The sequence below is a fragment of the Streptomyces sp. Ag82_O1-12 genome (assembly GCF_900182715.1).
Taxonomy (GTDB): domain Bacteria; phylum Actinomycetota; class Actinomycetes; order Streptomycetales; family Streptomycetaceae; genus Streptomyces; species Streptomyces massasporeus.
In genome coordinates, this window is record NZ_FXUW01000001.1 from 503,070 (window position 1) to 558,979 (window position 55,910).

A 55,910-nucleotide genomic window follows, 5' to 3' on the forward strand; every position below is an offset into this window, starting at 1 on the left:
GGATCCGGTTCAGGACCTGCACACCCGCATCCCGGTCGGGCACGGCCACATGCACGTGCGTGCCGTTGACGAGCTGCTCCGCCACGAGTTGCGGTGCCTGGGTCACCATGGCCCGGTAGCGGGCCTGGTCGGTGACGGCGATGGGCCGGCCGTGCCGCACCGGCGGCGTCCCGCACACTCCGATCCGGCAGTCGTGCTGATCGGCGGCCACGCCGATGGCGTGCCGCAGCCGCAGCAGATGGCCGCCGACCTCCTCCAGGGTGTCGCAGACCGGCGTGGCCACCTCGACCTGGGCCTGGAGCAGCTCGTACTGCACTTCCTGGTCGGTCACCAGATGCCCCACGCCCGCCGCGGCGCGCACTTTGTCCGCCTGAGGTACCGGCAGGCCCGTGACCGGGTCGAGCAGCAGGTACTCCTCTTCCACGCCGATCGTCGTCATCGACCACCCTCTGTTCCGCCCGGCGGAACCGGGCCGGATTCCGGCGCGCGTCAGGCACGCCGCACGCAGCGATGGTCACCTCTCAGGGGGCACGCTCGCGCGTTACCGAGTGCCGCGCTCGCGTCGGAACAAAACATGACACAGACAGAGAAACCGCTTGCGGCAGGAGAGGCGCACCGGCCCTCTCAGTGGCCGTACGGCGGCTCGAAGCAGCCCGTCTCCGGGTACGGGCCGTTCGTCCGCACCTCGAAGTTCGACTTCTGCACGAACGCCGAGACGCAGGCGTCGTCGTGCACGCGCAGGGCGACCCGCGTCCCCTCGGGCGTGACGTAGCCGTCGTCCTTCCAGCGCGCGAGCATCCCGGTGACGGTGAGCGTGCCGCCGAGTCGCTTGCCGCCCTTCGTGACGCGCTCCTCCTCGTAGCCGAGCCGGAGCAGGGCCGCCCGGACGGTCGCGGGGTCCCACTGGCGTTCCTCCCACAGCCGCTTCAGCACCGGGCGGATGCGGTCGGCCTCCCGCCGGGCGTCCTTCTCGTGGGCCGGAGCCATGTCGCCCTCGCGGCGGTAGGCGTTGTTCTCGTTGTAGTGCGGGGCGCCGTCGCCGGCGCCGGGTTCCACGTAGGGCGAGGCACCGGGGGCAGGAGGTGAGGACGTGGCGGGCGGGCTCGGGGCGGTTCCCGCCGACGCGTCCGAGGCGTGCAGGTCGCCGCAGGAGGTGAGGGCCGCGACGAGGGTGAGGGCCAGGGCGGCGAGAGGGGCCGGGCCGGCCGGTCTTGAGGTGGACATGGAGACGACCTTCTCATCATGGCCGTCTGCCGACAGCCGGATTTTCGGCGCGGCGCCGCACCCGGGCCGGGCCGAGGCCGAAACGAGAGCGGAGCACGGCCTCTCCCGGAGCGAGCCGATGCGATGCGACAGGCCGCTCAGTCGTCGCGGTACAGGGCGGTGAGGAGTTCGATCGCCGGCTGGGTGGCGGGGTGGGGCTCGTCGTGCCACCAGGCGAGGCGCACGGCGATGGGCTCGGATCCGCGGCAGCGGCGGGGGTGTCCGCCCTGATGTTCCTGCCGGTCGGCGTCGTCCTCGTCCTCCGTCAGCCGCCGACCGCGGAGGCCGTCGGGTGTGCCGTCGCCGCGGGCGTCCTGTCGTCCGCCGTGCCGTATCTGGCGGACCTGTTCACGCTGCGCACCGTGCCGGCCCAGGCGTTCGGGTTGTTCATGAGCGTCAACCCCGTTCTCGCGGCGGTGGTGGGCTGTGGGGTCTCGGCCAGAGCCTGGGCTGGGCCGAGTGGGCCGGCATCGGCGCCATCGTGCCGGCCAACTCCGCGAGCATGCTCGTACGCCGTGGCCGGCCCGGCCGGGCATCACGCTGACGGATCGGTGATCACGCTGACGGGTCGGAGAACACGCTGACGGGCCGGAGATCACATCGAGGGTTCTGCCGGGTCGGCCAGACTCCGGCGCCCGTGCTGCTCGTGGCGCCGCCACTCGTCGCCGCCGTCGCGGGAGATCCACAGGCCCTCGCCCTTCACCAGGCCGTACGTCGCCGTCGTCGCGTCGGCGATGCCGTAGAGGGTCGCGCCGACGACGGCGAGCGACGTGAACGTCGCCGGGGTCCGCAGCTCGTGGAAGGCGCTGTTGGTGCGGTCGTCGGCGAGCCAGTAGCGGCCGCCCTCCTCACCGACGAGCAGCCTCCCGTCCGCGAGCAGCTCCAGGACCAGCAACTCCGGGCCATGCCTCAGTTCCCGCCAGGGCACGCCGCCGCCGAGCACCGTACGCCAGTGCGCTCCGGCGTCCGTCGTCACCAACAGGCCGCGTACGTCGTCGCCTTGGAGGAGGGTCAGCGCCGCGGTGCCGCCCCGCGCGGTGAGAGCGCCGCCCGCGTACGGCCTCGGGACGGCCGTGGAACCGAGGGTGCGCCCGTCGCGCTGCCGGACGACCCGGTCCGGGGCCTCGGTCAGGGACTGGTCCAGGCTCCAGGCGGTACCCCGCTCATCGACGGCGAGGCGGACGGCGTCGTCCGGCACCCCGGCCGGGGGCGCCACGGTGCGCGTGGCGGGCCGGTAGACGAGGGTGGGTTCCGGTTCGGCGAGCAGGATGTCTCCCGGGCGGGTGCGCAACGGGGTGCCGCTGACGTCGACCGCGTGCCGTCTGCCTTGTACGTCCAGGACGTACGCTCCGTCGGCGCTCTCCCCGGTAGGCACCCGCACGAAGCCCCCGGGGACCCCCTTGAACTCGGCGCGCACCGCCTCCGCGTCCCCGTGTTCCGCGTGCTCGGCGACCGTACGGCCGTCGGGGCCGACGATGCGCCAGGCGGAGGCGGCCGGCCCCTCGTCGTCCTCGACGTTGCCGGCGTCGAAGGTCAGGAGCAGCGAACCGTCGTCCGCGCGGGCCACTCCCGTGGGGGCCCCGGCCGCCTCGATGACGTCGGCGGGGCGCGGGTGGGGGTCTTCGACGACGCGCCTGTACCTGGCCTCACGGTCCCCGGCACCCCGTTCGTCGGAGCCGCTCCGGCCACAGGCGGCCAACGCCAGCACCAGCGCCGCACTCACGGTGGCCACGAGCCGGAGGGTGGACCGTCGACCGGGCCGTGCGGGTCCCGGACGGCGCGGCCGACTCCGGGGCTCCCCCCGTCCCGCCGTGGCCGGCGTCGGTGACGTGAAGATGCCCCGGGCCGGTCCTGACGTGGCCGGGCCCGGGCGCGTGATGATGTGCCGGCCGCCCTTGGTGCGGGCGCGGGCCGGGGCGGTGGAGTGGTGGATCGCCGTTCCTCCGGAACTCGTGACTGTGGGCGAAGACGCCCGTTCGCCGCGATCCTCGCAGACCGCGGCGTGGGGAACGGCTGTGAACGGCCCTGGAACAGCAGTGGCTGTTCCCCTCGATGTCCGGCGGTCAGGGCTTGGCCGGCGTCACCTTCCTGTCGGTGCCGTTCACCCGCACGGTGACCTTGCTCCGGTTCCGGGCCCGGTCGGCCGTGACGGTGTACGACGTGACCCTGCTGTTGCGCCACGTGCAGTCGACCTCGTAGCCGCCGCGTGCGCGGAGTCCGGTGAAGGAGCCCCTGGCCTTCCAGTCGTCCGGCAGGGCGGGCAGCAGGTGGATGACGCCGTCGTGGCTCTGCAGGAGCATCTCCGCCACGGCGCCGGAGATGCCGAAGTTGCCGTCCATCTGGAAGGGCGGGTGGTTGCAGAACAGGTTGGGCAGCGTGTTGTAGGTCAGGAGCCCGCGCAGCATGATCCGGGCGCGCTGCCCGTCGCCCAGGCGGGCGAAGAGGGCCGCCCGCCAGGGCCAGGTCCAGGAGCGGCGGCTGTCGCCCGACACCGTCCCGGCCGTGAACGGGACGCCTTCCTTCTCGCCGCACCGCGCTTTGAGGGAGACGAGGGCGGCGGCCGCGAAGTCCGGCGTCCTGGGGGTGATCTGGCGTCCCGGGTAGACGGCGAAGAGGTGCGACGTGTGGCGGTGGATGTCGGTGGGGCTGTCGATGTCCTCCTGCCACTCCTGCAATTGGCCCCACTTGCCGATCTTGTTCGGTGCGAGGCGTGCCTGGAGGTTCGCGATCCTGGCCCGGTAGGCGGGGTCCGCCTTGAGTACCGCTTCGCAGTCGAGGTAGTTCTGGAACAGGTCCCAGATGATCTGCTGGTCGTACATGACGCCGTCCTCGCGCGGCCCGTGCTCCGGGGACCAGCCGTCGGGGGCGACGAGGAGTCCGTCCTCGCGTTCCTTGAGGTGGTCCTCCCAGAACTGGCAGATCTCCTTGATCATCGGGTGGGCGACGGTGCGGAGGTAGTCCAGGTCCTGGGTGAACGCCCAGTGCTCGTACAGGTGTTGTGCGTACCAGGCGCTCGCGACGGTGTTCCACTCCCAGGCGTTGCCGCCGAAGACGCTCTGGCTGGTGCGGGCGGTCCAGCCCCGGGTGTCCTTGCCGAAGGCGTTGCGGGTCGCCACGCGGCTGGGCACCGCCGCCTGCTCCACGAACCGGACGAGTGCCTCGTGACACTCCGGCAGGTTCGTCGTCTCGGCGCCCCAGTAGTTCATCTGCACATTGATGTTGGTGTGGTAGTCCGAGGCCCACGCGGGCTGGTTGCTGTCGTTCCACAGGCCCTGGAGGTTGGCGGGCAGGCCGTTCGGGCGGGAGGAGCTGATCAGCAGGTAGCGGCCGTAGTCGAACATCGTCTGCTCGAGTGTCGGGTCCGCCCCGCCGGCCGCGTAGCGGGCCAGCCGGGCGTCGGTGGGCAGGGCCGTGACGGCGGCGCCGGAGGTGCCCCAGTCGACGGCGACGCGTTTCATCAGGGCACGCACGTCGGCGATGTGCTCGTCGCGCAGTCCTTGGTAGGGCCGGGCGGCTGCCGTGCCGAGTGTGCCGGCGACGACCGGTGCCGGATCGGCTCCGCGCCATCCGGCGGCGGCGTCGAGCTTGTAGTCGGTGCGGGCGTCGAGGAACAGGGTCAGGGTCGTGCAGCCGCTGAACCGGAGCACCTGCCCGTCCGCGCGGAGGTCGCCGTCGGTGTGCACCGCCTGGACGGCGCACGCGTGCTTGAGGCCGTTGCCCATGACACCGCTGAAGGCGATCCGCCCCGCGGCGGCGTCGACGGTCGTCGGGGCCGCGTCCTGTGCGGACGTCAGCGCTATCGCTCCGGAGAGGTCCCGGGCACGTTCCGCGGTGTACCGGAAGACCATGACGTCCGCGGAGCGGCCGGCGAAGGCCTCGCGCAGGACGCGCCGTCCCGGGGCGCCGAAGCGGGTGACGTGGAGGCCGTTCACGAAGTCGAGGGAGCGCCGGTAGTCGACGACGGTCCGCAGGGTGCGCGTGTCGAAGCCCTTGCCCTCCAGCGCGATCTCCGCGATCTGGATGCCGTCGGACGACGCGCGGGGTGTCAGGGTGAGCCGGTAGGCGCGGTAGGCCGTGCTGTTGGTGATCCGGAAGGTCCGGCTCTCACCGCGCCCGGCGAAGGGCGCCGCGGGGTTCTGCGTGTCGAGGGTCGTCCAGGCCTGCCCGTCCTGCGACGCCTCCAGCCGCCATCGCCGGGGATCGTCCTTCGGGCGGTCCGGGGCCGCCGTCAGGGTGTACGAGGTGACGGCGACCGCGCGGGGCAGGTCGGCCTGCCACACGACGTCCGGTGCCACCGGTTCGACCCGCCAGACCGTGGCGGGATCGCGGTCCACCGAACTCGAGATGCCCGTCGGCCGCGACCGTGCCCCGGCAGCGGATCCCCTGGAGTGCCCGCTCGGCGACGACAGGTACATCACCCCCTCCGCGCCGAGGTCGACGCCGGCCAGGCCGATCTCGCTCACCTGGAAGTGGCTGACCCCCGGTTTCGGTGTGAAGTCGAAGCGGTAGAAGCGGTAGGCCGCGCTTTCGGCGCAGGTGAACTCCTTGGTCTGGAAACGGTTCTCGAAGGGCGCGTCCAGAGTGCGTCTGTCGAGCGTGGTCCAGGCGGTGCCGTCGGTGGAACCGGAGAACGTCCACTCCTGCGGGTCGCGCTGCGGTACGTCGTCGGCACTCGTCAGGCGGTACGACGCGACCGCCGCGGGGGCGGGGAGCTCGACCTGCCACCGCACCTTCGGGCCCGGCCCCTCGATGCACCACTTGGTTCGCGAGTCACCGTCATGACTCTTGTCGACGCCCTCCGACGAGCTGCTGCTGTACGGACCTCCGGGAGCCGTGACCTTCGGGCTCGTACGGGGAGCGAAGGTGACGACGACGTCACCGAAGTTCCGGTACGAGCCGAAGCCGGTCATGCCGGTGTCGAATGCGCTGTCCGGCTTGCCCGCCAGGGCGTTGTCGTAGTCGTTGACCCCGCCCCACAGGCTCTGCTCGTTGAACTGGATGCGCTCCTCGTGGGGATCGGCGAAGAGCATGGCGCCGAGCCGGCCGTTGCCGATGGGCAGGGCCTGTGACTGCCAGTCCGCGGCGGGTACGGAGTAGGTCAGCGCCTCGCGCGACAGGGTGGGCCACCGGAAGGCCGCCGGCGCCCCGGCCTCCGCGGCGACAGCCTGCCCTCCGGGAGAGGTGCCGGTCACTCGTGAGAGCAGCGGCGCGAAGGCGAGGCCGCCGCCGAACTTGAGAAGGCTGCGTCGCTGCGGTTGGGATTCTTTGACCACGGTGAGATCTCCCGGCCCATTCATCGGCTCTTTCGCGGAGGAAGTGTCGCCACATCGACACCGGTCGACGGCTGGAACATCGTCGCCGCGGTATAGATCGGATGTCTAGGGGTGTGCATCACTCGACAACCAGCAAGGTCGACAACTGGCCCGGCCCATCCCGGACTGCGAAAATGAAGGCCAGAGGCAGGACCGGTCTCACCTGGAGGTACCCGTGAAGATGCTGATCAACGTCCCGGAGACCGTGGTGGCGGACGCGCTGCGCGGTCTGGCGGCTGCCCACCCGGAGCTGACCGTGGACGTGGAGAACCGGGTGATCGTGCGGCGGGACGCTCCCGTCGCCGGGCAGGTGGGGCTGGTCTCGGGTGGCGGGTCGGGTCACGAGCCGTTGCACGGTGGCTTCGTGGGTCCCGGCATGCTGTCGGCGGCCTGCCCGGGCGAGGTGTTCACCTCCCCCGTGCCCGACCAGATGCTGCGCGCGGCCGCCGCCGTGGACAGCGGCGCCGGCGTGTTGTTCATCGTGAAGAACTACACCGGCGACGTGCTCAACTTCGACATGGCCGCCGAGTTGGCCGAGGACGAGGGCATCCGGGTCGCGAAGGTGCTGGTCAACGACGACGTGGCCGTGACCGACAGCCTGTACACGGCGGGGCGGCGCGGTACGGGCGCGACCCTGTTCGTGGAGAAGATCGCGGGTGCCGCAGCCGCCGAGGGCATGCCGCTGGAGCGGGTCGAGGCCATCGCCCGGCAGGTGAACGAGAGCTCCCGCAGCTTCGGGATCGCGCTGAGCGCCTGCAGCACCCCGGCGAAGGGCAGCCCCACCTTCGATCTGCCGCCCGGTGAGCTGGAGTTGGGCATCGGCATCCACGGTGAGCCCGGCCGGGAGCGGCGCGCCATGATGACCTCCGGCGAGATCGCCGAGGCCGCCGTCGAGGCGGTGGTGGAGGACCTCCAGCCGCGCAATCCGGTGCTGGTCCTGGTCAACGGCATGGGTGCGACGCCGCTGCTCGAGCTGTACGGCTTCCACGCCGAGGTGCACCGGGTGCTCGCCCAGCGCGGCGTCCCCGTGGCCCGTGTCCTCGTGGGCAACTACGTCACCTCCCTCGACATGGCGGGCGCGTCGCTCACCCTGTGCCAGGTCGACGAGGAGCTGCTGCGGCTGTACGACGCGCCGGTGAGTACCCCGGGTCTGCGCTGGGGCATGTGACGCGCAGGGGGTAGAGGATCACCACGTACCTACCAGGCAAGGAGACCCAGTGCTCGACGCCGCATTCTTCCGCCGCTGGATGACGGTGACCGCCGCGTCCGTCGACCGCGAGGCGGAACGGCTCACCGCCCTCGACTCCCCCATCGGGGACGCCGATCACGGCAGCAACCTCCAGCGCGGGTTCAGGTCCGTCGCGGCCGCCCTGGAGAAGGAGCCCCCCGGCACGCCCGGCGGGGTGCTGACCCTCGCCGGACGCCAGCTGATCTCGACGGTCGGCGGCGCCTCGGGGCCGCTGTACGGCACGCTGCTGCGCCGTACCGGCAAGGCCCTCGGCGATGCCGGTGAGGTCAGCGCGGAGCAGCTGGCCGAGGCCCTGCGGGCGGGGGTGGACGCGGTCATGACGCTCGGCGGCGCCGCCCCCGGCGACAAGACCATGATCGACGCGCTGGTGCCCGCCGTGGACGCGCTCGGCGACTCGTTCACAGCGGCCCGGACCGCCGCGGAGGGGGGCGCCGTGGCGACGACGCCCCTGCAGGCGCGCAAGGGCAGGGCCAGTTATCTGGGCGAGCGCAGCATCGGCCACCAGGATCCGGGTGCCACGTCGGCGGCGCTGCTGATCGCCGGACTCGTGGAGGCCGCTGGTGAGTGACGAGCAGCTGGTGGGCATCGTGCTGGTGTCGCACAGTGCGGAGGTGGCCGCGTCGGTCGCCGAGCTGGCGAAGGGACTCGCGGGCGGCGGCCCGGCGGTGCCCGTCGCTCCGGCGGGCGGCACCGAGGGCGGCGGGCTCGGCACCAGCTCCGAACTGATCGCCGCGGCGGCCGCGTCCGTCGACCGAGGCGCCGGGGTGGCCGTCCTGACCGACCTGGGCAGCGCCGTGCTCACGGTGAAGGCACTGCTCGCGGAGGGTGACGAACTCCCGGAGCCGACACGTCTGGTGGACGCCCCGTTCGTGGAGGGGGCCGTGGCCGCGGTGGTCACGGCGTCCACGGGGGCGGATCTGGCAGCGGTGGAGGCGGCGGCCACGGAGGCGTACACGTACCGGAAGGTGTGAGGGACGACTGCGGCCGGGCACGCCCCCGAGGGCGATGCCCGGCCGCAGCCGTGTCCGTGACGCGTCGTCAACCGCTCAGCCCCCGTCCGCCCGGCTCCCGTCGGCGAACCGCCTCGCCAGCCGCTCCCCCTCGGTCACGGCCGCGGCGTGGTTCTCGATAGGCGACACCTTGGTGTTCTTGAAGACGATGTAGGTGACACCGGAGGGTGCGCCGCCGCCGTGCGGGTCGGCGCGGATGCCGAGGGCCTTGGCGGTCGCGTAGGACGCCTCTCCGATGATGCCCTGCGGGCCCGTGTCACCGACGACCGCGTACTGGACCCGGTCGCGGTACACGACTGCCACCACCGAACCGCCGCCGATGCCGTGGTCCCGGTAGTCCCAGAGGGCGCTCGGCGCGGGTACGACGATGAAGGGCAGGCGTTCGGCGCTCAACGGGCGGCCGTCGGACTGGGCGTAGGCCGTGCTCGCGGCGAAGTACGGGTCGGTGCGGCGGTTGCAGCGGGGGCCGGGGCTGCCGTCGCAGTCGATGTCCATGTCGGCCTGCCAGAACACGGCGTCGCGGGTGCCGCAGACCGGGATGTTCGCGGGTGCGCCGTTGTCGCTGCGGTAGCGGCCTCGGGAGACGGGAGCGCAGTCCCGCACCTTGGCGAGCAGGTCGGCTGCGCTCACGGCGCCTTCGCGCCACACCGCGGGGTGGGAGTGGGCGGCGGGGCAGGTCGTCGGAGCGAGCAGGGCGGCGCTGGCCACGGCCAGAGTGAGCGACTGGACACGCACGATACGGGAGCCTCTCGTGGGGGACCTGACGGGCACTCAGCCCAATCTGGCCCCGAGGCGATCACCCGGCCACCGCTGGGGGGCCGGACGGTGCACGTCCCCAACCTGCGACAGGGGCCGAGCGCCTGAGTCCGTGTGAGACTCCGGGCGCCCGGCCACCCGCGTCGGCACGGGATCTGCGACGACAGCGGTTCCGCGCGACAGGCCCGAACTCCCTGGTATCCGCCAGGTGTTCGGCCGTGAGGTCTTCAGCATACGTAACTCCTGCGAGTGGTCACGCTCGACGGGGGGTGACGCACTCACGGCAGCGAGATGCACGGCCGGCGGACACCCTCTTGATGTGATCGCGCCAACGGCGTCATATTGGTCCGGACCATTCCGGTGAACTTGCCGGCCGACCACCCCCGGGAGGCAGTGCCGTGCGAGGACGTTCCACTCCCCCGTCCCTCCCGCGCCGCCTGGCGCTCTGCGGGGCTCTCCTTCTGCTCGCCTCCTGCGGCTGGGCCGGAGCGGAGGACGGGGACGGCGTCGGTGTGCCCGGCGCTCCGACGGGTGTGACCGCCGCTGCGGGCAGCGCGACGAGCGTGCATGTCATGTGGAACGCGACCGCCCGTGCCGACGGCTACGAGGTGTATCGCGGCGCCACAAAGGTCAAGGAAGTGCCGGGTTCACAGCACATGGTGGATGTCACCAGGCTCCGGCCCTCCACGCGGTACTACGTCTCCGTACGGGCACGGGACGTCGATGGCCGGCTCGGGCCGCCGAGCCGCCGGGTGTCCGTGACGACGCCCGCGGCCGTCGCGGACGACCGCTCCGCGCCGACCCGGCCGTCGGCGCCCGGCGGGCGGGCCGTCGGAAGCCGCGCGGTCCAGCTGTCCTGGTCCGCCGCCACGGACGACCGGGGTGTGGTGTCGTACGACATCCACCAGGGAGACACGAAGATCCACAGTGTGGGCGGGGGCCAGACGGCCACCGTGCTCACGGGACTGCGGCCCGGCACGGACTACACGTTCACCGTCCGCGCCCGGGACGCGGCCGGCAACGTCTCCCCCGCCGGCCCCGCGGTCCGCCTCACCACACCGGGCACGGACGACGGCCGCGCCACCGCCCCCACGGACTTCCGGGCGACGAGCCACCGCGAGGACGGCGCGTACCAGCTCGACCTGAGCTGGGTGCCGCCCCGGGTGGACGGCGAGATCACCGAATATGAGATCCATCTGGACGGCAGGCCCGCCACGTCTTTGGTCTACGGCGGCACCGCCCCGCGTGAGCGGGCCACGTACAGCTTCTACGCCGGGCGGCGCGCCGGTGTCACCCACCGGGTCCGCGTCCGCGCGATGCTGCCCGACGGCACCTGGGGAGGCCTCTCGGCGGAGCGGGCGGTGACGACGGGCGGGGGGCGCTGACGCACCCGCGGCATCGGCCGGGACGCACCCGCGGCATCGGCCAGGACGTACCCGCCGCATCCCGCCGTATCAGCCGGGAGAACCAACCCGTCACCTGCACGGGGGCGCTCGGAGTGCGGCCGGGGCCCGGGGAGCATTGGCTGACCCCGAGGCAGCACGGGCGTTCCCCGACCCTCGGCGGCGCAAGGATGTACCGCCAACCGTGCCGCCGGAGGGCAGTCCACATGCGCAACTCATCGCCAGTTCTCCGCTCCGGCCTGACCGTGGCAGTCGCCGCGCTGCCCCTCGCCCTGGCCGCGGTGCCCGCCGTCGCGGGCCCGGGCATCTCCGTGAGCACCACGGGGTCCACGGTGTCGGTCACGACCAGCTCCTGCACCCAGATCAACGGCGGCTGGGGCACCGCCTCGCTCCTCACCAGCAGTCAGGGCAGCTTCGCCCAGGGCCGCCAGGTGACGTTGTCGGGGACCTCCACGAGTCAGTCGGCCGCCTGGTCGAGTGTCTCCCCGGGCACCTACACCGTCATCGTCGTCTGCTCGGACGGCACCACCGCGGGCACGCAGTCCGTCGTGGTCTCCACCGCTCCCTCTCCCTCCCCCTCGCGGTCCGCGTCCCCCTCGGCGTCGCCGTCGCGCGGCGTGATGGGCGGGGTCGGCGGCAGCACGACGGACTACGGAACCGTCACGCTGGTCGCGGGCGGCACGCTGGTCGGCGCCGGCCTCCTCGGGACGGCCTGGTACCTGCGCCGGCGCACCAAGCCGTACCGGCTCTGACCCGGTACGGACGGCGGCCCGTTCTCCCGAAGCGCTCCGGGCGAACGGGCCGCCGTCATGTCGTGACCGCGCCGGACCGGCGCCCCCTGTCGAGCCCGCCTGAAGGTCAGGTCTGCTCCGCCGGTCCGCCGTCCGGGAGTTCGGCGAAGTCCTCCAGGGCTCGCCGGAGCCACTGGGTCCAGAAGGTCTCCAGGTCGATGCCGGCCCGCAGCACGAGGTGCCGCAGCCGGACCTCGGCGCCGTCCCGGCCGGGCGGGAAGTCGCGCTCCTCGATCTCCTCGTACTCCGCCAGCTGCCGTTCGTGCAGCGCCAGATGGCGTCGCAGATCCGCCTCCAGGCCCGCCGTGCCGACCACGGCCGCCGCCCTCAGCCGCAGCAGCAGCGCGTCGCGGTGCGGCTTGGGGTCCTGGGAGGCGGAGGTCCAGCGGGCCAGTTCGGCGCGGCCCGCCGGCAGGACCTCGTAGCTCTTCTTCTGCCCGCGGGCCGGCTGCTCGGACGGCAGTGCGCGGATGAGGCCGTCGGCTTCCAGTTTCCCCAGCTCGCGGTAGATCTGCTGGTGCGTCGCCGACCAGAAGTAGCCGATCGACCGGTCGAACCGGCGGGTCAGCTCCAGGCCCGAGGACTTCTTCTCGAGCAGGGCGGTGAGGATCGCGTGCGGGAGTGACATGGCCTCATCCTAGGGACGCGTCACCGCACTACAGGGCGGCCGCGAGCTCGGTGCCCTGCTTGATGGCGCGCTTGGCGTCGAGTTCGGCGGCCACGTCGGCGCCGCCGATGAGGTGCGTGCTGCGCCCGGCGGCGAGCAGTTCCTCGTACAGGCCGCGGCGCGGCTCCTGGCCCGTGCACAGCACGATCGTGTCGACCTCGAGGACCGTGCTCTCCTCGCCGACGGTGATGTGGAGTCCGGCGTCGTCGATCCGGTCGTAGCGCGCGCCCGGGACCATGGTGACGCCGCGGTGCTTGAGCTCGGTGCGGTGGATCCAGCCGGTGGTCTTGCCGAGGCCGGCGCCGACCTTGGACGTCTTGCGCTGGAGCAGGTGGACGGTGCGCGGCGGCGCGGGCCGCTCGGGCGCCGCGAGGCCGCCGGCGCCGCGGTAGTCGAGGTCGACGCCCCACTGGCGGAAGTAGGTCGCCGGGTCCTCGTGGGCCTTGTCGCCGCCGTCGGTGAGGAACTCGGCGACGTCGAAGCCGATGCCGCCCGCGCCGAGGATCGCGACCCGGTCGCCGACGGGTGCGCCGTCGCGCAGGACGTCGAGGTAGCCGACGACGCTCGGGTGGTCGATGCCGGGGATCTCGGGGGTGCGCGGGGAGACGCCGGTGGCGACGACGACCTCGTCGAAGCCGTCGAGGTCAGCGACCGTCACCAAGGTGTTCAGACGGACGTCGACGCCGTGCCAGTCGAGCTGGGTGCGGAAGTAGCGGAGCGTCTCGTCGAACTCCTGCTTGCCGGGGACCTTGCGGGCGACGTTGAGCTGGCCGCCGATCTCGCTCGCCGCGTCGAACAGCGTCACCTCGTGCCCGCGCTCGGCGGCGGAGACCGCGCAGGCGAGACCGGCCGGGCCGGCACCGACGACCGCGACGCGCTTGCGCAGCCGGGTCGGGGAGAGCACGAGCTCGGTCTCGTGGCAGGCGCGCGGGTTGACCAGGCAGGAGGTGATCAGGCCGCTGAAGGTGTGGTCGAGGCAGGCCTGGTTGCAGCCGATGCAGGTGTTGATCGCCTCGGGGCGGCCGGCGGCGGCCTTGGTGACGAAGTCGGGGTCGGCGAGCATCGGGCGGGCCATCGACACCATGTCGGCGGCGCCCTCGGCGAGCAGTTCCTCGGCCAGTTCGGGGGTGTTGATGCGGTTGGTGGTGACGAGCGGGACGGACACCTCGCCCATGAGCCGCTTGGTCACCCAGGTGTACGCGCCGCGCGGCACGGAGGTCGCGATGGTGGGGATGCGGGCCTCGTGCCAGCCGATGCCGGTGTTGATGATCGTCGCCCCGGCGGCTTCGACGGCCTTGGCGAGGGTGACGACCTCGTCGAGCGTCGAGCCGCCCGGGACGAGGTCGAGCATGGAGAGGCGGTAGATGACGATGAAGTCCTCGCCGACCGCCTCGCGCACCCGGCGCACGATCTCCAGCGGGAAGCGCGTGCGGTTCTCGTAGGAGCCGCCCCAGCCGTCGGTGCGGTGGTTGGTCTGCCGGGCGATGAACTCGTTGATGAGGTAGCCCTCGGAGCCCATGATCTCGACGCCGTCGTAGCCGGCCTGCCGGGCGAGGCGGGCGGCGCGGGCGTAGTCGTCGATCGTCCGCTCGATGTCGGCGTCGGTGAGCTCGCGGGGCGGGAAGGGGCTGATCGGCGCCTGGACCGGGCTCGGCGCGACGAGGTCCTTGTGGTAGGCGTACCGGCCGAAGTGCAGGATCTGCATCGCGATCCGCCCGCCCTCGCGGTGCACGGCGTCGGTGATGACCCGGTGCTGCTCGGCCTCTTCCTCGGTGGTGAGCCTGGCGCCGCCCTCGTAGGGCCGTCCCTCGTCGTTGGGAGCGATGCCGCCGGTGACGATCAGGCCCACTCCCCCGCGGGCGCGGGCGGCGTAGAAGGCGGCCATGCGTGCGAAGCCGCCCTCGGCCTCCTCCAGGCCGACGTGCATGGAGCCCATGAGGACCCGGTTGGGCAGGGTCGTGAAGCCCAGGTCGAGGGGGGTCAGCAGGTGCGGGTAACGGCTCATCGGGCCCTCCGTGCGCGGTGTCGTCCCTGTAGTTGTAGAGGACTGCCGACTGATTATGCAACTAGTTGCACAAGGTGATGGAGGGCACAGTAGGGCCATGACCAGGGACCTTGGGCCGCTGACCGCGGTGGTTGACCTCGCGGGCGAACTGATCCGCCGCCCGAGCCGGGCCGGCCTCGACGACCACGCACCCGTTCTGGCGGTGCTGGAGGACTGGCTCACCTCCCGGGGGCTGCCGTGCCGCCGGCTGTACGACGACGCCCGCCGCCCGGTCGCGCTGCTGGTGGAGATCGCCGGCGGCCGGTCCGGGCCCTGGTGGGCCCTGGACGCCTGCGTGGACACCGCACCGTTCGGCGACGAGACCGCCTGGTCCTTCCCGCCCACCGCCGGAGACGTCGTCGAGGGCCGGCTCCGGGGCCGGGGCGCGGCCGACTCGAAGCTCGCCGCCGCCCTGTTCTGCCACATCGCGGCCGAGCTGCACGGCCGGGCCGGGGAACTGAGCGGCGGACTCGCGGTCCTGCTCGACGCCGATGAGCACACGGGCGGCTTCGGGGGCGCCCGGGCGTATCTCGCCGACCCGGACGCGGTCCGCCCGGCCGGGGTGATGATCGGCTACCCCGGGCTCGACGAGGTCGTGGTCGGCGGACGCGGGCTGTGGCGGGCCCATATCGCCGTGCACGGGGCCTCAGGGCACTCCGGGGCGCGCCGCACCGTGGTCGGCGCGGTGTCGCGGGCCGCGCACCTCGTCCGGCTGCTGGACGCGGCCCCGCTGCCCGGGGCGGCCGGGTCGTTCCCGCTGCCGCCGAAACTGACGGTTACCTCCTGCCACGGCGGCGAGGGCTTCTCCGCCGTGCCGGACCGGTGCGAGATCGGTGTGGACGTCCGCACCACACCGGGCTTCGGCGCCCGCGCCGCGCAGGACCTGGTCCGGGCGGCGGTCGGCGAGCTGGACGCCACGCTGCCCGCGCCACGCCCGGCCGAGGTCACGACGATGGCGACCTGGCCGCCGTACCGGCCGGCCGAGGACGAGCAGCCGGCCGCCGCGCTGCTGGGCGCCGCGGCCGGACAGGGCCTCACGGTGCGGGCCAAGACGGCGGGCCCGTCGAACATCGGCAATCTGCCGGCCGCCGAGGGCATCCCGGCCACGGCCGGCTTCGGTCTGCCTTACGAGGGACTGCACGGCGTGGACGAACGGGTGCACCTGGCGGACCTGCCCGTGGTGCACGCCGTCTACCGGCGCGCCGTCCTCGACCTGCTGACGGGGTGAGGGGCGCTCACCGGCTCTGCAGCCGCACGTGCAGTTCCTTCTCCTGGTCACCGGAGACGGTGCTCAGGTCGTGCACGTCGAACAGCGAGTCCAGGGTCGTGCGGAACCGTTCGATCGCCCAGTAGCCACCGTGCAGGTCGGCGTCGACGGAGGACGCCAGGTGCACCGGCCGCGAGCCCTCGTGCTCGTCGGCGACGTCGAAGGTGCCGAGCCACACCGTCGGGCGGGTCTCGTGCAGTTCCTCGGGCACGTCGTCGGCGCACCGGTCGGACTCGAAGCAGGAGCACAGCGCGTCGAACACGGTCCGGGCGTCGTGCTTGCTGCACCCGCTGATCTCCACCGAGACGGAGTGGGGGTGCGGTCGCTCCTCGTTCATCGCCATCGTGATCGCTCCTTTCGCGGCCACCGGCTGCCGTATCCGCCCCTACCCCAGCAAAGCACCACCTTCCGGCGAGCACTACCGGCGGCGCCCGTCTCCCGGTGACGGTTTTGCGGGGCGGCCCACGCCGTGTTGGGAGATGGTGGAAGGTGACGGAAGGGGCCTTCGAGAATCGGCTCCGCGCGGTAGAACATGGGGTGTCGGCACACGACGGCGTGCCGCGAGGACGGCGAAGGCGGGGCGTGGGATGAGTGCAGCCGGGTCTCCCGAGTCCGAGGGCGGCGGTCCGGTGCGCGGGTCGGCGCGCCCGAGCGGTCTGCTCGACGTGCTGCGCGTGGCCTCGGTGGTCCTGGACGCCGAGGGCCGCATCGTGCTGTGGAGCCCGCAGGCCGAGGAACTGTTCGGATACGAGGCGCAGGAGGCGCTCGGGCAGTTCGCCGCCCGCATCATGGTCCACGAGGAGCACGTCGACCTCGTGGTCAAGCTGTTCGCCGACGTCATGGGCACCGGGCAGAGCTGGGCCGGGGCCTTCCCGATCCGCCGCAAGGACGGCGGCACGCGGCTGGTGGAGTTCCGCAACATGCGGTTGCTGGACGACCAGGGCGACGTCTACGCGCTGGGGCTGTGCGCCGACCAGACGACCGTGCACCGGCTGGAGCGGGAGGTGGCGCTGTCGACGCGGATGATCGCGCAGTCCCCGATCGGGCTGGCCGTGCTGGACACCGAGCTGCGGTACGTCTCCGTCAACAGGGCGCTGGAGGAGATCAACGGCGTGCCGGCCGAGGAGCACCTGGGCCGCACGGTCCGTGAGGTGGTGCCGCGGATGGACGTCCACGCCCTGGAGGCCGCCACTCGGCGCGTGCTGGAGACCGGCACGCCGGTCGTCGACCAGTCCACGATCGGCCGTACCCCGGCCGACCCGCACCAGGACCACGCCTGGTCGATCTCGCTGTACCGGCTGGAGAACGCCTTCGGGACCGTGCTGGGCGTGGCCGTCTCGATCGTCGACGTCACCGAGCAGTACCGGGCGGGCATCGAGGCCGAGGCCGCGCGGCGGCGCCTGGCCCTGATCGCCGACGCCTCGGGCCGGATCGGCACCACGCTGGATCTGGACCGCACGGCCGGCGAGCTGGCCGAGGTGGCCGTGCCGGAGCTCGCCGACATCGCGGCCGTCGACCTGCTGGACGCGGTGGTGCAGGGCCGCCGCACCAGCCTGGGCCCCGCCGAGTCGGCCGTGATCCGCGCACTGGCGGTGCAGGGGTACGACTCCGCCGAGGCCCTGGAGGCGGCCGACCCTCCCGGTCAGGTCGCCCGGTACGCCCCCGACCGGCTCGTCACCCAGTGCGTGCGCACCGCGAGCCCCGTGATGCTGCCGGAGGTCAAGGACGAGGACCTGGACCGCATCGCCCGTTCCTCCGAGGCGGCCGAGTTGCTGGGCCGGGCCGGTGTGCACTCGTACCTGGCGGTGCCGCTGATCGCGCGGGGCGAGGTGCTGGGGGCCCTGGACCTCAAGCGCACCCGCAATCCGCTGCCGTTCAGCGAGGACGACCTGCTGCTGGCGCGCGAGCTGGCCGCCCGGGCCGCCGTGCAGATCGACAACGCCCGCTGGTACCAGAGCGCCCGCGAGACCGCGCTCACCCTCCAGCGCAGCCTGCTGCCCAGCCATCCGCCGGTGACGGGCGGTCTGGAGGTCGCCTCCCGCTACCAGCCGGCCGGGGCCACGAGCGAGGTCGGCGGCGACTGGTTCGACGTGATCCCGCTGGACAGCGGCAAGACGGCGCTCGTCGTGGGCGATGTGATGGGCAGCGGCATCCCCGCGGCGGCGGCCATGGGGCGGCTGCGGACGGCGACCAACACCCTCGCCTCCCTCGATCTCGATCCGCACGTCCTCCTGGAGCACCTCGACAGGATCACCGCGGGCCTCGAGCAGACCATCGCCACCTGCGTCTACACCGTTCACGACCCGCATCTGCGGCAGTGCCGGATCGCCAACGCCGGGCATCTGCCGCCGGTGCGGGTCCGGCCCGGCCGCGCGCCGGAGCTGCTCGACCTGCCGACCGGGGTGCCGCTCGGCGTGGGCGGTGTCGCCTTCTCCACGACCACCGTCGACCTCGAGCCCGGCGACCGGCTGGTGCTCTACACCGACGGCCTGGTCGAGACCCGACGCGACCCTCTCGACGAACGGCTCGACACGCTGCTGTCGCTGCTCGACGGGCCCGACCGGTCCCTGGAGGACGTCTGCGACCTGCTGCTGCGCACGCTGCACGAGCCGGACAACTTCGACGACGTGGCCCTGCTCATCGCGCGGGCGACCGCACCGGAGTGAGGATCAGAAGCCCCCTAGGGTCTGACGCCGGTCACCACGTGGGCGTGCAGTTCCTCCGACACGGCCAGCCGTGCCGTCAGGCCGTTGCGTTCGAGGGCCTTCACGGCGGTCGGGGCCTGGTGCCGGCTCGTCTCCACCAGGACACAGCCGCCGGGGGCGAGCCAGCGGGGCGCCTCGGCCGCGACCCGGCGCAGCACGTCGAGGCCGTCCGTGCCGCCGTCGAGTGCGACGAGCGGCTCGTGGTCACGGGCCTCCTGCGGCAGCAGGCCGATCTCGTCGCTCGGCACGTACGGCACGTTGGCCGCGAGGATGCCGACGCGGCCGCGCAGCCCGCCGGGCAGCGCCTCGAACAGATCGCCCTGGTGCACCTGCCCGCCGACGGCGCAGACGTTGCCGCGGGCGCACCGCACGGCGGCCGGGTCGATGTCGGCGGCATGCAGTTCGACGCGGCCGAGCGCGGCGGCCAGCGCCGCTCCCACGGCACCCGAGCCGCAGCACAGGTCCACGACGACGGCGGCCCCGGGCGTCTGCCGCAGGGCCTGCTCCACCAGGAACTCGGTGCGCCGGCGGGGCACGAACACCCCCGGCGCGACGGTGATGCGCAGGCCCCGGAACTCGGCCCAGCCGACGACGAGTTCGAGGGGCAGGCCGGCGACGCGGCGCTCGACCATGGCGGCGATCTCGGCCGCAGTACGGGCGGCGGCGAGAATCATCTCGGCCTCGTCCTCGGCGAAGACGCACCCCGCGGTGCGCAGGGCGGCGACGACGGAGTCACGGGAGGACGGTGCGGAAGGGGGGACGGCAGACACAGACGGCATGGAAGCCCAGAGCCTTTCGGGATCCGAAGGGCGCTCCGGCGATCGCCTACGACCGGCGATCCGCGCGACGTCGAGAGGAGAGCACCCGAGCTGACACAGCGGTAATGGGTCTCACCTCCTCGGCTTCCCGGCGGCCGGGCCCCTGCCCGACCGGACGGCAACCCTACCCCGAGGGGCCGACCGGCGGGTACGGCGACGGGGACACCGGCCCGGGCCGAGTGGTTGGGTTATGCAACCATAGAGGGAGCCGAGCAGCACCGTGGTGAGGGAGGTCCCGTGCACACCGACGACGCCGTGGAGACCATCCAGCGGGAGATGACGGTCTTCGCCCGCCGCGCCAGGGCCGCCGCGGGCCGGATGCACCCCGAGCTGTCGCTGGTCTCGTACACGCTCCTCGGTCATCTGGAGGAGGTCGGCGGATGCCGGGCCACCGACCTGGCCGCCCACTACGCCCTGGACAAGTCCACCGTCAGCCGCCAGGTGACGGCCCTGGAGCGCGCCGGCCTCATCGAGCGCCGCCCCGACACCACGGACCAGCGCGTCCAGGTGCTGCACCTGACGGGGGCCGGGCGGCACATCCTGGCCCAGGTCACCGAGAGCCGGCGGGCGGCCTTCCGGGAGCGCCTGGCCGACTGGCCGGCGCAGGACCTGAGCCGGTTCGCCGAGTACCTCGTGCGCTACAACGCCTGGCCGGGCCCCGGCCGGGAGGAGTAGGCCGCACGCCCCGTACGGTTGAGTACGCAATCACTGATCATCCGGTCCGGCGGGCACCGCCGGTCCGGCCCGGAGGCACCACCGCATGCACATCACCCGAGGCTTCACCGGGCGCCCGCGCGTCGCCGACCCCGGTCTGCCGCCCGGCCAGTACGACGCGGGCGACGACTGGCCCGTCCTGTCCGCCGAGGTCACTCCCGAGCTGGCACCCGCCGACTGGACCTTCCGCGTCGACGGGCTGGTCGCCGAGCCCCGCACCTGGGACTGGGAGGAGGCGCACCGGCTGCCCCCGTCGGCGTACCAGGGCGCCATCCACTGCGTGACGAGCTGGTCGAAGTTCGGGGTGCGGTTCGCGGGAGTGTCCCTGGACGCCTTCCTGGACGTGGTCCGGCCCCACGGGTCGGCCACCCATGCTGTCGCCTACTCCCACACCGGCTACACCACGAGCCTCCCGCTGGCCGACCTGACCGGCGGGCGCGCCTGGATCGCGTGGGAGTACGACGGCAGGCCGCTGCCCCCCGAGCACGGCGGCCCGGCGCGGCTGGTGGTGCCGCACCTGTACTTCTGGAAGAGCGCCAAGTGGATCGCGGGCCTGCGGATCCTCGACCACGACGAGCCGGGCTTCTGGGAGCAGAACGGCTATCACGAGCGGGGCAACCCGTGGGAGGAGCAGAGGTACTCCGGTGACTGAGACCGCCGTGACACAGGCCTTCGTGCCTCCGACGCGGTTCGCCGTGCCCGGGCGCATCGCCGTGAGCGAGCAGGCCGCCTCCGCGTGGCAGACCGCCACGGTCACCGAGATCCGCCGCGAGACCCCCCGCGCCGCCACCTTCCGGCTCGCCGTGCCCGGCTGGCCGGGCCATCTGCCCGGCCAGCACCTGATGGTGCGGCTGACCGCCGAGGACGGCTACACGGCCCAGCGGCACTACTCGATCGCGTCCGCGCCGGACGACTCCGGGCATGTCGAGCTGACCCTGGATCACGTGGAGGGCGGCGAGGTCTCGGGCTGGTTCCACACCGTCGCCCGACCCGGTGACCGGGTCGAGGTGCGGGGCCCGGTGAGCGGCTTCTTCGCCTGGCCCGGTGACCGGCCCGCGCTGCTCGTCGGTGCCGGCTCCGGCGTCGTACCGCTGATGTCGATGGTCCGGCACCACCGGGCACGGAACCTGACCGTGCCGCTGCGGCTGCTGGTGTCCGCGCGCAGCCCCGAGGAGCTCGTCTACGCCCGGGAGTTGGGTGCGGAGACCACACCTGTCTTCACACGGAGCGCGCCCGCCGGGGTGGCAGTCGGACGTATGGCGGCCGCACATGTGGCGCCGCTCTTTACCGAGCAGCCCTCCGGTGGGTGGGAGGCCTATGTGTGCGGCTCCACCTCTTTCGCCGAGCACGCCTCCCGGCTCCTCGTGACGGCCGGTCAGCCGGTACACCGGATCCGCATCGAGCGCTTCGGCTGACCCCCGGCATCGAGCGCTTCGGCTGACCCCCGTTTTCGTCGCGGCCGTCCCGGGCCGCCCCCAGCCGCGGCCCGCTCCTGCCGTGGATACGGCCCCGGAGCGATCGATGTGCGCCGGAGGGGGTACCCCGTCCTTGGAGGCACTCGCACGCCTGGCGTGACGCGGAGGGAGCGGCGGCGTACCGCACGGCCGGTCCGGCCCTCCGGCCGCGGTGTCGGCGAGGAGGTGGACATTGCGTACCCGGGTGCGCGGCTGGCGTTGGCGGCGCAGTCCGCTGCGGCGCCGGTCGGATGTCGTTGAAGCGTGGACGGTGCTGGTGGTCGCCGTCCTCATTCTCGTGGGCGCGCCCCTGGCCGGGGCGGCCGCCGCCTGGTGGGCCCACGACGAGGCGCGGTCGGTGGCGGCGGAGCAGCGGGCCGAGCGGCATCGCGTCCGGGCGGAGGTGGTCGGCACCACCGACTCGCTGCCGTCGGTCCAGGCCGGCGGGCAGCACGCGTACCGGGCGACGGTGCGCTGGACCGAGCCGGACGGAACCCGGCACACCGCGACGACGCGGGTCCCCGCGGACACCGAGCGAGGCGAGAGCGTCGATGCCTGGTTCGACGACCGGGGGCGGAGTGTTCTCCCGCCGGTGGACGGGTCGGCGGTCTGGCAGCACACCCTCACCATCGGTACCTGCGCCGCGGGCGGTGCGGTGCTCGTGGTGGTCTTCGGCCACTCCTTGGTACGCCGGGGGGCCCTGCGGCGCCGGATGGCGGAGTGGGACCGGGCGTGGGCGCGTACGGAACCGGAGTGGACGCACCGCCGCGCATGAGACGCGGCAGGCGCCCCCCGAGGGCCACGGGTACCGGTGAACACCAGGTGACCCGACCACCCGGCACGTGACGCTCTCCCCCGGCACCTCCGCAAGGATCACGCTCCCACGCCTGTGACCAGCGCCGCAGTAGCCCCGAGCGGGCCGCGCACCGGAGACAGGCCAGAACAAGACCCTGGCCAGTCCTCCGACCACCCACGTAGTGTGATCATCCGCATTGCCCCCGTAGCTGCTCCTCACCCAAGGCGGTCCTACATGGCCCTGTTCGACCTTCCACTCGACGAACTCCGCGAGTACCGCAGCGCGGCCACCGAGCCCGAGGACTTCGACGCGTTCTGGTCCAAGACCCTCCAAGAGGCGCGCGTTCACGACCTGGACGCCCGCTTCGAACCGGTCGACACGGGCCTGTCCACCGTCCAGGTCTTCGACGTGACGTACGCCGGATTCGGCGGTCACCCCGTCAAGGGCTGGCTGACGCTCCCGGCCGGGGCGGAGGGACCGCTGCCGCTGGTCGTGGAGTTCGTCGGCTACGGCGGCGGGCGCGGACTGCCCCACGAGCACCTGCTGTGGGCGTCCTCGGGCCGGGCGCACTTCGTGATGGACACCCGCGGGCAGGGCAGCGCCTGGGGCGGGGGCGGCGGCACGGCGGACCCGGTGGGCGGGGCGCCCGCGTTCCCCGGTTTCATGACCCGCGGCATCGACGCCCCGGAGAACTACTACTACCGCCGGGTCTACACGGACGCGGTGCGTGCCGTCGAGGCGGCCCGCTCGCACCCCCTCACCGACCCGGCGCGCACGGTGGCGGTCGGTTCCAGCCAGGGCGGCGGCATCACCATCGCGGTGGGCGGCCTGGTCCCGGACCTGGCGGGCATCGCGCCGGACGTGCCGTTCCTGTGCGACTTCCCGCGCGCGGCGACGATCACCGACCGGCACCCGTACCGGGAGATCGGCCTCTACCTCAAGACGCACCGCGGCCGCACCGAGGACGCCCTGCGCACGGTGTCCTACTTCGACGGCGTCCACTTCGCCGCCCGTGGCCGTGCCCCCGCGCTCTTCTCGGCCGCCCTGGAGGACCAGACCTGCCCGCCCTCGACCGTCTTCGCGGCCTTCAACGCCTGGGACCACGAGGACAAGTCGATCGAGGTCTACGACTTCAACGACCACGAGGGAGGCGGCCCCTACCAGCAGGCGGCAAAGCTGCGCTGGATGCGCGCGTACATCTGATCCGGCCGTTCACCGCCGACGGGCTTCCTCCCGGTCCGACCAGTCGGTACGTTCTTCGCGCCCGGACCGCGACACAGTGGCCCGGGCCCGAAGACCATCGGCGGAGGGGGCTCATGTCCGAGAACGAGACTCAGGTGCACGGTCACTGCGACGGGCGGTTCACCGCGGTTCGCGAGGCGTTCGAGGAGAACTTCCGGGAGCGGGGCGAACTGGGCGCCGCGGTGGCCGTCACCGTCGGCGGCGACACCGTGGTGGATCTGTGGGGCGGCTGGGCGGACGCGGCCCGCTCCCGGCCGTGGGAGAGGGACACGCTGGTCAACGTGTGGTCCACGACCAAGGGTCCGGTGGCACTGTGCGCGCACATCCTCGCCGACCGGGGGCTGCTGGACCTGGACGCGCCGGTGGCCGTGTACTGGCCCGAGTTCGCCGCGGCGGGCAAGGACAAGATCCTCGTACGGCACCTGCTGTCCCACCGCGCCGGTCTGGCCGGCCTGCGGGAGCCGCACTCGCTGGAGCAGCTCTGCGACTGGGAGCTGACCACACAGCGGCTCGCGGCGACCGAGCCGTGGTGGGAACCGGGCACGCGGTCCGGCTACCACGCGCTGACCTACGGCCATCTGGTCGGCGAGGTCGTACGGCGGGTGTCGGGGCTGCGGCCGGGGGCCTTCCTGGCGCGGGAGGTGACGGGGCCGCTCGGCATCGACTTCGGCATCGGGCTGCCGGTGCGGGACCACGGCCGGGCGGCCGAGCTGGTCCAGCCGGCGGTCACCGCGAGCAGTGAACAAGCAGCCGTCTTCGCCCAGTTGGCGCCCGCCGCCGTCGCCGCGCTGACCAATCCGGCGGTGTCCGCCGACGGGGCCAACACCCCCGGGTGGCGGGCCGCCGAGATCCCGGCGGCGAACGGGCACGGCACCGCGCGTGCGGTCGCCGCGCTGTACGGCGTCTTCGCGGGGCGCGGTGCCCACGGGGGCCACCGCCTGCTGTCCCCCGAGGCGGCCGAGCGGGCGCGCGAGGGGCAGGGCGGTTGCCGGGACCTGGTGCTCGGCGCCGGGTTCGAGCACGAGACGGAGGCGGGGCTCGGGCTCTGGCTCAGCGGCACCGACGGCTCGTACGGACCCAACCCGCGCGCTTTCGGACACGACGGCTTCGGCGGTTCCTGCGGGCTCGCCGACCCGGAGGCAGGGGTGTCCCTCGGCTATGTGATGAACCGGATGGGGCCCCGTATCGCCAACGACCCGCGAAAGATGGCACTGGTCGACGCCGTGTACGGCGCGCTGTGAGGACGGGCGCGAGCGGACCGGCTTCGGCCGAACCGCCCGACCGCCCGTCCCAACTGGTTTAGACCAATGCCGGATTAGGCGCCGGGGCCGCGCCCCGGGCCGTGTCTCCCGCGCCACCGTCACCTGGGAGGCGCCTCCGCCGGACCACGCCGAGGCCCTGCGGCTGGCACCCGGCCGTCCCACCCTGATGCACCGCTACCGGTACGCGACCGCCGACGGGCAGGGCCTGCGGACCGCCGTGACGTCGTTCTCCGCCGTGGTACTGGCGGAGGTGGAGGAGCTGGCCCTCCCCCACTGCCACAACGGCGCGGGAGGTGCCCCCATCCGCGAGCGCGCCGACGGCACCGCCGCCGCGCGGCTGCGCCGGGCCTACGACTGGATGCGCCGGGCCGGTCCGACCCTGCACCACCGCGAAGCCATCACCCGCCTCGCGAGCGCCCCGCCGGTACGGGTCACCTGGCAGGTGCACGACCAGCACGCCCGCCTGCTGGAGATCACCGATATCGTGGTGGACGCCCAACAGGACGCGCTGGTCTACGAGTTCACCTGCCGGGCCGCGCCGCGACACCCACGGCCGACCGTGGCCCGTCACCCGTTCGGCGGACTGCCGACGCGGGTTCCCGGAGATGACGGAGATCATCGAGACACGGCACTGCTCCCCCAGGCGACCCCCGAGAGGATCCCCATGACCACGTTCACGACCTCCGACGGAACCGAGCTCTACTACAAGGACTGGGGCGCGGGACAGCCCGTGGTGTTCAGCCACGGCTGGCCCCTCAACGCGGACGCGTGGGACGGGCAGGCCCGGCTGGTCGCCGAGCACGGCTTCCGGGCGATCGCGCACGACCGCCGCGGACACGGTCGCTCGGGTCAGCCGTGGCAGGGCAACCACATGGACCGCTACGCCGACGACCTGGCCGAGCTGATCGAGGCACTGGACCTCACCGACGCGGTCCTGGTGGGCCACTCCACCGGCGGCGGCGAGGTGGCCCGCTACATCGGGCGGCACGGGACGGCGCGGGTCGCGAAGGTCGTGCTGCTCGGTGCGGTGCCGCCGCTGATGCTGCGGACGGAGGCCAATCCGCAGGGCACGCCGAAGGACGCCTTCGACGCGATCCGCGCCGGGGTCGCGGCGGACCGCTCGCAGTTCTACTGGGAGCTGAGCGAGGCCTTCTACGGCTTCAACCGGCCCGGCGCCGCCGTGTCGGAGGGCGTGCGGCGGGCGTTCTGGATGTGGAGCATGCAGGTCGGCCTGAAGGGCGCCTACGACTGCGTCGCGCAGTTCTCGGAGACCGACTTCACTCAGGACCTGGGGCGCATCGACGTGCCGACGCTCGTCGCGCACGGGGACGACGACCAGATCGTGCCGATCGCCGCCTCGGCCCACCGGACCTCCCAGCTCGTCAAGGACGCGACGCTGAAGGTGTATCCGGGCGCTCCGCACGGCCTGGTCGGCGACTTCGAGAAGGCGTTCAACGACGATCTGCTGAACTTCCTGCGCGGCTGAGGCACCCCGGCGCCGGGGCCTGGCCCGGCCGCCGGGCCAGGACGAGCCGCACCCGGGGACTGCCGTCCGGCCGCCGCCCGAACTCCGGCAGCGGCTGGAGCTCCACTCCAAAACCGGCCGCCTCGAGTTCGCGCCGTACGTCTGCGAGGCGGAACGCGCGGTAGTACATGACGAACTCGGGCCGCCAGAGCGCGTTGCGCACTCGCATCACGGTGTCGAAGCCGAGCAGCGTCCAGTAGCCGAGCGAGCCCGGGCGGGACGGGGCGACCAGCGGGAACGCGAAGCAGCCGCCCGGCCGCAGGACGGACCGGACCTGTGCGAACAGCCCGGGCAGTTCGCGGGGCAGGAAGTGACCGAAGGCCCCGAAGCTCACCACCAGGTCGAAGGCGGGCGCGAAGGGCAGGGCGCGGGCGTCGGCCCGGACCCAGGAGACCAGCGGGCCCCGCATCGGCACTCGCTCCCGGGCGACGTCGAGCATGCCCGCGCTGAAGTCGACGCCGGTGACGCGCTCCCGGCACACCCGCTCCAGCACCTCGACGCCCGCGCCGGTGCCGCAGCACAGGTCGAGCCCGGCGTCGAAGGGTCCCGTCCGCCGCAGCGCCGACCCGACGGCGTCGAGGACCGCGGCCGGTGTCCGGAAGGGCGTGTGGTCGAACTTCGGCGCGAGGAGGTCGTAGCCGCGCTCGACGGACGACAGCGCCTGGACGGCGAGTTCGCGCAGACTGGGGCCTTCGGGGCTGAACATCGGCTCAGCCTAGGGGAGCCCGCTGCTTCAGGACGGTGCGTACGCGCTCGCACCAGCGGAGGTTCTCCTCCTCGAAGCCGATGCCTCCCATCAGGGTGAGGTAGGGGCCGACACGGTCGGTCTCCCGGAGGTACTCCTCCTCGCTGCGGCCGGCCAGGAGGCGTTCGCGCACCCGCCGGTAGCGGGCGAGCTTGCCGCGGGCCCACGCCTCGCGCTCCTCCACCAGCGCACGGGTCGCGTCCGGGACCACGCCGTCCATGGCCTGGATCTTGATGAGGAGTTCGTCGCGGATGGCGGTGGGCCGCCGGGGCGGCGCGGCGGCGAACGAGCTCAGGTCCTCGCGGCCCGCCTCGGTCAGCGTGAACATGCGCTTGTCGGGGCGCCGTTCCTGGCGCACCACCCTGGCCTCGATCAGGCCGTCCTGCGCGAGGCGCTCCAGTTCGCGGTAGAGCTGCTGCGGGGTCGAGGCCCAGAAGTTGGCCAGCGACACGTCGAACACCTTCGACAGCTCGTACCCCGAGGCCTCGCCCTCCAGGAGCGCCGCGAGAACGGCGTACTTGAGAGACATGTGGACACCGTATCAACGGGTGACTAATCTACTCCACACCTACTCAACAAATTGACTAAGGCGGTTTCGATGCGTGCATTCCGTGAGGCGGTCGAGAAGCTCGACCTCGACGCCGCCGAGGCGCTGCTGGCGCCGGATGTCGTCTTCACCAGCCCGGTCGTGTTCAAGCCGTACGCCGGGAAGGCGATCACGGCCGCGATCCTGCGGGCCGTCTCCGGGGTCTTCCAGGACTTCCGCTACGTGCGCGAGATCAACGACGCGAACGGCCGCGACCACGCCCTGGTCTTCACCGCGCGCGTGGGTGACCGGGAGATCAACGGCTGTGACTTCATCCATCTCGACGAGAACGGGCTCATCGACGAATTCACGGTGATGGTGCGCCCGTTGTCGGGGGCCCAGGCCCTCGCGGCGGCCATGGGCGAGCAGTTCGAGCGGATCGCCGAGGAGGCGCGGGCCCGCTCGAACTGAGCGACACCTCAGGAGATCCGTTTCCCGCGTTCTCCCGGCGCTCGGGGCCGGTTCAGGGTTGGATGTCCCCATGACGTCCGCCGAGCACGACCGGCTGATGCGGGCCAACCAGGCGAACTGGGACGCCCGCACGCCCGTCCATCTCGCCAGCCGCTTCTACGGCCTCGACCAGGGCCTCGATCCCGAGCGCTGGTTCGCCCCGTTCGAGTGGGAGGACCTCGGCGAGCTGGCCGGGCGTGACGTGCTGCACCTGCAGTGCCACCTCGGCACGGAGACCATCGCCTTCGCCCGGCGCGGCGCCCGGGCCGTGGGTCTCGACTTCTCCGCGGCGTCCGTGGCGGCCGCCCAGGACATCGCGGCGAAGGCCGGCGCCGATGTGACGTACGTCCGGGCGAACGTGTACGACGCCGTCGAGGCCCTGGACGAGCGGCGGTTCGACGTCGTCTACACCGGCAAGGGCGCCCTGTGCTACCTCCCCGACCTGGGCCGGTGGGCGCAGACCGTCGGCCGGCTCCTGCGCCCGGGCGGCCGGCTGTACGTCGTCGAGTTCCATCCCCTGCTCAACGCGCTCGGACCGAAGCCCGCCCCGGGCGAGGGGCCTGAGCTGCTCCTGCGTCACGACTACCTGGGCGGCGCCGGGGCGGTGCACCGCAACGGGACCCACACCTACACCGACGGCCCGGCCGTCGAGGGCGCCACGGACAGTTACGAGTGGATGCACGGAATGGGCGAGGTCCTCAACGCGTTGACGGATGAAGGATTCGCCGTGCGGCGGCTGCGGGAAGGTGACGAACTTCCCTGGCCGCGCTGGCCGCAGATGGTCCGTACGGAGTCCGGCTGGTGGCGCCTGCCCGAGCCGCGGATCCCGTTGCTGTACGGGCTGCTGGCCACGCGCTGATCCAGCCCGCCGAGGTATCCGGCCCACATCCGCCGGTTTCAGTGGTACATTGCCAAGAGCACTCGTGCACGCCCCTCTCTCTGTGGGCGCCGGTGCCGGTTCCTCATCTCTCTCCCTCATTTCCAGCACCACGACGTGTTCGTCGTATCCGAGGTGCTGTTCCCCCGCCGCCCGGAAGCGCGCCACAGGCCCTCCCTTCGCGGCTCTCCCTCCCTCCCCTTCGCACGTCTCCTGCCTGCCGTCCGTGAAAGGACACCCACCACCATGACCACCACACTCGAAAACCCACCCGTACAGCAGCAGTCCCCCGCCCGGACCGTGTCCGGCGTCCTCGACATCGACGCGCACGGGAAGGGGCACCTGCGCGGCGAGAACTGCCTGCCCACACCCGCAGACGCCGTGGTCTCCCCGGCGCTGATCCGCCGGTACGGCCTGCGCAAGGGCGACCTCGTCGAGGGCGTGACCGGCGACCGGCGCGGCCTGACCGACGTCGCGCGGGTCGACGGCCGTACGCCCGGGGACCCGCGCGGCCGGCGCCACTTCCGGGACCTGACGCCGCTGCACCCGCACGAACGGCTGCGCCTCGAGCACCCGGCCGCCGGGCTGGCCGGACGCGTCGTCGACCTGATCGCCCCCGTCGGCAAGGGCCAGCGCGGGCTCCTCGTCGCCCCGCCCAAGACCGGCAAGACCGTCCTCCTCCAGCAGCTCGCCGCCGCCGTCACCGGCAACCATCCCGAGTGCCGGCTGATGATGCTGCTGCTCGACGAGCGGCCCGAGGAGGTCACGGACATGCGGCGCTGCGTGCAGGGCGAGGTGTACGCCTCGACCTTCGACCGCAGCGCCAAACAACACATCGCGCTCGCCGACCTGGTGATCGAGCGCGCAAAGCGGCTCGTCGAGGCCGGTGAGGACGTCGTCGTCCTCCTCGACTCGCTGACCCGGCTGTGCCGGGCGCACAACAACGCGGCCGCCTCCGGTGGCCGCATCCTCACCGGCGGCGTCGACGCGTCCGCGCTGACCGGGCCCAAGCGGTTCTTCGGCGCCGCCCGGTCGGCCGAGGAGGGCGGTTCCCTCACGATCCTCGCGACCGCCCTGGTGGAGACCGGCTCCCGGGCCGACGACTTCTACTTCGAGGAGCTGAAGAGCACCGGCAACATGGAGCTCCGTCTGAGCCGTGACCCGGCGTCGCGCCGCGTGTTCCCGGCCGTCGACATCACCCCCTCCGGCACCCGCCGCGAGGAACTCCTGCTGCGGCCGGCCGAGTTGGCGGCCGTCCACGGCCTGCGGCGCGTGCTGCGGGGCCGGGACGGGCAGGGCGGTCTGGAGACCCTCCTGGAGCGGATGCGCGAGACGCCGGACAACGCGACGTTCCTGCGGCGCGTCCAGCCGACGCTGCCCGGGGGCTGACGCGCGGAGATCAGCCATCCGGGTGCCGGCGCGCGCCGCGCGGCCCCGTCGTCGCCATGAGGAGCATGTCCGTTTTCTACTTTGATCGTATGATCATCGGATTCTCTTCCCGGGTGGCCGTGTCGGCCGGCACGCTCGGCTTGGCGGGGCTGCTGACGCTGATGCCTACGGCGATGGCCGACTCCGGCGGGGCGGAGCCCACTCCGCCGGGCGGGCCGAGGGCCGCGGCCCCGCACCCCTCGCTGCTGTACCGACCCGGCACCCAGGTCCGCCCGCGTACCGCAGTGGCGCGCCTCCCGGAGGTCTCCGCGCTGTCCTGGCTGGTGGCCGACGCCCGTACCGGAGAGGTGCTCGCCGCCCACAACGCGCATCGCAAGCTGCCTCCGGCCAGCACCCTGAAGACCCTGTTCGCCCTCACCGTGCTGCCCGGGCTGCCCGCCGGCGTCCGGCACACCGTCCGCGAGCGGGAGCTGCGGGGCATCGGTGCCGGCAGCAGCCTGGTCGGGGTCGCCGAGGGCCGGACGTACCGGATCTCCGATCTGTGGCGCGGTGTCTTCCTCAACTCGGGCAACGACGCCGTGCACGTCCTGGCCGAGCTCAACGGCGGCTGGCAGGTCACCGCCCGGCGGATGCAGGCCAAGGCCCGGTCCCTCGGCGCCCGCGACACCCACGTGGTGTCACCCGACGGCTACGACGCACCGGGCCAGGTGTCGTCGGCGTACGACCTGGCGGTGTTCGGCCGGGTGGGGCTGCGCAACCCGGACTTCGCCCGGTACTGCGCCACCGTCGAGGCCAGGTTCCCCGGGGGTGGCGACTTGTCGTACCCGATCCTCAACACCAACCGGCTGCTGAGCGGCGCCAAGGGGGTGAAGCCGTACCGGGGGCTGATCGGCATCAAGAACGGCTACACCAGCAAGGCGGGCAACACGCTCGTCGCCGCGGCGCGCCGGGACGGGCGCACCCTGGTCGTGACGGTGATGAACCCTCAGGACGGCGGCGGGTCCGCCGTGTACGAGGAGGCCCGTTCGCTGCTCGACTGGGGCTTCCTGTCGGCCGGGAGGGTCGAGGCGGTGGGCTCGCTCGGCACGCCGGGCACGTCCGCGCGGCCGGCCGCGACGACGCCGCCCGCGGTCGCGGCGGCCGTGCCCGAAGAGCACGGGTCCGTCTGGACGGAGGCGGGGATGATCGCGGGCGCCGCCGGTACGGGCGCGGCGGTCGTGGTGCTGGTGCTGCGGCTTCCGGTCCGCAGACCCCGGCGGAGCTGACCCACCGGCAGCCACAGCAGCAGGCCCAGGGTGATCCAGGCGTAGGTGTTGCTGCCCAGGAACCCGTCGACCCCGGACGCGTCGTCGAACCACAGCCACACCACGCTCGTGCACAGCACGGCGTACAGGGCGCCCGCCACCCGGAGGCGCCCCGCGCGGACCAGCACGGCGAAGGAGGGCAGCAGCCACACGAGATGGTGCACCCAGGTGATCGGGCTGACGAGACAGGCGGCGAGACCGGTCAGGGCGAACGCCGCCGTCCAGTCCCCCGCCGCGACCGCCCGGCGGGCCCGCACCGCCCACACGCCGAGGATCAGCAGCACCGCCAGGGCCCACACCGCGCGGTCCGGTTCGCCGAGCCGGGCCAGGATGCCCTGCACCGACTGGTTCGAGACGTAACCGAGGCGTCCCACACGGCCGGTGTCCCACAGCGCCTTTGTCCAGTAGAAGCGCGAGGTGTCCGGGTCCACCCAGGCGGCGAGGGCCGTGGCACCGAGGGCCACGGCCGTGGCGACGGCAGCCGCGCGCCGGCGTCCGGCCACCAGCAGCAGACCGATGAACAGCGCGGGCGTGAGTTTGATCGCCGCCGCGAGACCGATGCCGACGCCCGCCAGGCGGCCGCGCCCGGTGGCGAGCAGCGTCGCGTCGGTGAGGACGAGCGCCAGCAGCAACAAGTTGACCTGGCCGAAGCCGATGGTGTCACGGAGCGGTTCGAACAGGGCCAGCAGACAGGCGGTCAGCGCCCAGCCGAACCAGCCGTGACGCCGCCGATCCGGTCCGGCGAGCAGCCGCAGGATCACGGCCAGGGCCGCCAGGTTGAGCAGCAGGGCCACGGCGATCGCGGTGTGCAGCCCCAGCAGGGCCATCGGCAGCATGGCGACCGCGGCGAACGGCGGGTAGGTGAAGCCGTACGTCGTGCCGGGCACCCGGTAGTCGTAGAGACGGCCGCCGTGATGGACCCAGGAGTCGATGCTGCCGTAGTAGACGCGCAGGTCGAACCAGTCGCGCAGCAGCGGCACGGTCGCGGTGAAGACCGTCACCAGCGTGGCGAGGGCGAGCACCAGCAGCAGTCGGCCCCGGTCGGTGCGGGGCAGGGCCGGGGTCATGCCGCGCGTCCCAGCGCCGGAGCGAGGTCGGCTTGGCGTGCCTGCCACAGCACGACGACCGCGAGTGCGCCGCCGGAGACGGCCAGCACGAGTTGGCCCGTGTCCGCCGGGCCCCCGCTGGGGAGCACGCTCAGCGCGAGCACGCCGGTGACGGCGGCCGTGCGGTGGCGTACGGACGTACTCGGCGCGGCGGCGGCGATGAGAAACAGGCCCCACAGGGCGTACCAGGGACGGATCGCCGGCCCGAGCGCGGCCACCGCCGCCAGGGACAGGCCGAGCGCGTACACCGGCCTGAGGCGCAGCCGCAGCCAGATCAGCGCGATCGCGATCACGGCGGCCACGATGCCCAGCGCGTGCCAGGCGGGGACGGCCAGGGGCGCGAGATCGCTGCCGAGGTGCTCCAGCAGGGCCCGGGTGGCGCGGCCGAGGAGCGTGGTCAGGGCCCAGTTCCGGGGGGAGACGGGGGTGTTCAGGGCGCCGACCCAGCCGTATCCGGTGCCGGCCACGGCCGTGGCGGCGACGGTGGTCCCCGCCGCCGCCACGGTGGTCGTCACGAGGGCCTTCACCGGGCTGCGGCCCGCGCGCACCTGGAGGGCGACGACGGCGGCGAGGCCGAGCACGGCGGGCGCCTTGACCAGGGCGGCGAGAGCGACGAGTACGGCACCGAGGACCGGCCACCGGCCGAGCGCGGCGACCAGGCCGACGCCGAGCAGGCCGAGCATGACGGCGTCGTTGTGGGCGCCCGCGACCAGGTGCAGCAGGACGAGCGGGTTGAGGGCGCCCAGCCACAGCGCGGCGGACGGGTCGGCGCCGCTGTGCCGGGCGAGGCGGGGCAGTGCTGCCGCCATCAGGGCCACGCCGGCGAGGGCGACGAGCCGCATCCCGAACAGTCCGGCGGGCAGTTCGCCGCGGGTCAGACCCGACAGCGCCGCCGCGACGGCGAGGAACACCGGGCCGTACGGAGCGCCGGTGTGCCGCCAGAGCGGGGCGACCTCGTCGGCGAGCGGACCGCCGAGCCGGTCCGGCCCGTGCGCGTAGACGTCCAGGTGTGCCTGGACCATCGCCCCCTGGGCGAGGTAGCTGTAGACGTCGCGGCTGAACAGCGGCGGGGCGATGAGCAGCGGGGCCGCCCAGGTGGCGAGGACGAGCAGCAGGGAGCGGGGCCGCGGTGGTCTCGGCCCGCGGACCAGCCGGCCCAGCAGCAACCAGGCCGCGATCAGCAGGACGACGCCGAAGTACACACCGACCAGGCCGAGAGCGGCGCGGGCGGAGGCCGGGTGGAGAAGGTCCTCCACGGGCAGGGCACCGGCCGTCTCACCGCCCAGGGCGAGGCACGCGGTGCCGGCCAGGCCGAGTACCTGGCAGCGGCGGAGATCGACGGGGAAAGCCATGGCCAACACTCGGGCAGCGTGTCAACGGCGGATGGCCGAAAGGGGACGCGCCCCTCTCCGAAGGGCGGCCTGCTCGTGACCGGCCGGTGATCACCGGCCGATGAGTTCCCGCCGCGGTGGGAGTCCTACCGGCATCAGCGCACCGACGAACGGACGTGATCCCATGACCACCGCCGCCGCATACGCGAAGGTCAACGGCCTGGAGATGTACTACGAGCTGCACGGCCCCGACAACGGGCGGCGGCCCCTGGTGCTGCTGCACGGCGGGGTGCTCACGATCGGCCTGTCCTTCGGGGCCGTCCTGCCGGCCCTCGCGGCCACGCGCCGGGTCTTGGCTCCCGAGTTGCAGGGCCACGGGCACACCGCCGACATCGAGCGGGAGATGAGCGTGCCGGACCTCGCCTCGGACGTGGTCGGCCTGCTGGACGAGCTGGGCATCGGCCGGGCGGACTTCCTCGGCTTCAGCCTCGGCGGCCTCACCGCCCTGGAAGTGGGGGTGCGCCACCCCGAGCGCGTGGGGCGGCTGGTCCTCGCCGCCACGCACTACCGGCAGGACGGCTACTACGAGGAGGTCCGGGACCCCGAGTACGCCTCACCGCGGCTGCCGAGCCGGGCGGACTTCCAGGAAATGGCCGAGGCCTACGCGGCCGTCGCGCCGGATCCCGGCCACTTCGATGCCTTCATGGCCAAGTGCGGGACCGCGGCGCACGCCCCGCTGCCCTGGACCGCGGACGACCTGCGGGTCCTCGCGGCGCCCACGCTCCTGGTGCTCGGCGACACGGACTTCCTGCGCGTCGAGCACGCCGCCGAGATGCGGGACCTGATCCCCGACGCCCGGCTGGCGGTGCTGCCCGACACCACGCACATGGCGCTCATGAAGCGCGCGGATCTGCTGCTGCCGATGCTGGAGGAGTTCCTCGGCTGAGCGTTCCCGGACGGAATGGCACCCTGGTCAGAACACCGACAGACCCGTCAGGGTGGTGAAGCGGTCGAGCGCCGCCACGCCCGCCACCGAGTTGCCCCGCTCGTCCAGGCCCGGGCTCCACACGCACAGGGTGCAGTGGCCGGGTACGACCGCGATGATGCCGCCGCCCACGCCGCTCTTGCCGGGCAGGCCCACCCGGTAGGCGAAGTCGCCCGCCGCGTCGTAGGTGCCGCAGGTCAGCATGATCGCGTTGATCTGCTTGGCCTGGCTGAGGGTGAGCAGGCGGCTGCCGTCGGCGCGGATGCCGTGTCGGGCCAGGAAGCCCGTGGCGAGGGCGAGGTCGGCGCAGGACGCGGCGACCGAGCACTGCCGGAAGTACTGCTCCAGGAGCAACGGGACCGGGTTGTCGATGTTGCCGTACGACGCCATGAAGTGGCCGAGCGCGGCGTTGCGGTCGCCGTGGGCGGTCTCCGAGGCGGCGATGTCCTCGTCGAAGGCCAGGCCGGGGTTGCCGCTCTCCGCCCGCAGGAACGCCAGCAGTTCGCCCGAGGCGTCGCCGGTACGGGTGTGCAGCCGGTCGGTGACGACGAGGGCGCCCGCGTTGATGAACGGGTTGCGGGGGATGCCGTTCTCGTACTCCAGCTGGACCAGGGAGTTGAAGGGGTTGCCGGAAGGCTCGCGGCCCACGTGCTCCCACAGGGCGTCACCCTCGCGGGACAGGTCGAGGGCGAGGGTGAAGACCTTGGTGAGGGACTGTGCGGAGAACGGCTGCCGCCAGTCCCCCACCCCGTACACCGTGCCGTCGAGGTCGGCGACGGCCATGCCGAAGCGGCGCGGGTCGCAGGCGGCGAGCGCCGGGATGTAGTCGGCGGGCCTGCCGCGGCCGGGGGTCCGCTCCATCTCCTCGGCGATGCGCTCCAGGACCGGCTGGAAGGTCGTCGTCGACGTCATGATCGCCATTGTCCCTCCGCCGGTCCCGGTGCGCTCTCGTGGGTCAGACCAGGGCCTGGCCGCTGCCTGCCAGGACCTCGGGGCGCAGCAGGCCGGCGAGTGTCTCGGCGGGGAGCAGGCCCTTCTCCAGGACCAGTTCGGCCACGCCCCGGCCGGTGGCGAGGGCCTCCTTGGCGATGTCGGTGGCGGCCGTGTAGCCGATGTGCGGGTTGAGAGCGGTGACCAGGCCGATGGAGTTCTCGACGCTCGTGCGCAACGCCTCGGTGTTGGCGGTGATGCCGGAGACGCAGCGCTCGGCCAGGGTCAGGCACGCGCTCTGCAGATGCGTGATGGACTCCGACAGGGAGTGGAGGATGATCGGCTCGAAGGCGTTGAGCTGGAGCTGACCGGCCTCGGCGGCCATGGTGATGGTGACGTCGTTGCCGATGACCTCGAAGGCGACCTGGTTGACGACCTCGGGTATCACCGGGTTGACCTTGCCCGGCATGATGGACGAACCGGCCTGCACGGGCGGCAGGTTGATCTCGCCCAGGCCGGCGCGCGGCCCGGAGGACAGCAGCCGCAGGTCGTTGCAGCTCTTGGAGAGCTTGACCGCGATGCGCTTGAGCACGCCGGACATCTGCACGAAGGCGCCGCAGTCCTGGGTCGCCTCGACCAGGTTGGCCGCCGTCACCAGGGGCAGCCCCGTGATGGCCGCGAGGTGGCGGCGGGCGGCCTCGGCGTACCCGGCGGGCGCGTTGAGGCCGGTGCCGATCGCGGTCGCGCCGAGGTTGATCTCGTGGATCAGCTGGACGGCCTCGGCGAGCCGGGCCCGGTCCTCGTCCAGCATGACGGCGTACGCGGAGAACTCCTGACCCAGGGTCATGGGCACCGCGTCCTGCAACTGGGTGCGGCCCATCTTGAGCACGTCGCGGAACTCGACGGCCTTGTGGGCGAACGTGTCCTGCAGCACGGACATCGCGTCGAGCAGCCCGCGCACCGCGAACACCGTCGCGATCTTGACGGCGGTCGGGTAGACGTCGTTGGTGGACTGGCCGAGATTGACGTCCTCGTTGGGGTGCAGGAACCCGTACGCGCCCTTGTCGTGGCCCAGCAGTTCCAGCGCCCGGTTCGCCACGACCTCGTTGGCGTTCATGTTGGTGGAGGTGCCGGCGCCGCCCTGGACGACGTCCACGACGAACTGGTCGTGCAGCTTGCCGTCGCGGATCTCCCGGCAGGCCTCGACGATGGCGGCGGCCTTCTTCGGGTCCAGCAGGCCGAGTTCCTCGTTGGCGAGGGCGGCGGCCTCCTTGACGGCGGCGAGGGCGTCGATCAGGTGCGGGTAGGCGGAGATGGGCATGCCCGTGATGGGGAAGTTCTCCGTGGCCCGCAGGGTGTGCACACCCCAGTACGCCTCGGCGGGAACGTCGCGGTCACCGAGCAGATCGTGCTCGGAGCGGGTGGCGGCGGTCATGACGGTGAGGGTCCTCTTTCTGAGGGAAGTGAGGGTGATACGCGCCCCGTCAGGGGCGCGGGGAACTGCGCGACCGGCCACATGCGCCTCGCAGCCGCCGGACGGCAGGATCCGGCACATCGTCAGGCGCGGGCAGCACCGGCAAGCGGCTCCAGCGAACGAACGGGCCGCACCCGCCCGACCTCCCGGCCACCGCCCAGCAGCGGCTCGCCCTGGAACTCGGTGAGCAGTTCCGGGTCGACGCCCGCCCAGGCCAGCGCCGCAGCGGCCACCGGCACACGAGCCCGGTTCGCACCATCCGCGATCTTCACCGCAACAGCTCGCCCATCGGCCAGCGCGGCCACCTGCACGCCCTCGAAACCGTCCTTGGACAACAGCCCCGGCACGGCCCGCATCAGCGCGGCGACGTCCCGCCCGGATCCGGAGGCCATCTCCGCGTGCTCGCGCATGGCGTCGGCGACCCGGGCCTCGGGCGTGCCCGGCGCGGCCGTGGCGATCCGGGCGGTGGCCCGGGCGAGGCCGTGCAGGGAGACGGAGAACAGGGGCGCGCCGCAGCCGTCGACGGTGACCCGGGCGATGCGCTGCCCGGTGAGGTCCTCGACGATCTCGGCGATGGCCTGCTGGAGGGGGTGGCCGGGGTCGAGGTAGTTCTCCAGGGGCCAGCCGTTGAGGGCGCAGGTGTAGAGCATCGCCGCGTGCTTGCCGGAGCAGTTCTGGGCGAGCCGTGAGGGCAGCCGGCCCTCGCGCACCCAGGCGTCCCGGACGACCGGGTCGAACGGCAGGTCCGGGACGTTGCGCAGGTGGTCCTCGGTGAGTCCGGCGAGTTCGAGGATGCGCCGGGTGCCGGCGAGGTGGCGTTCCTCGCCGGAGTGGCTGGCCGCCGTCAGGGACAGCAGCTCGCCGTCGAGCGGCAGCCCGGCCCGGGCCATGGCCACGGCCTGGACGGGCTTGATCGCGGAGCGCGGGTAGAAGGCGGCCTCGATGTCTCCGATCTGGAGCCGGACCTCTCCGTCGGCGTCGAGGACGACGACGGAGCCGTAGTGGATGCCTTCGACGATTCCGTCGCGGATGAGGTGGGCGACGGGGGCGTGGACGGGTTCACGGACAAGGGGTGCGTCCGCGAGTGAACTGCTGAACATCACTGCCTGCTTCTCGTGGAGCGGCGCGTTCCTCACGCGTCGGTTCCGGTGGTGGACTTGCGTGCGATACGGCCGCGGATGCCGAACCATCCGACGACCAGGGCTCCGACGATCAGCGGCAGGCAGAGCACGGTGGTGCGTCCCGCGCCGCCGTCGGCGTACATGAGGACCAGGACGGAGGCGAGGAAGGCCAGCGTCACGACCTCGGTCCAGGGGGAGCCCGGGAGCCGGTAGCCCGGGCGGGTCAGCTCGCCCTTCTGGGTCTTCTGCCAGAAGAGGAGGTGACAGACCATGATCATGCCCCAGGTGGCGAGGATGCCGATCGCGGCGAAGTTCAGCACGATCTCGAACGCCTCGGCGGGCACGACGAAGTTGAGTCCGACGCCCAGGACGCAGATGCCGCTGGTGAGCAGGATGCCGCCGTAGGGGACCTGGCTGCGGCTCATCACGGAGGTGAACCTGGGCGCGGATCCGGCCATGGCCATGGAGCGCAGGATGCGGCCGGTGGAGTAGAGGCCGGAGTTGAGGGAGGACATGGCGGCCGTGAGGACGACGAGGTTCATCACGCCGCCGGCCGCCGGGACGCCGATGTTGGACAGCACCGTCACGAAGGGGCTCTCGCCGGCGGTGTACTTGTTCCACGGCAGCAGCATCGACAGCAGCACGACCGAGCCGACGTAGAACACGCCGACGCGCCACATGATCGAGTTGATCGCCTTCGGCATGATCTTCTCGGGGTTCTCGGTCTCACCGGCGGCGACGCCGACCAGCTCGACGGAGGCGTAGGCGAAGACGACGCCCTGGACGATCAGCAGCATGGGCAGCAGGCCGTGCGGGAAGACGCCGCCGCTGTCGCCGATCAGGGACGGGCCGGGGGTGTGGCCGTCGACGGGGTGCTGGGTGACCAGCAGGAAGATGCCGATGCACATGAAGACGAGCAGCGCGCCGACCTTGACGATCGCGAACCAGAACTCCAGCTCGCCGAAGATCTTCACCGAGATCAGGTTGACGGTGAGGACGACCGCCAGGGCGATCAGCGCGATCACCCACTGGGGTATGTCGGAGAACATGCCCCAGTAGTGGGTGTAGGTGGCGACGGCGGTGATGTCGGCGATGCCGGTGGTCGCCCAGTTGAGGAAGTACATCCAGCCGGCGGTGTAGGCGCCCTTCTCCCCCATGAACTCGCGTGCGTAGGAGACGAAGGCGCCGGAGGAGGGCCGGTACAGCACGAGTTCGCCGAGGGCGCGCACGACGAGGAAGGCGAAGAGGCCGCAGACCGCGTAGGCGATGAAGAGGGAGGGGCCGGCGTCGGCGAGGCGTCCGCCCGCGCCGAGGAAGAGGCCGGTGCCGATGGCTCCGCCGATGGCGATCATGTTGACGTGCCGGGACTTCAGGGACTTGCTGTAGCCCTCGTCTCCGGCATCGACATGGACGGAACGTTTCTGCACCTCATTGTGCAGGGACTGCTCACTCACGCCTCGGGTCCGCCTTCCGTGGGGGTGTCCGTGCGCGATGAACGCACGATGTCGGTGAGGGTCGTCTCGACGCGGTCGAGATGGTGGGCCATGGCCTCCACCGCGTCGTTCTCGGAACCGTCGATCAGCGCCTCGACGATCGCCCGGTGCTCGCGGTTGGACTGCTCGCGGCGGCCGCCCAGCTCGTTGAGGAAGGCCGACTGGCGGGCCAGCGCGTCCCGGATCTCCTCGATGACCCGGCGGAAGACCGGGTTCTGGGCGGCCTCGGCCACGGCGAGATGGAACAGCGTGTCCATGGCGACCCACGCGGTGGTGTCCGTCTCCCGCTCCATCCGGTCCAGCAGGTGGGCCAGGTGGTCGAGGTTCTCCGGGGTGCGGCGCCGGGCCGCGTACCCGGCGACCGGGATCTCGACGTGGCGGCGCACCTCCAGCAGGTCGCTGGCCGCGTAGTCCCCGAAGGTGGGGTCCTCGACGGTGCTGGCGACGACGAAGGTGCCCTTGCCGGTCCTGGACACCGTCAGACCCATGGTCTGCAGTGCCCGCAGCGCCTCGCGCAGCACCGGCCGCGAGACCTCGAGGGTGCGGCACAGTTCCGCCTCGGAGGGGAGCTTGTCGCCGATGGCGTACTCGCCCCGTTCGATGGCGCCGCGCAGGTTCGCCAGCACCGCTTCCATGGCACTGACGCGCCGCACGGGCTGTCCGGCTGTCCGGCTGTCTGACAGGTTCACGGGAGTGATACTCCGGCCGACGGAAGCTGCTGTCAAGGGGTGGCCCCCAAGGAGCGCGGGGAACTGCGCGACTAGCCACGATGGCGCCGCAGACAGCCGACGGCGCCTCCCGGCAGACCACTCAACCGTTCAGCACACCCGCTCCGAGCAGCCCGAACAGCAGCACGCCCACCACGATCCGGTAGATCACGAACGCGTTGAACGAGTGCTTGGCGACGAACTTCAGCAGCCAGGCGATGGAGGCGTACGCCACGACGAAGGAGACGACCGTGCCGACGGCGAGCGGGGCGGCGCCCACCCCGGTGCCCAGGGCGTCCTTGAGCTCGTAGAGGCCGGCGCCGGTCAGGGCGGGGATGCCGAGGAAGAAGGAGAGGCGGGTGGCGGCGACGCGGTCCAGGTCGAGGATGAGCGCGGTGGACATGGTGGCGCCGGAGCGGGAGAAGCCGGGGAAGAGCAGGGCGAGGATCTGGGAGCTGCCGACCAGCATCGCGTCCTTGAACGAGGTGTCGTCCTCGCCGCGCTTGTGCCGGCCCATCTGGTCCGCCGCCCACATCACGCCGCTACCGACGATCAGCGAGCCGGCGACGACCCACAGCGAGGCGAGCGGGCCCTCGATGAGCGGCTTGGCGGCCAGTCCCACGGCGACGATCGGGATGGTCGCGTAGATGACCCACCAGGCGAACTTGTAGTCGTGGTGGTACCGCTCCTCGCGGTCGCGCAGGCCCCTCCCCCAGGCGGAGACGATCCGCACGATGTCCTTGAAGAAGTACACGAGCACCGCGGCGATCGCGCCGACCTGGATGACGGCCGAGAACCCGACCACCGCGTCCTCGTCGACGGGGATCCCCATCAGTCCCTCGACGATCTTCAGATGCCCGGTGGAGGAGACGGGCAGGAACTCGGTCACCCCCTCGACGGCTCCGAGGACGACGGCCTGACCGACGCTGATGACGCTCATGGGATCCAGTTCTTTTCGGGGGCGGGAGCGGAGGGGACCGTCTTACTACACCCGGACGAGAACGGATCTCATGGACGCGCCTCACAGACGCGCCAGTGCCACCCCCGCGAAGGCCGCGGCGACACCGGCCGTCACACTGACCGCGACATTGAGCGCGGCCTGCAGACGCGCCCCGGTCTCCGCCAGCCGCAGCGTCTCGTAGGAGAACGTCGAGTAGGTCGTCAGGGCCCCGCACAGGCCGGTGCCGAGCAGCAGCTGGAGGTGGGTGGCGGCTCCGGTGAGCAGGCCGAGCACCAGGGAGCCGGTGACGTTCACCGTGAAGGTGCCCCAGGGGAAGACCGAGTCGTGCCGCGCCTGGACCGCCCGGTCGGTGAGATAGCGCAGCGGGGCGCCGACCAGGGCGCCGCCGACGACCAGCAGCCAGTTCACAACGAGTTCTTACCCTTCGGGTGCGTTGCGCCGGGCGGGTCGTCCCGCTCGGCGTACCGGATGACCTCGCAGTCGTCGAGGGTCACCAGCCCTTCGGGGAGCAGTTCGTCGAGCTGCGGCAGGAACGCGCGGACACGTGGCTCGGTGTCGACGATCACCACGGCGATCGGCAGGTCCTCGCTCAGGGACAGCAGCCGCGAGGTGTGGATCAGGGAGGAGGCGCCGAAGCCCTCGATGCCGCGGAAGACGCTGGCCCCCGCGAGTCCCGCCGCGTGGGCGCGGTGGACGATCTCCGCGTAGAGGGGCTTGTGGTGCCAGGTGTCGCGCTCGCCGACGAAAACGGTCAGGCGCAGGGCCCTGCCGGTCAGCCTCGTCATCGTCGCCTCGCTTTCAGGACGCGGCGGGTCGTCCCGGCCGCGAGCCACACCGCCGTGAGCGCCGCGAGCGGGGTCGCGGCGAGGTAGGCCAGCCCGGTGCCGGGACGGCCGCCGTCGATGAGTTTCTGGATGTCGACGGCGTATGTCGAGAAGGTGGTGAAGCCGCCCAGGACTCCGGTGCCGAAGAAGGGCCGGACCAGGGGGTGGGCGGTCCGGATCTCGGTGATGACGACCATGAACATGCCGATCACGGCGCAGCCGGCGATATTGATCCCGAGGGTCGTCCAGGGGAATCCGCCCGGGGATGTGGGCCACCAGAGGGAGGCCGCGTACCGGGCGGTCGCGCCCACTCCCCCGCCGAGCGAGACGACCGCGACGACGGGCGCCTGGGCACGCCAGGGCGACGGGTGGCGGGTGGTCGCCGCGACGCGGAGGCTTTCCGGGGATGTCATGGGCTGGTTCGTCTCCTACTCGCCGGGGCCCGGGGTCGTACGGGCGCGTGCCGTCGCAAGTAGGGACCGTTGGCGGCGTCCTTGCCGCGGTTCGGGTACGGCGGGCCCCACCGCCGCGCCGCGACGGGGTCGCGGCCGGAGTTCAGGTTAACCCCGGGGCGGGGCGGGGTCACTCCGAGGCGGGTGGTTCGCAGACCGCCATACCCGCGGTGCGGGCCACTTCGCCGCGGGCGGCTCGCAGACCGCCACGCCCCGTTCCCAGATGCTGCCGAGGATCAGGTGGCCGCCCGCTTCGCAGACGCTGGTGGGCATGCGGTAGCCGGAGCGGCGTCGGGCGAGGTGGTGCACGACGCGGCCCTCGTCGTCGAAGGCCTGGACGGCGATCGCGCCGGTGGGCCGGAACGGGGCGCGTACGGCCAGGCGCGCGGCGGCGGCGCGGACGCCGGGCGCGCCGCGGTGGAACAGGTCGAGGGCCGGGACGCGGGGCCCGGCGAGCGCGACCCAGATCGGTCCGTCGGGCGCGCCGCGCCAGAGGTTGTCGGGCATGCCCGGGAGGTTCTCGGCGAACGGTTCGCTCCGCCCGGCCTTCGGCCCGGTGAGCCAGAGGCGCAGCAGCCGGCAGGCACCGGTCTCGGCGACGACGAGGAAGGACTCGTCCGCGCCGACGGCGATGCCGTTGGCGAACTGCAGGCCGTCCAGCACCACCTCGGGTGCGACGCCGCCGGGGGCGAGCCGCAGCAGCCGTCCCGTACCGGTGTGTTCGACGATGTCGCCGATCCACTGCTCCAGCGGGTAACGGCGGCTGGACACGGTGAAGTAGACGCTGCCGTCGGAGAGGGCCACGGCGTTGCTGCAGAAGCGCAGTGGTTCCCCCGCCACCGAGTCGGCGAGGATCCGGACCGTGCCGTCGCCGGTGTCGACGCGCAGGAGTCCGCGTTCGGCGTCGCACACCAGCAGGTCGCCGTCCGGGAGGAGTTCGAGCCCGAGCGGCCTGCCGCCGGTCTCGGCGACCACCTCGACGCGGGCCGCGACCGGGTCGGCGAGGGCGTCGAGGCGCAGGATGCGGCCGTCCGCGACGCCGGTCAGGACACGGCCGCGCGGGTCGGCGACCACGTCCTCGGGGCCGGGGCCCACGGCGACGTAGTGGCGGGGTACGAGTGCCGTGGGACGGTCCATTGCGCGTGTGTCCTTCACCATCGGGGGCGATACCGGTGTACCGGGTCGCCTACCAGCCCTTCTCAAACATCCGGGCGACTTCCGCGATCCGTATGTCGTCGCGGTGGTAGCGCACACGGCCCGCGGACCTGCTGGTGCGCAGCATGCCGGTCGCCTCCAGCAGCCGCAGATGGGTGACGGCGACCGGGCGCGGCATCGAGAACCGCTCGGCGACGGCGTCCGCGGTGACACCGTCCGCCGCGGGACCGGGTTCCTTCAGCCAGGCCAGGATGCGCAGCCGCGTCTCGTCCGTGGGTGTCCTCAGCATGTCGTGCCCCTGCCTCGCGGCTTCGCCCTCTCACCGCGTCTTCCCACTGTCTCGCAGCCGACGCCGCCGCGTCCGTGCTTCGGCAGCGTTGACCGATATCGAACTTCCCCGCTGGGGAGCGGAGTTCGGACAGACGAGCGAGGAGAGGGCGGGGCCCGGGAAGCCGGGCGGCCCCACCCCCGGTGGACTCAGCGGTGCCGGAACCAGGACATCGAAGAGAGCGCCCGGTCGTCGTAGCCGAACAGCGCCTGGTTCTCCCAGGCGTTGCCGGACGCCGCGTCGGTCGGGTCCCAGCCGTTGCCGCCGACCGCGGTCCAGGTCGCCTCCCAGTAGAAGGCGCCGAGCCCGCGGCCGTTCGGGACGGCCTCCACGATGCTCATCATGTCGTTCATCCACCGCGTCTGACCGGCCACGCTCGCCGGGTAGCCGGCGACGAGTTCGTCGCTGGTGTCGATGATGTTCGGGTGCGCGTCCTCGCTGTCCAGGCGGAACGGGTAGGCGGTCTCGGCGACGAAGACCGGCTTGCCGTAGCGGGCGGACGCGTCGTCGAGGGTCGTCTGGAAGTCGGCCAGTGTGCCGTGCCAGTAGCCGTAGAACGACAGGCCGATCGCGTCGAACTTCACGCCGTGGGAGCGGGCGCTGTCGAACCACCAGCGGGTGCCCTCCAGGTCACCGCCCTCGGCGAGGTGCAGGGCCACGGTGGTGGCGGAGCTGACCGCCTTGACGGCGTCGTAGCCGGAGTTGAGCAGACCGGCCAGCTGCGTCCAGTTGGAGGTGGATCCCTCGTTCCAGAGCATGCCGCCGTTGATCTCGTTGCCGACCTGGACCATGTCGGCGGCGGTGCCCTGCGCCTTGAGGGCGTTCAGCACGTCGTACGTGTGGTGGTACACGTCCGTCTTCAGTTGGCCGTAACCGTGTCCGGACCAGGCGGCGGGTTTGTCCTGGCGTCCCGGGTCGGCCCAGAAGTCCGAGTAGTGGAAGTCGACCAGCAGCTTCATGCCCTGTGCCTTGACGCGCTTGGCCGTGGCCAGGACGCGGGCCTTGTCGTTGTAGCCGTCGGCCGGGTTCACCCAGACCTTGAGACGCGCGTAGTTCATGCCGTTCGACTTGAGGACGGCCAGGGGGTCGGCGGCGGTGCCCGAGCTGTTGCGGTAGACGCCGCCCTTGGCCTCGCTCTTGGCCAGCGACGAGACGTCGGCACCCTTGATCGACGTACCGGATGTACCGGACGTGAAGGTCAGGTCGTCGACGTTGATCCAGTTGCCCGCGTTCGCGTCGCTGTTGACGCTGATCGTGCACTGACCGGCGGTCACCTGGACCGGCACGACGATCCGGAGCCAGCCGCTTGCCGAGACCGGCAGGTCGGTGCGCTGTTCGGCGCCGCCGCAGTTCCTCAGCGCGAGGTACGCCGACTTCTGCCCGCCGCCGGAGCGGACCCAGGCGGTGAGCCGGTAGTTCCCGTTGGTGAGTCCGGACAGGTACTGGTACGTCTCCACCTTGTAGGCCGACGAGGACCAGTGGCTGAGGCGGTGGCTGCCGGAGTGGCCGCCGGACTCGGCGAACGAGGCGCCGGTGTCGCCGTATTCGGACCAGCCGCTCGGGATCGCGGCGCCCGCACCGTCGGCTTCGAAGCCGCCGTTGGCCAGGGTGCTCGCGGCGTGGGCGGTGCCGGCGGGCAGGGCGGTGAGGGCGAGGCCCGCGGCGAGCGGGAGCAGCAGGGCCCTGAGGGTGCGTCTGGGATGGAACATCGTCGTCCGTCGTCCCTTCGACGTGGCGGTGGGGAGGTGCTCCTCACCCGGGGACAGGTGAGGGCCCTTCGCCCGCGGCTCGTGGCACGCGGGGGCGGAGGGAGTGGGTTCAGCCGTCCAGCCGGACGACCCGGACGGCTCCGGCCGGGACGGCCAGGCGGCCCGTGGCGGGTTCACCGGTCAGCAGCTCGGTGCCGGCGGCCTCCAGCGGCACCTTGACGTCCGAGCCGGTGTGGTTGACCGCGAACAAGTAGGTGCCCGACGCGCCCGTGCGCCGGACCACTTCGACGTCCCGGGGCAGATCGCGCGGGGCGAGCCGCGCGTCCTCGCCCGCCCGGCCGAGCAGCGCGTCGAGGCCGTCGGCGCCGAGCCGGGTGGAGACGTACCAGGCGGTGCCCTCGCCCAGACGGTGCCGGGTGACGGCGGGCAGACCGGCGGTGAGGCCGTCGGCGTAGGTCAGGACGGTCTGCGCGCCGCGCGGCACCACGAACTCCGTCCACACGTCGGCGGCCAGCTCGGTCCCGTCCGGGCCGGTGACGCGCACTCGTTCTCCGGGCAGCAGCGGGGAGAACTCCTCGACGGTGAGGCCGAGGACGTCCCGCAGCGGGCCCGGGTAGGCGCCCTCGTGGACGGCGTCGTGCTCGTCGACGATGCCGGAGAAGTACGAGACGACGAGCGTGCCGCCGTTCTCGACGTACGCCGTCAGGTTGCGCCCGGCCGCCTCCGTCATGAGGTACAGGGCCGGTACGACGACAAGGGGATACCTCGACAAGTCGGCTTCCGGGTGGGCGAAGTCGACGGTGAGGTGGCGGTCGTAGAGGGCCTCGTAGAAGGCGTCGGCGCGCTCGCGGGCGTCGTGGTCGACACTGGGGCGCCAGTCGAGGTTCTGCGCCCACCAGGAGTGCCAGTCCCACAGCACGGCCACGTCGGCCTCGGTGCGGGTGCCGCGGATCTCGCTCAACGCCTCGACGGACGCGCCCAGTTCGACGACCTCGCGCCACACGCGGGTGTCGGTGCCGCCGTGCGGGACCATCGCCGAGTGGAACTTCTCGGCGCCGCGCCGGGACTGGCGCCACTGGAAGAACAGGGCGCCCTCGGAGCCGCGCGCCACATGGGCGAGGGAGTTGCGGGCCATCTGGCCGGGGGCCTTGGCGGGGTTGCGGAGCTGCCAGTTGACGCCCGAGGTGGAGTGCTCCAGCAGCAGCCAGGGGGCGCCGCCCGCGACGGACCGGGTGAGGTCCGCGGCCATCGCCAGGTTGACGTGGGTGCGGCGGCCGTCGGTGATCAGGTAGTGGTCGTTGGTGACGAGGTCGACCTCGCGGCCCCAGGCCCAGTAGTCGACGGAGTCGCACTGGCTCAGCGCCGTCATGAAGTTGGTGGTGACCGGGACGCCCGGCGAGAGGCGGTGCAGGATGTCCCGTTCCGTGCGGAAGTTCTCGCGCATGGTGGCGTCGGCGAACCGCTTGTAGTCCAGCGCCTGGGCGGGGTTGACGGCCGCGGGGGTGAGCCGGGGCGGATTGATGTCCTCGAGGTCGCCGTAGCGCTGGCCCCAGAAGGCCGTGCCCCAGGCCTCGTTGACCGCGTCGACCGTGCCGTACGTGGTCGCCAGCCAGCGGCGGAAGTGGGCGGCGCAGGACGCGCAGTAGCAGGCGGAGACGGGGACGCCGTACTCGTTGTGGACGTGCCACATCGCCAGCGCCGGGTGGTCGCCGTAGCGTTCGGCGAGCTTCCGCGTGATGGAGGCCGCGGCCTCGCGGTAGTCGGCGTTGCTGTGGCAGATGGCCGCCCGGGAGCCGAACTCGTAACGCACGCCCTCGGCGGTCACCGGCAGCGCCTCGGGGTGGGCCCGGTAGAACCAGACGGGCGGTACGACGGTGGGGGTGCCGAGGTCGACGCGGATGCCGTGCTCGTGCAGCAGGTCCAGGAGCCGGTCGAGCCAGCCGAAGTCGTAGCGCCCCGGTGCGGGCTCCAGCAGGGCCCAGGAGAAGATCCCGACGCTCACCAGGGTGACGCCGGCCTCCCGCATCAGCCGGACGTCCTCCTGCCAGACGCTTTCCGGCCACTGCTCGGGGTTGTAGTCCCCGCCGAAGGCGAGCCTGGTGAGGCCCCTGGGGGTGGTCTCCGGCATGGATGGTCTCCCGGTCGTCGAAAAGTGGGAACGTGCACACACGCCGGGTGCGGCGCGGAGGCCAACATAACCTCACAGCAACAACCATTGACAAGAGTCCAGGATGTTTCTCTACTGTGAACGCTCACAGAAGCGTGGCAGGTCCTCGCAGCGCGCGAGGACCCCAGGTCAGGGGAGAGATCCATGCCGTACACGAAGCGCCGCCGCCTGGTGAGAACCGCCGTCGCCATCGCCCTCGGTGCCACCACCCTCGCCGCCTGCGGCTCGGAATCCGCGGACGGCGAGACCGAGTCGGGGCCGGCCTCGCTGACGTACTGGACCTGGACGCCCGGCATGGACAAGGTCGTGGACCTGTGGAACAAGGGGCCGGGCAAGAAGGACCAGATCACCGTCACGGTGAAGAAGCAGGCGTCCGGTGACACGCTGGTCACCAAGATCCTCACCGCGCACAAGGCCGGCAAGGCACCCGACCTGGTGCAGGCCGAGTACCAGGCGCTGCCCACACTGGTCAGCAACGACGCGCTCGCGGACATCTCGAAGAACGTCGGCGGGGCCGAGGACAAGTTCGCCGACGGCGTCTGGCAGCAGACCACGCTCGGCACCGACGCGGTCTACGCGGTCCCGCAGGACATCGGGCCGATGATGTTCTACTACCGCGAGGACCTGTTCAAGCAGTACGGCCTGACGGTGCCGACGACCTGGGACGAATTCGCCGAGACCGCCCGCAAGCTGAAGAAGGCCGCCCCCGGCAAGGACCTCACCACCTTCTCCGCCAATGACTCCGGCCTCTTCGCGGGCCTCGCCCAGCAGGCCGGCGCCCAGTGGTGGACGACCTCCGGCGACCGGTGGAAGGTCTCCATCGACGACGCGGCCACACAGAAGGTCGCGAAGTTCTGGGGCGGCCTGGTGAAGGAGGGCGCCATCGACAACCAGCCGATGTACACCCCGGCCTGGAACAAGGCGCTCAACACCGGCAAGCAGATCGCCTGGGTCAGCGCCGTGTGGGCACCGGGCACGCTGACCACCGCCGCCCCCGACACCAAGGGCAAGTGGGCCATGGCCCCGCTCCCCCAGTGGTCCGCGAGCGAGAACCGCACCGGCAGCTGGGGCGGCTCCTCCACCGCCGTCACCACCGACTCCAAGCACCAGACGGCCGCCGCGAAGTTCGCCACCTGGCTGAACACCGACAGCGAGGCCCTCAACGCGCTGGCGAAGGAGAGCGGCATCTACCCGGCCGCCACCAACGCCCAGACCAGCGGCGCCTTCCTCAAGCCGCCGGCCTACTTCTCCCACCAGGCCGACTTCTACCGCAAGGCCGCCGACATCGCCGAGACCACCGCGCCCTCCGCGTGGGGCCCGAACGTCAACGTCGCCTACACCACGTTCAAGGACGCCTTCGGCGCCGCCGCGAAGAACAAGTCCGACTTCGGCGCCGCCCTGGACGAGATGCAGGCCGACACCGTCGCCGACATGAAGAAGCAGGGCTTCGAGGTCGCTCCGTGAAGAGCACGGCCCGCCGGCAGTCGTACGGGGTGAAGGGCGCCCCGTACGCCCACCCGGCTCCCGCCACCACCCTCGAACGAGCGCGAAGCGCCCCCTATTTCTTCCTCCTCCCGGCCACCCTCCTCTTCGCCCTGTTCTTCGCCCTGCCCATCGGCTACGCGCTCTGGCTCAGCTTCCGCAAGGTCAAGGTCTCGGGCCTCGGCCTCGGCTCCGGCGCCCGCAGGGAGGTCTGGGCCGGTCTGGAGAACTACACCGACGCCCTCTCCGACAGCGAACTGCTGCACGGCGCCCTGCGCGTGCTCGGCTACGGGTGCATCGTCGTGCCCGTCATGCTCGGCCTCGCCCTGCTGTTCGCGTTGATGCTCGACTCGGAGAAGGTGCGGCTCGCGCCCGTCACCCGGCTCGCGATCTTCCTGCCGTACGCCATCCCCGGCGTGGTGGCCGCCCTGCTCTGGGGCTTCCTCTACCTGCCGGACGTCAGCCCCTTCTACTTCGTGCTCGACAAGCTCGGGATGCCCCAGCCGGACCTGCTGGACGGCGGGCCGCTGTACCTCGCCCTGTCGAACATCGCGGTGTGGGGCGGCACGGGCTTCAACATGATCGTCATCTACACCTCGCTCCGGGCGATCCCGGCGGAGGTGTACGAGGCCGCGAAGCTGGACGGCGCCACCCCGACGCAGATCGCGCTGCGGATCAAGATCCCGATGGTCGCGCCCTCACTGGTGCTGACCTGCTTCTTCTCGATCATCGCGACGCTCCAGATGTTCAACGAGCCGACCACCCTCAAGCCGCTCACCAACTCCGTGTCCACGACGTGGAGTCCGCTGATGAAGGTGTACCGGGACGCCTTCGGCGAAGGTGACATCTACGGAGCCGCGGCGCAGGCCGTGATCATCGCCTTCGCCACGCTCCTCCTCTCGTTCGGCTTCTTGCGGGCCGTGAACCGTCGCCAGAAGCAGGAGGCCGCCCGATGAGCTCCCTCGCCGTCCCCCAGGCCGAGCCGAGAGCGGACAGCGCGCCCGGCACGGCCCAGGACCGCCGCCCACCGCTGCGCCGCCGGATCGCCCTGGTTCCCACGGTCACCCTGCTGCTGGGCGCGCTGTACTGCCTGCTGCCGGTCGCCTGGGTGGTCATCGCCGCCACCAAGTCCGGGCGTGAGCTGTTCTCCACCTTCACGTTCCTGCCGGGCACCGGCTTCGCCGACAACGTCCGGGACCTGACCGCCTACCGCGACGGCGTCTACTGGCAGTGGATGGCCAACTCCGCCCTGTACGCCGGACTCGGTGCCCTGCTGTCGACGTGCGTGTCGGCGGTCAGCGGCTACGCACTCGCGACCTACCGTTTCCGCGGTCGCGAGACGATCTTCAACGTGCTGCTCGCGGGTGTGCTGATGCCGCCGGTGATCCTGGCCGTCCCGCAGTACCTGCTGCTGGCGAAGGCCGACCTCACCGACTCCTACCTGTCCGTCCTGCTGCCGCAGATCCTCTTCCCGTACGGCGTCTACCTCGCACGGATCTACGCCGCCGCCGCGGTGCCGGCCGACGTGGTCGAGGCGGGACGCATGGACGGGGCGAGCGAGTGGCGGATCTTCACCCGGATCGCGCTGCCGATGATGATCCCCGGGATGGTGACGGTGTTCCTGTTCCAGTTCGTGGCGATCTGGAACAACTTCCTGCTCCCGTACATCATGCTCAGCGACGACGAGAAGTTCCCGATCACGCTCGGCCTGTTCACGTTGCTGGAGCAGGGCGCCAACACCCCGGCCCTGTACACCCTGGTGATCACGGGAGCCTTCCTCGCGGTGCTGCCGCTGGTCGCCCTCTTCCTGGTCGTCCAGCGGTTCTGGAGTCTGGATCTGCTCTCGGGAGCCGTAAAGTCGTGACCGTGAACGCTACGGGAGGCAGGCGCAGGCCGCCCACGATCCACGACGTGGCACGCGAGGCGGGCGTCTCGCGCGGCACCGTCTCGCGCGTGCTGAACGGTGGCCACTACGTCAGTCCGGCCGCCCAGGAGGCGGTCAACGCCGCCATCCGCAAGACGGGTTACGTGGTCAACCGGCACGCCCGGTCCCTGATCACCGGGCGGTCCGACTCGATCGGCTTCCTGCTCACGGAGCCGCAGGAGCGATTCTTCGAGGACCCCAACTTCAACGTCCTGCTGCGTGGCTGCACCCAGGCGCTGGCCGCGCACGACATTCCGCTGCTGCTGATGCTGGCGGGGACCGAGGACGAACGGCGGCGCATCACGCGGTACATCACGGCCGGGCACGTCGACGGGGTGCTGCTGGTATCCAGTCACTCCGGCGATCCGGTCGCCGAGCAGTTGCGCGAGGCGGGGGTGCCGCTGGTCGCGTGCGGGAAGCCGATCGGGCTGGCCTCCAAGGTGAGTTATGTGGCCGCCGACGACCGGGACGGGGCCCGTGACATGGTGCGTCACCTGCTGTCGCTCGGGCGGCGCCGGGTGGGCACGGTGACCGGTCCGCTGGACACGCCCGGCGGTGTCGAGCGCCTCGCCGGCTACCGAGAGGTGCTCGCGGAAGCGGGCCTGGAGTTCGACGAGCGGCTGGTCGTCTCCGGTGACTACAGCCGGGCGAGCGGCGAGGCGGGTGCCGAGCGGCTGCTGGCGCAGGCCCCGGACATCGACGCGGTGTTCGTGGCCTCCGACCTCATGGCGCAGGGCGTGCTCGCGGCCCTGCAGCGGGCCGGGCGGCGGGTGCCGCAGGACGTGTCGGTCGGCGGCTTCGACGACTCACCGGCGGCCGTGGCCTCCAGCCCCGAGCTGACGACGATCCGGCAGCCGTGGGACCGCATCAGCAACGAGATGGTGCGGGTACTGCTCGCGCAGATCGGGGGCGAGGACCCGGCGGCGGTGATCCTGCCTACGGAGCTGGTGAAGCGGGAGTCGACGTAGGGCCCCGAAGGGGGCCGGATCCGCGAGACCGTACGCGAGCCTTCGTGCCGGAACCGCCAGACCGTGCTCCACGAGCCTTTGAGCAGGAGCCCTGAGCCCGTACTGCATGCACGGTCATTGATCCCTGCACCGGTGTTACCGTTCCCCTATGGCGTCGAAAACGGCTGGTGGGCAGCTCGAGGATCGGTGGCGGGACATCCTGTCGGCGCACGCGCGAACGATGTGCGAGATCGACCGGGCGCTGCATCCGCACGGTCTGGGCGCCTCCGACTTCGAGGTGCTGGACATGCTCGCGAGCGCGGCGTCCGAGGAGGGCGAGCAGTGCCGGGTGCAGAACCTCGTGGGGCGGGTCCATCTCAGCCAGAGCGCGCTGTCACGGCTGATCGCCCGGCTGGAGAAGGACGGGCTGGTGACGCGGTCCGTGTGCGCGGAGGACCGGCGGGGGGTGTGGGTCTCTCTGACGTCCAGGGGTCGTGACCTGCACGCCGAGGTGCTGCCGTTGCAGCGGGCAGCCCTGTCCCGGACGCTGGGCGGAGAGCCGCCCAGGCCCGGATCGGGTCGGTCGCCCCGCTAGCGGGCCAGCAGGGTGCGGACTCCCTCCGAGGTCAGTGTCAGGCGGTGCTCGGAGCTGCCGTCGATGGTGAGCGACAGGTCGTCGGCCGGCCACTGTGCGGCGAGGGCGCCGAGGGGCACCAGGCGGTAGCGGGAAACGAACGGCAGCAGCCCGGCCATCTCCACCTCGGAGGTGAACACGGGCACCACCGGTTCGCCGCCCGGCTGCTCCAGCACCGGCAGCGCCACCGCCGAGGGATTGGCGGCGTCGGAGTCGTTGGCGTCATCGGGCACGGGGATGAGCACGTCGCTGTTGGCGAGCGCGTCCAGAGCCGCCGTGTCCTCGGTGTTCTCGGCGAGGACGTCCAAAGCCCGCTGGGCGGGCGTGGGCGTGGGGTCGTTTGCGGGTGTCTCCATGGCAGATTCCCTGATAGCGGCGGTCGTGCGGCGCGCCCGGGCATGATCCGCCCGGGTGCGGTCCTGCTCGCGTACCCGAACGGGAACGGGGCAACCCTGGTGGATCTTCGGGGTTGGCGGGAGCACGGGGAGATCTCGTGAGGGCCGTGGTGTCCCGGTGCCTCCCGTTGGCATCCCGGGATGTCCCGGCGGGCCCCGGGGTGCCCGAGGGATGTTGACCCGCCTGATGTTACCGGTAACATCAGGCGTCTGATCCAGACGTACGCGACCGTGCCCTCCGCCCACCCACACGGTGGCCCGTCCTCCGGAGTCCGCGTGATCGAAGAGCGCGTTGCCCGTCTCTCCCCCGCACATCCCGGGCCTGTGTTCAGCAAGGCCGCCGTGGTCGCCTCTTGCGTGGGCTTCGTACTCATCGGTGTGTTGCAGTCCCTGTACGGCCCGGCGATCCCGGCATTCCGGGCGGAGTTCGGGCTCTCGCCGTCCGCCGCCGGGCTGGGGCTGAGTGCTCACTTCGTCGGTGGTGTGGGCGGGGTGCTGCTGTTCGACCGGCTCTACGGCCGGGTCGGCAACCGGCGTGTCCTCGGCAGTTCGTATCTGCTGATGGCCGTGGGCGCGGCGGGCTTCGCCCTGGCGCCCGACTGGCCCACCGCCCTGGCGGCGGCCCTGCTCGCGGGTTTCGGCTTCGGCGGCATCGACTACGGCCTCAACCAGCTGTTCGCCGTGGGCTTCGGCTCCCGTTCGACCGCGATGCTGAACATCCTCCACGCGCACTTCGGCATCGGCGCCATCCTCGGCCCCGCCGTGATCGGCGCGGTCGGCTCCGAGCACTACCCGGCCGTCTTCCTCGCCCTCGCGCTCGCCAACCTACCGTTGCTGCTGTGCCTGCGGGGTGTGCGCAGCCACGTGCCCGCTCCAGCAGGCGAAGAGGCCGGTGGCGGGGCCGACGGCGGGTCCGTCCTCGGGCGGAGCCTCGGTTCCGTGCTCGCGGTCTTCGTCGTCCTCTACGTCCTGCACATCGGCGTCGAGACCGGTGTCGGCGGCTGGGAGCCCACGCACCTGGAGATCATCGGTTACGGCGCGGGGGTCGCCGCCACCGCCACCTCCGTGTACTGGCTGATGATGACCGTCGGCCGCTTCCTGGTCGCCCCGCTCGCGCTGCGCTTCTCCGCCCAGGCCATCATCACCGTCTCGTGCGCGGGCATGACGGTGTGCCTGCTGGCCGCGACCGTCCCCGCGCTCGCGCCCTACGCGTACGCCGGTGTCGGTCTGTTCATCGCGCCGATCTTCCCCACCGGGCTGCCCTGGCTCCACCGCGCCGCCCCGCAGGCCCGGCGGGCCGGTGCCCTGGTCATCGCGGCCTCCATGGTCGGCGGTGTCGCCGCGGGGCCCGCGCTGGGCAAGGCCATCGAGTGGTCCGGGATCCGCGCCGTGCCCCTCCTGCTGTGCGGCGTCTCGGCGCTGTGCCTGGCCGCCACGCTCTGGCTCATCCGCGGCACCCGCTCCCGCTGACCGCCTCCCCCTCTCCCGAAGGGAAACTTCCGCATGCCCGCCCTCACGACGACGTCCGACGGATTCCTGCTGCACGGCGAGCCGTTCCGGATCATCTCCGGCGCGCTGCACTACTTCCGCGTCCACCCCGCGCTCTGGTCCGACCGGCTGCGCAAGGCGCGGCTGATGGGCCTCAACACGGTGGAGACGTACATCCCGTGGAACCACCACCAGCCCGAGCCCGAGGGCCCCCTCGTCCTCGACGGCTTCCTCGACCTGCCCCGGTTCCTCCGGCTCGCCCGGGACGAGGGGCTGCGGGTGCTGCTGCGTCCGGGGCCGTTCATCTGCGCCGAGTGGGACGGCGGCGGCCTGCCCGACTGGCTGACCTCCGACCCGGACATCCGGCTGCGCACCAGCGACCCCCGCTTCACCGGGGCCGTCGACCGCTACCTCGACCTGCTGCTGCCCGCGCTCCGGCCGCACATGGCGGCGGCGGGCGGTCCCGTCATCGCGGTGCAGGTGGAGAACGAGTACGGGGCCTACGGCGACGACAGCGCCTATCTGAAGCATCTCACCGACGCGTTCCGCTCCCGTGGCGTGGAGGAGCTGCTGTTCACCTGCGACCAGGGCGACCCCGAGCATCTCGCGTCCGGAAGCCTGCCCGGTGTCCTCGTCACCGGAACCTTCGGCAGTCGCGTCGAGCAGTC

General features: G+C 72.2%; 52 protein-coding genes and 2 pseudogenes (2 of these 54 cut by a window edge). 27 read left to right on the forward strand and 27 right to left on the reverse strand.

From position 1 onward, the window contains the following. Both QOL88_RS02460 and QOL88_RS02465 read right to left on the reverse strand, forming a co-directional pair. Positions 1-439 carry the start of a carboxylate-amine ligase gene (locus QOL88_RS02460; protein ID WP_097214866.1) on the reverse strand. 656 nt of this gene lie to the left of the window's left edge, so the window shows 439 of its 1,095 coding nt (coding positions 1-439); the start codon lies at positions 437-439; its stop codon lies off the left edge, out of view. Between the two features lie 185 nt (positions 440-624). Continuing rightward, positions 625-1,224 (reverse strand): hypothetical protein, encoded by a 600-nt coding sequence (locus QOL88_RS02465; protein ID WP_097214867.1) that lies wholly within the window; start codon positions 1,222-1,224, stop codon positions 625-627. Between the two features lie 236 nt (positions 1,225-1,460). Between QOL88_RS02465 and QOL88_RS02475 the strand changes: the two are divergent. After that, positions 1,461-1,807: pseudogene (locus tag QOL88_RS02475) on the forward strand (EamA family transporter); the annotation flags it as partial. A gap of 51 nt (positions 1,808-1,858) precedes the next feature. On the opposite strand, the gene QOL88_RS02480 reads toward QOL88_RS02475, so the two are convergent. Next, entirely contained in the window at positions 1,859-2,995 is a 1,137-nt protein-coding gene (locus tag QOL88_RS02480) for a hypothetical protein (protein WP_097214868.1), read from the reverse strand. Between the two features lie 331 nt (positions 2,996-3,326). Beyond that, positions 3,327-6,536 (reverse strand): glycosyl hydrolase family 95 catalytic domain-containing protein, encoded by a 3,210-nt coding sequence (locus QOL88_RS02485; protein ID WP_097214869.1) that lies wholly within the window; start codon positions 6,534-6,536, stop codon positions 3,327-3,329. A 214-nt stretch (positions 6,537-6,750) separates the two neighbouring features. Between QOL88_RS02485 and dhaK the strand changes: the two genes are divergently transcribed. Genes dhaK through QOL88_RS02500 form a run of 3 tightly spaced genes read left to right on the forward strand, consistent with a single transcriptional unit; the run spans position 6,751 to position 8,795 of the window. Next, positions 6,751-7,743, forward strand: coding sequence for a dihydroxyacetone kinase subunit DhaK (dhaK, locus tag QOL88_RS02490; protein ID WP_097214870.1), 993 nt, complete (start codon positions 6,751-6,753; stop codon positions 7,741-7,743). 49 nt (positions 7,744-7,792) lie between these two features. After that, a complete protein-coding gene (gene dhaL / locus QOL88_RS02495; RefSeq protein WP_097214871.1) occupies positions 7,793-8,392 on the forward strand; it encodes a dihydroxyacetone kinase subunit DhaL in 600 nt (199 codons plus the stop codon). Next, positions 8,385-8,795, forward strand: a complete 411-nt coding sequence (locus tag QOL88_RS02500; protein WP_097214872.1) for a PTS-dependent dihydroxyacetone kinase phosphotransferase subunit DhaM — start codon at positions 8,385-8,387, stop codon at positions 8,793-8,795. The genes dhaL and QOL88_RS02500 overlap by 8 nt, the downstream gene beginning before the upstream one ends. A 75-nt stretch (positions 8,796-8,870) precedes the next feature. Here QOL88_RS02500 and QOL88_RS02505 read toward each other — a convergent pair whose 3' ends face one another. Continuing rightward, positions 8,871-9,569, reverse strand: coding sequence for a glycoside hydrolase family 75 protein (locus tag QOL88_RS02505; RefSeq protein WP_097214873.1), 699 nt, complete (start codon positions 9,567-9,569; stop codon positions 8,871-8,873). A 419-nt stretch (positions 9,570-9,988) separates the two neighbouring features. On the opposite strand from QOL88_RS02505, the gene QOL88_RS02510 reads away from it, so the two are divergent. Together QOL88_RS02510 and QOL88_RS02515 are read left to right on the forward strand one after the other, a co-directional pair. Beyond that, a complete protein-coding gene (locus QOL88_RS02510; protein ID WP_097214874.1) occupies positions 9,989-10,975 on the forward strand; it encodes a fibronectin type III domain-containing protein in 987 nt (328 codons plus the stop codon). A 224-nt stretch (positions 10,976-11,199) separates the two neighbouring features. Continuing rightward, positions 11,200-11,745: a hypothetical protein gene (locus QOL88_RS02515; RefSeq protein WP_179878744.1), complete on the forward strand. Its 546-nt coding sequence runs from the start codon at positions 11,200-11,202 to the stop codon at positions 11,743-11,745. A 106-nt stretch (positions 11,746-11,851) separates the two neighbouring features. Here the strand turns inward: QOL88_RS02515 and QOL88_RS02520 are convergent, their stop codons facing one another. Together QOL88_RS02520 and QOL88_RS02525 are read right to left on the reverse strand one after the other, a co-directional pair. Beyond that, a complete protein-coding gene (locus QOL88_RS02520; RefSeq protein ID WP_097214876.1) occupies positions 11,852-12,412 on the reverse strand; it encodes a PadR family transcriptional regulator in 561 nt (186 codons plus the stop codon). Positions 12,413-12,440: 28 nt separating this feature from the next. Further along, the gene (locus QOL88_RS02525) at positions 12,441-14,456 is read right to left on the reverse strand and encodes an NADPH-dependent 2,4-dienoyl-CoA reductase (protein WP_097214877.1); all 2,016 of its coding nucleotides are present in this window, start codon (positions 14,454-14,456) and stop codon (positions 12,441-12,443) included. A gap of 97 nt (positions 14,457-14,553) precedes the next feature. Between QOL88_RS02525 and QOL88_RS02530 the strand changes: the two genes are divergently transcribed. Next, positions 14,554-15,723 (forward strand): M20 family metallopeptidase, encoded by a 1,170-nt coding sequence (locus QOL88_RS02530; RefSeq protein WP_097214878.1) that lies wholly within the window; start codon positions 14,554-14,556, stop codon positions 15,721-15,723. Between the two features lie 7 nt (positions 15,724-15,730). On the opposite strand, the gene QOL88_RS02535 is transcribed toward QOL88_RS02530, so the two are convergent. After that, the gene (locus tag QOL88_RS02535) at positions 15,731-16,099 is read right to left on the reverse strand and encodes a hypothetical protein (protein WP_097222822.1); all 369 of its coding nucleotides are present in this window, start codon (positions 16,097-16,099) and stop codon (positions 15,731-15,733) included. 250 nt (positions 16,100-16,349) lie between these two features. On the opposite strand from QOL88_RS02535, the gene QOL88_RS02540 reads away from it, so the two are divergent. Then, complete coding sequence (locus QOL88_RS02540; protein ID WP_097214879.1) at positions 16,350-18,428, forward strand: SpoIIE family protein phosphatase; 2,079 nt, start codon at positions 16,350-16,352, stop codon at positions 18,426-18,428. Between the two features lie 14 nt (positions 18,429-18,442). Here QOL88_RS02540 and QOL88_RS02545 read toward each other — a convergent pair whose 3' ends face one another. Continuing rightward, positions 18,443-19,246: a putative protein N(5)-glutamine methyltransferase gene (locus tag QOL88_RS02545; RefSeq protein ID WP_097214880.1), complete on the reverse strand. Its 804-nt coding sequence runs from the start codon at positions 19,244-19,246 to the stop codon at positions 18,443-18,445. Between the two features lie 315 nt (positions 19,247-19,561). On the opposite strand from QOL88_RS02545, the gene QOL88_RS02550 reads away from it, so the two are divergent. The 7 genes from QOL88_RS02550 (at position 19,562) to QOL88_RS02580 (ending at position 26,239) form a co-directional block, all read left to right on the forward strand. Beyond that, positions 19,562-19,960 (forward strand): MarR family winged helix-turn-helix transcriptional regulator, encoded by a 399-nt coding sequence (locus tag QOL88_RS02550; RefSeq protein ID WP_097222823.1) that lies wholly within the window; start codon positions 19,562-19,564, stop codon positions 19,958-19,960. Positions 19,961-20,045: 85 nt separating this feature from the next. Further along, the gene (locus QOL88_RS02555) at positions 20,046-20,651 is read left to right on the forward strand and encodes a sulfite oxidase-like oxidoreductase (protein ID WP_097214881.1); all 606 of its coding nucleotides are present in this window, start codon (positions 20,046-20,048) and stop codon (positions 20,649-20,651) included. Positions 20,652-20,658: 7 nt separating this feature from the next. Next, a complete protein-coding gene (locus tag QOL88_RS02560) occupies positions 20,659-21,414 on the forward strand; it encodes a ferredoxin reductase (protein WP_097222824.1) in 756 nt (251 codons plus the stop codon). Positions 21,415-21,646: 232 nt separating this feature from the next. After that, positions 21,647-22,228: an Rv1733c family protein gene (locus tag QOL88_RS02565; RefSeq protein WP_097214882.1), complete on the forward strand. Its 582-nt coding sequence runs from the start codon at positions 21,647-21,649 to the stop codon at positions 22,226-22,228. 255 nt (positions 22,229-22,483) lie between these two features. Continuing rightward, a complete protein-coding gene (locus QOL88_RS02570; RefSeq protein WP_097214883.1) occupies positions 22,484-23,452 on the forward strand; it encodes an acetylxylan esterase in 969 nt (322 codons plus the stop codon). Positions 23,453-23,565: 113 nt separating this feature from the next. Then, positions 23,566-24,732, forward strand: coding sequence for a serine hydrolase domain-containing protein (locus QOL88_RS02575; protein ID WP_097214884.1), 1,167 nt, complete (start codon positions 23,566-23,568; stop codon positions 24,730-24,732). A gap of 685 nt (positions 24,733-25,417) precedes the next feature. Further along, complete coding sequence (locus QOL88_RS02580; RefSeq protein ID WP_097222825.1) at positions 25,418-26,239, forward strand: alpha/beta fold hydrolase; 822 nt, start codon at positions 25,418-25,420, stop codon at positions 26,237-26,239. Here the strand turns inward: QOL88_RS02580 and QOL88_RS02585 are convergent. Continuing rightward, positions 26,205-26,984 carry a class I SAM-dependent methyltransferase gene (locus tag QOL88_RS02585; protein WP_097214885.1) on the reverse strand — a complete coding sequence of 260 codons (780 nt, stop codon included), beginning with the start codon at positions 26,982-26,984 and terminating at the stop codon, positions 26,205-26,207. The two genes, QOL88_RS02580 and QOL88_RS02585, sit on opposite strands and share 35 nt — an antisense overlap. A gap of 4 nt (positions 26,985-26,988) precedes the next feature. Then, a complete protein-coding gene (locus QOL88_RS02590) occupies positions 26,989-27,552 on the reverse strand; it encodes a PadR family transcriptional regulator (RefSeq protein WP_097214886.1) in 564 nt (187 codons plus the stop codon). 69 nt (positions 27,553-27,621) lie between these two features. On the opposite strand from QOL88_RS02590, the gene QOL88_RS02595 reads away from it, so the two are divergent. The 4 genes and pseudogenes from QOL88_RS02595 to QOL88_RS02610 all read left to right on the forward strand — a co-directional run. After that, the gene (locus QOL88_RS02595) at positions 27,622-28,020 is read left to right on the forward strand and encodes a nuclear transport factor 2 family protein (RefSeq protein ID WP_097214887.1); all 399 of its coding nucleotides are present in this window, start codon (positions 27,622-27,624) and stop codon (positions 28,018-28,020) included. Positions 28,021-28,090: 70 nt separating this feature from the next. Continuing rightward, positions 28,091-28,918, forward strand: a complete 828-nt coding sequence (locus tag QOL88_RS02600; RefSeq protein WP_097214888.1) for a class I SAM-dependent methyltransferase — start codon at positions 28,091-28,093, stop codon at positions 28,916-28,918. 264 nt (positions 28,919-29,182) lie between these two features. Further along, positions 29,183-30,325, forward strand: a complete 1,143-nt coding sequence (gene rho / locus QOL88_RS02605) for a transcription termination factor Rho (RefSeq protein WP_257027411.1) — start codon at positions 29,183-29,185, stop codon at positions 30,323-30,325. Positions 30,326-30,498: 173 nt separating this feature from the next. Then, positions 30,499-31,251: pseudogene (locus tag QOL88_RS02610) on the forward strand (D-alanyl-D-alanine carboxypeptidase family protein); the annotation flags it as partial. A 59-nt stretch (positions 31,252-31,310) separates the two neighbouring features. Here the strand turns inward: QOL88_RS02610 and QOL88_RS38565 are convergent. Next, on the reverse strand, positions 31,311-32,696 hold the full coding sequence (locus tag QOL88_RS38565; RefSeq protein WP_097214891.1) for a glycosyltransferase 87 family protein: 1,386 nt from the start codon (positions 32,694-32,696) through the stop codon (positions 31,311-31,313). Further along, entirely contained in the window at positions 32,693-34,087 is a 1,395-nt protein-coding gene (gene mptB / locus QOL88_RS02620) for a polyprenol phosphomannose-dependent alpha 1,6 mannosyltransferase MptB (protein WP_097214892.1), read from the reverse strand. The genes QOL88_RS38565 and mptB overlap by 4 nt, the downstream gene beginning before the upstream one ends. A 163-nt stretch (positions 34,088-34,250) precedes the next feature. On the opposite strand from mptB, the gene QOL88_RS02625 reads away from it, so the two are divergent. Beyond that, on the forward strand, positions 34,251-35,012 hold the full coding sequence (locus QOL88_RS02625) for an alpha/beta fold hydrolase (RefSeq protein WP_097214893.1): 762 nt from the start codon (positions 34,251-34,253) through the stop codon (positions 35,010-35,012). 27 nt (positions 35,013-35,039) lie between these two features. Here QOL88_RS02625 and QOL88_RS02630 read toward each other — a convergent pair whose 3' ends face one another. The 13 genes from QOL88_RS02630 to QOL88_RS02690 all read right to left on the reverse strand — a co-directional run bounded on the left by QOL88_RS02630 (position 35,040) and on the right by QOL88_RS02690 (position 48,333). After that, on the reverse strand, positions 35,040-35,972 hold the full coding sequence (locus tag QOL88_RS02630) for a glutaminase (protein WP_179878745.1): 933 nt from the start codon (positions 35,970-35,972) through the stop codon (positions 35,040-35,042). A gap of 34 nt (positions 35,973-36,006) precedes the next feature. Then, the gene (aspA, locus tag QOL88_RS02635) at positions 36,007-37,416 is read right to left on the reverse strand and encodes an aspartate ammonia-lyase (protein ID WP_097214894.1); all 1,410 of its coding nucleotides are present in this window, start codon (positions 37,414-37,416) and stop codon (positions 36,007-36,009) included. A 122-nt stretch (positions 37,417-37,538) separates the two neighbouring features. Continuing rightward, the gene (locus tag QOL88_RS02640) at positions 37,539-38,555 is read right to left on the reverse strand and encodes an asparaginase (RefSeq protein ID WP_097222827.1); all 1,017 of its coding nucleotides are present in this window, start codon (positions 38,553-38,555) and stop codon (positions 37,539-37,541) included. A 32-nt stretch (positions 38,556-38,587) separates the two neighbouring features. Continuing rightward, positions 38,588-40,030, reverse strand: a complete 1,443-nt coding sequence (locus QOL88_RS02645; protein ID WP_097214895.1) for an amino acid permease — start codon at positions 40,028-40,030, stop codon at positions 38,588-38,590. Further along, on the reverse strand, positions 40,027-40,704 hold the full coding sequence (locus tag QOL88_RS02650) for a FadR/GntR family transcriptional regulator (protein WP_097214896.1): 678 nt from the start codon (positions 40,702-40,704) through the stop codon (positions 40,027-40,029). Before QOL88_RS02650 ends, QOL88_RS02645 begins: the two co-directional genes overlap by 4 nt. Before the next feature lie 175 nt (positions 40,705-40,879). Beyond that, the gene (locus tag QOL88_RS02655; RefSeq protein WP_097214897.1) at positions 40,880-41,716 is read right to left on the reverse strand and encodes an undecaprenyl-diphosphate phosphatase; all 837 of its coding nucleotides are present in this window, start codon (positions 41,714-41,716) and stop codon (positions 40,880-40,882) included. Between the two features lie 81 nt (positions 41,717-41,797). Continuing rightward, complete coding sequence (gene crcB / locus QOL88_RS02660) at positions 41,798-42,145, reverse strand: fluoride efflux transporter CrcB (protein ID WP_097214898.1); 348 nt, start codon at positions 42,143-42,145, stop codon at positions 41,798-41,800. Then, positions 42,142-42,522, reverse strand: a complete 381-nt coding sequence (locus tag QOL88_RS02665) for a DUF190 domain-containing protein (protein ID WP_283445871.1) — start codon at positions 42,520-42,522, stop codon at positions 42,142-42,144. The genes crcB (QOL88_RS02660) and QOL88_RS02665 overlap by 4 nt, the downstream gene beginning before the upstream one ends. Continuing rightward, a complete protein-coding gene (gene crcB / locus QOL88_RS02670; protein WP_097214899.1) occupies positions 42,519-42,974 on the reverse strand; it encodes a fluoride efflux transporter CrcB in 456 nt (151 codons plus the stop codon). Before crcB (QOL88_RS02670) ends, QOL88_RS02665 begins: the two co-directional genes overlap by 4 nt. A gap of 147 nt (positions 42,975-43,121) precedes the next feature. Next, on the reverse strand, positions 43,122-44,150 hold the full coding sequence (locus QOL88_RS02675; protein WP_097214900.1) for an SMP-30/gluconolactonase/LRE family protein: 1,029 nt from the start codon (positions 44,148-44,150) through the stop codon (positions 43,122-43,124). Between the two features lie 49 nt (positions 44,151-44,199). After that, positions 44,200-44,457, reverse strand: a complete 258-nt coding sequence (locus QOL88_RS02680; RefSeq protein WP_097214901.1) for an ArsR/SmtB family transcription factor — start codon at positions 44,455-44,457, stop codon at positions 44,200-44,202. A 188-nt stretch (positions 44,458-44,645) separates the two neighbouring features. Next, positions 44,646-46,205, reverse strand: a complete 1,560-nt coding sequence (locus QOL88_RS02685; protein ID WP_097222828.1) for a glycoside hydrolase family 53 protein — start codon at positions 46,203-46,205, stop codon at positions 44,646-44,648. A gap of 109 nt (positions 46,206-46,314) precedes the next feature. Then, entirely contained in the window at positions 46,315-48,333 is a 2,019-nt protein-coding gene (locus QOL88_RS02690; protein WP_097214902.1) for a beta-galactosidase, read from the reverse strand. A gap of 183 nt (positions 48,334-48,516) precedes the next feature. On the opposite strand from QOL88_RS02690, the gene QOL88_RS02695 reads away from it, so the two are divergent. From QOL88_RS02695 to QOL88_RS02715, 5 genes are all read left to right on the forward strand, one after another. Next, positions 48,517-49,836: an ABC transporter substrate-binding protein gene (locus QOL88_RS02695; RefSeq protein ID WP_097214903.1), complete on the forward strand. Its 1,320-nt coding sequence runs from the start codon at positions 48,517-48,519 to the stop codon at positions 49,834-49,836. Then, the gene (locus QOL88_RS02700) at positions 49,833-50,810 is read left to right on the forward strand and encodes a carbohydrate ABC transporter permease (RefSeq protein ID WP_257027419.1); all 978 of its coding nucleotides are present in this window, start codon (positions 49,833-49,835) and stop codon (positions 50,808-50,810) included. The genes QOL88_RS02695 and QOL88_RS02700 overlap by 4 nt, the downstream gene beginning before the upstream one ends. Next, positions 50,807-51,718 (forward strand): carbohydrate ABC transporter permease, encoded by a 912-nt coding sequence (locus tag QOL88_RS02705; RefSeq protein ID WP_097214904.1) that lies wholly within the window; start codon positions 50,807-50,809, stop codon positions 51,716-51,718. Before QOL88_RS02700 ends, QOL88_RS02705 begins: the two co-directional genes overlap by 4 nt. After that, entirely contained in the window at positions 51,715-52,746 is a 1,032-nt protein-coding gene (locus tag QOL88_RS02710; protein ID WP_097214905.1) for a LacI family DNA-binding transcriptional regulator, read from the forward strand. The genes QOL88_RS02705 and QOL88_RS02710 overlap by 4 nt, the downstream gene beginning before the upstream one ends. Positions 52,747-52,894: 148 nt before the next feature. Next, entirely contained in the window at positions 52,895-53,320 is a 426-nt protein-coding gene (locus QOL88_RS02715) for a MarR family winged helix-turn-helix transcriptional regulator (RefSeq protein ID WP_097214906.1), read from the forward strand. Here QOL88_RS02715 and QOL88_RS02720 read toward each other — a convergent pair. Continuing rightward, a complete protein-coding gene (locus tag QOL88_RS02720) occupies positions 53,317-53,715 on the reverse strand; it encodes an SseB family protein (RefSeq protein WP_030844525.1) in 399 nt (132 codons plus the stop codon). The two genes, QOL88_RS02715 and QOL88_RS02720, sit on opposite strands and share 4 nt — an antisense overlap. A 363-nt stretch (positions 53,716-54,078) precedes the next feature. Here QOL88_RS02720 and QOL88_RS02725 point away from each other — a divergent pair, with 363 nt between their 5' ends. Further along, positions 54,079-55,224 (forward strand): MFS transporter, encoded by a 1,146-nt coding sequence (locus tag QOL88_RS02725; RefSeq protein WP_097214907.1) that lies wholly within the window; start codon positions 54,079-54,081, stop codon positions 55,222-55,224. Between the two features lie 33 nt (positions 55,225-55,257). Continuing rightward, positions 55,258-55,910: the 5' portion of a glycoside hydrolase family 35 protein gene (locus tag QOL88_RS02730; RefSeq protein ID WP_097214908.1), read on the forward strand. The gene runs 1,114 nt beyond the window's last position; only the first 653 of its 1,767 coding nucleotides appear in the window; its start codon is at positions 55,258-55,260; its stop codon lies beyond the right edge, outside the window.

Bases quoted from the DNA above. Each gene is read 5' to 3' on its own strand.
- QOL88_RS02465 (WP_097214867.1), bottom strand. From the start codon at position 1,224: ATGTCCACCTCAAGACCGGCCGGCCCGGCCCCTCTCGCCGCCCTGGCC.
- QOL88_RS02515 (WP_179878744.1), top strand. From the start codon at position 11,200: ATGCGCAACTCATCGCCAGTTCTCCGCTCCGGCCTGACCGTGGCAGTC.
- QOL88_RS02520 (WP_097214876.1), bottom strand. From the start codon at position 12,412: ATGTCACTCCCGCACGCGATCCTCACCGCCCTGCTCGAGAAGAAGTCC.
- QOL88_RS02525 (WP_097214877.1), bottom strand. From the start codon at position 14,456: ATGAGCCGTTACCCGCACCTGCTGACCCCCCTCGACCTGGGCTTCACG.
- QOL88_RS02530 (WP_097214878.1), top strand. From the start codon at position 14,554: ATGACCAGGGACCTTGGGCCGCTGACCGCGGTGGTTGACCTCGCGGGC.
- QOL88_RS02535 (WP_097222822.1), bottom strand. From the start codon at position 16,099: ATGAACGAGGAGCGACCGCACCCCCACTCCGTCTCGGTGGAGATCAGC.
- QOL88_RS02540 (WP_097214879.1), top strand. From the start codon at position 16,350: ATGAGTGCAGCCGGGTCTCCCGAGTCCGAGGGCGGCGGTCCGGTGCGC.
- QOL88_RS02545 (WP_097214880.1), bottom strand. From the start codon at position 19,246: ATGCCGTCTGTGTCTGCCGTCCCCCCTTCCGCACCGTCCTCCCGTGAC.
- QOL88_RS02550 (WP_097222823.1), top strand. From the start codon at position 19,562: ATGACGGTCTTCGCCCGCCGCGCCAGGGCCGCCGCGGGCCGGATGCAC.
- QOL88_RS02555 (WP_097214881.1), top strand. From the start codon at position 20,046: ATGCACATCACCCGAGGCTTCACCGGGCGCCCGCGCGTCGCCGACCCC.
- QOL88_RS02570 (WP_097214883.1), top strand. From the start codon at position 22,484: ATGGCCCTGTTCGACCTTCCACTCGACGAACTCCGCGAGTACCGCAGC.
- QOL88_RS02575 (WP_097214884.1), top strand. From the start codon at position 23,566: ATGTCCGAGAACGAGACTCAGGTGCACGGTCACTGCGACGGGCGGTTC.
- QOL88_RS02580 (WP_097222825.1), top strand. From the start codon at position 25,418: ATGACCACGTTCACGACCTCCGACGGAACCGAGCTCTACTACAAGGAC.
- QOL88_RS02585 (WP_097214885.1), bottom strand. From the start codon at position 26,984: ATGTTCAGCCCCGAAGGCCCCAGTCTGCGCGAACTCGCCGTCCAGGCG.
- QOL88_RS02590 (WP_097214886.1), bottom strand. From the start codon at position 27,552: ATGTCTCTCAAGTACGCCGTTCTCGCGGCGCTCCTGGAGGGCGAGGCC.
- QOL88_RS02595 (WP_097214887.1), top strand. From the start codon at position 27,622: ATGCGTGCATTCCGTGAGGCGGTCGAGAAGCTCGACCTCGACGCCGCC.
- QOL88_RS02600 (WP_097214888.1), top strand. From the start codon at position 28,091: ATGACGTCCGCCGAGCACGACCGGCTGATGCGGGCCAACCAGGCGAAC.
- rho (WP_257027411.1), top strand. From the start codon at position 29,183: ATGACCACCACACTCGAAAACCCACCCGTACAGCAGCAGTCCCCCGCC.
- QOL88_RS38565 (WP_097214891.1), bottom strand. From the start codon at position 32,696: ATGACCCCGGCCCTGCCCCGCACCGACCGGGGCCGACTGCTGCTGGTG.
- mptB (WP_097214892.1), bottom strand. From the start codon at position 34,087: ATGGCTTTCCCCGTCGATCTCCGCCGCTGCCAGGTACTCGGCCTGGCC.
- QOL88_RS02625 (WP_097214893.1), top strand. From the start codon at position 34,251: ATGACCACCGCCGCCGCATACGCGAAGGTCAACGGCCTGGAGATGTAC.
- QOL88_RS02630 (WP_179878745.1), bottom strand. From the start codon at position 35,972: ATGGCGATCATGACGTCGACGACGACCTTCCAGCCGGTCCTGGAGCGC.
- aspA (WP_097214894.1), bottom strand. From the start codon at position 37,416: ATGACCGCCGCCACCCGCTCCGAGCACGATCTGCTCGGTGACCGCGAC.
- QOL88_RS02640 (WP_097222827.1), bottom strand. From the start codon at position 38,555: ATGTTCAGCAGTTCACTCGCGGACGCACCCCTTGTCCGTGAACCCGTC.
- QOL88_RS02650 (WP_097214896.1), bottom strand. From the start codon at position 40,704: ATGGAAGCGGTGCTGGCGAACCTGCGCGGCGCCATCGAACGGGGCGAG.
- QOL88_RS02655 (WP_097214897.1), bottom strand. From the start codon at position 41,716: ATGAGCGTCATCAGCGTCGGTCAGGCCGTCGTCCTCGGAGCCGTCGAG.
- QOL88_RS02665 (WP_283445871.1), bottom strand. From the start codon at position 42,522: ATGACGAGGCTGACCGGCAGGGCCCTGCGCCTGACCGTTTTCGTCGGC.
- crcB (WP_097214899.1), bottom strand. From the start codon at position 42,974: ATGACATCCCCGGAAAGCCTCCGCGTCGCGGCGACCACCCGCCACCCG.
- QOL88_RS02675 (WP_097214900.1), bottom strand. From the start codon at position 44,150: ATGGACCGTCCCACGGCACTCGTACCCCGCCACTACGTCGCCGTGGGC.
- QOL88_RS02680 (WP_097214901.1), bottom strand. From the start codon at position 44,457: ATGCTGAGGACACCCACGGACGAGACGCGGCTGCGCATCCTGGCCTGG.
- QOL88_RS02685 (WP_097222828.1), bottom strand. From the start codon at position 46,205: ATGTTCCATCCCAGACGCACCCTCAGGGCCCTGCTGCTCCCGCTCGCC.
- QOL88_RS02690 (WP_097214902.1), bottom strand. From the start codon at position 48,333: ATGCCGGAGACCACCCCCAGGGGCCTCACCAGGCTCGCCTTCGGCGGG.
- QOL88_RS02695 (WP_097214903.1), top strand. From the start codon at position 48,517: ATGCCGTACACGAAGCGCCGCCGCCTGGTGAGAACCGCCGTCGCCATC.
- QOL88_RS02705 (WP_097214904.1), top strand. From the start codon at position 50,807: ATGAGCTCCCTCGCCGTCCCCCAGGCCGAGCCGAGAGCGGACAGCGCG.
- QOL88_RS02715 (WP_097214906.1), top strand. From the start codon at position 52,895: ATGGCGTCGAAAACGGCTGGTGGGCAGCTCGAGGATCGGTGGCGGGAC.
- QOL88_RS02720 (WP_030844525.1), bottom strand. From the start codon at position 53,715: ATGGAGACACCCGCAAACGACCCCACGCCCACGCCCGCCCAGCGGGCT.